Genomic DNA, 57671 nt, shown 5'->3' with positions numbered 1-57671 from the left:
GCAGAAGGAGCCTGCGCAATACGCATAACGGCTCCATTGCGATACAAGTAATTGACATTCGCCTCTGCCTGCTCTGCAGTCTTGTAATAGTCAACGGAAGTCAAGGAAGATTTAGGATTTTCATCCAGGAAATTACAGGACGTCATACCTGCCAGGCCGACGCATAATATAGCGATTGTTAATATCTTTCTCATTTTCTTCATCTGATTAATTGTTGATTAAAAAGTCACATTCACACCGAACGTAAATGTCCGGGCTCTCGGATATGAGAAGAAGGTCATATTCTGACCGAATTTGTCCATCTGGGAAGAGCTTTCAGGATCATATCCGTTAAACTCTTTCGAACAAAGCAAGAATGCATTGTTCACATTTGCATACAAGCGCAAACCTGATAAACCGAGAGATTTAATCATATTCGGCTCAAAGTTATATCCGAGCTGAATCAGGTTACAACGCAAGTAAGAACCATCGGCTACCCACTGGGAATCTGTTTTTGTATCCTGTCCTGCATGGTCAATACCGTTATGCTTGCCGCTGCTCAGGTAAATCATCTGCTGCATCGCATCCGGGTTTGTTCCGTCATAAGCATCATACAAGATGTTGCTCAAACCGTTGGTAATACCAAAACGGTCGTAGGTAGAGTGATAGAAACGTTGCAAGGTTTCGACACCCCAGACAAACTGCATATCGACAGTCAAATCAAAATTCTTATAGCTGAATGTATTCACAAAGCTACCGGTCCAATCAGGCAACCCTTTACCGATGATCTCTTTTTCTTCAGAACGTTTGGCACGTCCGATCTGATTCTTCTCGCAGTTTCCTGCTTCAAAGTCTTCCTTGGTATATACGCCGTAACGTTTGTATCCGTAGAAACTACCCATACTTTCGCCGACACGCAGGATGCTACCTCCGTTTACCCAATCGTACATGTAGATGTCTTCGTCGTTATCGCCTAATGCCAGGATTTCATTCTTATTGTAGTTCAGATTCAGCGTAGAAGACCATGTAAAGTCGTGCGTCTGTACAGGCGTACCATTAATCATGATATCCAATCCCTGGTTTCTCACCGAGCCTATGTTCTTGAATACGGAACTGAAACCGGTTGCATGGGGCAATGGACAATCCAGCAGCAAGTCTGTCGTTTTCTTATTGTAGTACGAAATATCGAAGTTCAGACGGTTCTGGAACAGGCCTAAATTGAAACCGACATCGAACTGTCCGGTTTTTTCCCATTTCAAATCCGGATTACCCATTGTATTGATATACGACCACGGTCCTCGTTTGCCATCCAGCAAATCGGTTCCTGCATCCACATTCGCCAACGATTTGTAAGGATCGATTTCCGAGTTACCGGTCAGACCATAGCTGGTATGCAATTTCAGGTTACTGATCAGTTCGCTGTCTTTCAGGAAGTCTTCCTGTGAGATATTCCATGCCAAACCGGCAGAAGGGAAGAATGCATATTTATTGTTTTCACCGAATTTGGAAGAACCGTCGACACGGGCCGTCACTGTAGCCGAATAACGGTCTTTATACGTATAGGCAAAGCGCAGGAAATAAGAGTTCATGGCCCATCTGTTCCAATCGGATTCGGGAGCCGAAGGATTTGTTCCTACCTGCATATTGTTTTCTTCATAGAAATCATCCGAGAAACCTTCCGTATATGAGCGGTCATAGCTTCTTGTACGTTCCTGCCAGGAAAGACCGGCCATAGCGTTCAAACGGTGCTCACCAAACACTTTATTATATGTCAGGTAAGTTTCTTCCTGCCAGTACAAGGTATTGGTGTGATTGATTTCGGCACGTCCCTGTTGCTGCATGGAGATGTTGTTCAGGTCGCGGGCTGAATATTCCTTATAAGTACGCTGGTGAGAGTCGATACCCAACTGGGTTTTCAGATCCAGGCCATCCAACAAATGGAACGTCAGGGCCATGTTTCCGAATATCTGGGTATTATATCTCATTCTTTTCTGCTTTTCCAGAATCATGACCGGATTCGACATACCTTCCAATCCGAACATATTGCTCTGTGTCATTGAAGTCGTACTGGTCGTATATTTGCCGTCCATATCCCGCACCGGATACCAAGGCACCATTTCAATCATGGTACGGCGTGCATCCTGTCCGCCTCCGTCTTCCGGCGTATAGCGGCCCCAAGTATGGTTCACCAACAAGTTAACGGCTGTCGATAACCAGGTAGTCGGATTGGCATCATAGGCTACTTTGGCATTCAAACGCTTGTTGTAAGTATTCATCACAATACCCTGCTGATCCGTATAGTTCAGGAAAGCACCCATAGAAGAGTTCTTGCCAGCCTGCTGGATATTGATCTGGTGGTTATGGGAGATAGCAGTACGTGTCGCTTCTTTCTGCCAATCCGTATCATAGAGCGGATTGCCATTAGCATCAAAATAATTCCGGTCACTGAACCAGTAAGAGCGGTCCAAAGACCAATCCTTGCCCATGTATTCATTCTCATTGGCCAGACCGATCATGAAGGCATCACACCACTCCTGTGAATTCAAGAGATCCATATAACGCGCCATCTGGCTAAGGCTTACAGATCCCTGATAGCTTACCTGCGTACCTTCACCGCCTTTTTTACCACGTTTGGTTGTCACCATGATTACACCGTTGGCACCGCGCGCACCATAAATGGCAGCAGCAGAAGCATCTTTCAATACTTCCATGCTTTCGATATCGTTCGGGTTAACCAACTGGAAGTCTTCCATAACGACACCGTCCACTACATACAACGGATCGGAAGATGAGTTGATGGTTGCCATACCACGGATCACCACACGATTGGCATAAGCACCCGGCTGGCTGGAGTTTGAAAAGATATTTACACCGGACACTTTACCGCGAAGGTTTTCCAGCGCGCTGAAGTTTTGCGACTTTGCCAGTTCTTCGCCTTTGGCTACTCCGATAGAACCTGTAACATCCGATTTACGCATCGTACCGTAACCCACAACTACGACCTCTTCCAAAGCCTGTGAGTCTTCCGTCAGCATGACAGTAAAAGATGTCTGATTTCCAACCGGCAGTTCCTTTGTCAGATAACCGATAAAAGAAACTTGCAGGACAGCACCCTCCGGCACATCGGAAATCGTAAAGTTTCCGTCCATATCCGTCATCGTGCCGTTAGTCGTGCCTTTAATAATGACATTGGCACCGGCTACCGGACCAAATTCATCATTTACGACACCGGTAATCGTTTTACCATTCTGGGCAACGACCGGACTTGCGTTCTTTGTCAAAACGATATAATCGTTTTCAAACGCATACTTTACATTCGAACGACCGAATGCTTCACTTAAATACTGAGCGACAGTTTTATTCCCTGATTTAACGGAAACTGTTTCGTTCGTATTCACTTCATTTTTACTATAGACAAACAGATAATCCGTTTGTTTCTCTACCTGATCGATAAACTCACCGATCGTCAAATTCTTTCCGCTGATATTGACCCTTGCATTTTGCGAACTCGTTTTGGCTGCAAATGAAGAGAATACGCAAAGGAAAAGAAGGAAGGCTGAAATTCTCATGACATTTAGAAATTTCGGTTCTTTTTTCATAACTTTGCTTCGTTTACTTGTTAATACTTAATTTGTTGGAATTTTGTGTTAGCTTTAGGGCCGGTAGGTGCGGGAACACTTATCGGTCCTTTTTATATTTTCTGTTCTCTAAATCATAGGCAGTAGCATTAAATTAAAGATTAGACATGTTTAGCGTATTGTGATGCAATTCGTTTCCTCGTCCTTCACAAAAGAGAAATAATAGACTTTCTGCAGGGTTTGGAGCACACTCTCGACCCCGTCGCGCTGGCGGAACTTACCACTGAACCGGTACTGATCCAGCTTCCGGTTTTTCTGTATGATCGTTATGTCATAATAGAGTTCGAGTTTCCGGATGATCTCGCTGAAAGGGACATCGTCAAAAGCGTAAATGCCTTCTTTCCACAAAAGGAAATCGGTGTTGTCATAATAGCTCTTTTCCAGCTTTTCCCCTGTCCAGAAAACACATTCATGCGGGGCGATCTGCAGGGCTTCCGCATCGTTATCGCCGCTATATACTTTGACCGAACCTTCGACCAGCGAGGCGTTAAACTCTTCATCGCCTTTATAGGCAAAGACGTTGAACTTCGTTCCTAACACTTTTATATTGGCTTTCTCTGTCGAGACGATAAAGGGGGCTTCTTCATTTCGTTTCACTTCAAAGAAGGCTTCCCCGTCCAGTTCCACCCGCCGTTCTTTCTTGTCGAAGTGGTTCGGATAACGCAAAGTCGAACGGGCATTCAGCCATACGGTCGTCCCATCGTGCAGTTTCAATAAGGCACGCTGTCCGGAAGGAGTGGAAAATTCTTCATAAGCAATCACCGGCTGTTCTACGGCGGGTTCCGGCCGGTTAGTGACGAGCCAGGTCGAGACAACTGCAATACAAACAGCTGCCGCATATCCTACAATATGCCTGTAAAGAATCGCATGCGATTCTTTTTTCCTGGAGTGTTTAAACTCCAGGAGCTTTCCTACGGCACGCGGTTCATCTTCTTCCGCCGGCATCCACGAAGTCAGAGCACGAATATTCTGTACTGAAAAGAATTCTTTCTTCAGTTCGGCATCCGTCTCCATTGCGGCAAACAACTGTTTTTTCTCTTTTGCAGTTATTTCCCCGTAAAAATATTTAGTTATCAGCTCATGCATTTCTTCTGCGATTATAAAAGGGGAGCGATTATCTTTTCAGTTACCACTAAAAGACAATCGTAAATAAATATTATTTAACACTAACAAGAAATAGCAACAGGGGCAGGTAGTCTTTCAGTTCGACACGAAGTTTCTTTAAAGCTATGGCGATATGGTTCTCCACCGTATTTGCCGAGATATTCAGTTCTTCGGCAATTTCCCGGTATTTCATTCCTTCAATACGGCTTTTTAAAAATATTTCACGACAACGTTCCGGCAGTTTATCAATTGCATTTGCAATTACTTTCTCGATTTCTTCCTCTGATGAAAAGGTATAGTTCAGCTGTTCGAGAGACATCAGCTTAAAAGATAGTTCCTGTTTATATTCTTCCGCCACCACCTTATGCCGAAGATAATCGAGGCTCCGGTTCTTTACAAGTGAAAAAAGGTAGGAAACCAGGCTGATGCGGATATCCAGCACTTCCCGCTTCTCCCATAGAAGAAGGAAAACATCCTGAACCACGTTCTCGGCATCTTCTTCAAACACGACATATTCTTTTGCAAAACGGAGCATACGCGAATAATACATGACGTATATTCTATCAAAGCTATTCTGTATGTCCTTTCCCATAGAAGTAGAAACGTTTATTGTTTAGACTCTAAATATATGCATCGAAGGCAAAGATATAAAAGATTTGTAACATACATTACAGAAAGTGCGTTTGCATTTTTAACCAAAGACTGTTTTCTTTGTATTATGAAACAATATAATACGTCCAAGAAAAAGAAAAAATTCTCCTTTCCTCTTTATATGCAGATACTTGCAGGGATGATTATCGGGGTGATTATCGGGATTGCCGCCATACAAATCAACGGCGAAAAGTTCATACAAGACTGGATCCGGCCCTGGGGACAAATCTTTATCCGCCTGCTACAATTGATTGCGATTCCGCTTGTATTCATTTCGCTTATCAAAGGCGTTACGGGACTGAAAGACATCAGTAAGTTCTCCCGTATCGGAGGAAAAACGGTTCTTATTTACTTAGGGACAACGCTTGTTGCCGTACTGATCGGGCTCTTTATGGGACTGGTCGTAAAACCCGGCAAGCTGGTCAACCGGGAACAGGTTGCCCACCTGCAGGAAAACTATCAGTCGATAGTCGAAGAGAAAAAACAGGCGGCGGTGGAGACGCATGACAAAGGTCCGCTTCATTTCCTGAATGATATCGTGCCGAATAATATTGTCAGTGCGACGGCGGACAACTCGAAGATGTTACAGGTGATCTTCTTTGCCATCTTCTTCGGAATAGCGGCATTAGCTGTTCCGGCGGACAAGATTGCGCCAGTCATCGCCCTATTCGACGGGTTGAACGATACGATACTCCGCATGGTGGATTATATCATCAAGTTTGCCCCTTGGGGAGTCGCGGCGTTAATGGCGGGACTGGTGACGGATTTCAACGGGGATGCCAGCATATTCAGTGCCTTAGGTGTATATGCATTGACTGTCGTCGCGGCGATGTTCGTCCTGGTGTTGGGCTTCTATCCGGTGCTGATACATTTCTTCACGAACATACATTTTAAGGATTTCATACGCACCCTGTATCCGGTCCAGCTATTCGCCTTCACGACCAGTAGTAGCGCGGCGACTCTTCCGGTCACTATGGAGACGGTAGAAAGGGATCTGCATGTCTCGCAGGAGGTCAGTTCGTTTGTCCTGCCTGTCGGAACGACTATCAATATGGACGGGACTTCCTGCTACCAATCCATCGCTATCCTGTTTATCGCACAGGTGTTAGGAATCGACCTCAGCCTCACGCAACTCATCATCATCGTTGCCATGACCATCCTCTCCTCTATCGGAACGCCCGCCATTCCGGGAGGAAGCTATGTAATTCTCACAATGGTATTGACCTCAGTCGGTATCCCGGCAGAAGGACTGGCACTGATACTCGGCATAGACCGCCCGTTGGATATGCTCCGCACAGCAGTCAACGTCACAGGGGATGCTGCGGTCGCAACAATTGTAGACCGAAGCACAACAAAAATATGACTGAATTTGTTTCCCATATAGGAACGTTGTTTATATCTTTGCCAACGTAAATACAAAATAATGGAAGCAAAGGTTAGGTTCAAAATCATATATTCGGAAGAAACCATCAAGTTTCTGAATAGTCTTGATGAAAAGGCAAAGGCTAAAATCATGTATAACATAAATAAAAGTAAATATGTGATTGACAAAGAACTTTTCAAAAAGCTGGAGACTACCGATATATGGGAGTTCAGGACTTTATATAATGGTACTGCGTATAGGTTATTTGCCTTTTGGGATACGGATAAAGAGGCGTTGGTACTCACCACGCATGGATTTATCAAGAAAACACAAAAAACTCCAAATAAGGAAATTGCGAAAGCAGAGGAAATCAGAGAACAGTATTTTAACTCTAAAAAACAATAATATGGAACAAATGAAATTTTATACAGAGGAAGAAGCTCTTGATAGAGTTTTAGGAGTTAAAGGTACTCCTGCCCGTGACAAATATGAAACTGACGTAAACAACTTTCTCATAGGTGAAGCGATCAAACAGGCCAGAGAGGCTAAAAACCTTACTCAGGAACAACTTGGCGAACTTATGGGGGTTAAGAGAGCGCAAATATCAAAGATAGAAAGCGGAAAAAGTATTTCTTTTTCTACAATTGTTAGGGCTTTCAAAGCAATGGGAGTAAAAACGGCAAGTTTAGAGCTTGGTTCTTTGGGTAAAGTTGCTCTTTGGTAATAACCTTTAATACATCTCCTTAAATTAAGGGCCCCTAATAAGTAAACCGGATCCCGAACTGGAAAGTAAAGGTAAACGGATGTGCCGTCCGGATGCTTTCAAAGCGGATGAGGCTATTGCGGGACTGCGGGTTCAGGTTGTAATAGTAGCTTACGCCCGGTTCGATGAACAGCGAGAGCGGACGACGAAGTTCCGCCTGCATACCGGCAGCGGCATTCCAGGAAGGTTGCCAGCGGTTGATATGCAGATGCATGCCCGTCTTCTTTGCCGATATGCAATATTCGATCATTCCTCCGCCGGAAGCATAGAAAGAAAGATTCTTCCATTTATAGAAAGTCCAGCTGAGCTTTAGCGGCACACCGATATAATGCAACTTCTGGGAGCCGTCATAAGTCGTCCTCTCTTCCAGGATTTCCGAATACAGATAGGTATAAGACAAGCCCGTTTCCAACGCAAGCCGGGGCGTGATATACGTGCGGGCGGAAAGACCGACCGTAATCGGCAGGTGATGCCGGTAATAATAGTCCGTCGTATAGTTACCCGAACCGCCGCTACCTCCTCCGGCAGCTGCTTTTGTCGGAAGTTCCTCTGACGGTTTTTCACCCGGCTTTTCAGGTTTATCATCGGGATTCGGACGAGGTCCCGGATCTGAAACCCATTGATCGTTGTGCTCAAATCCCCCTTCCATATTCGTCACATTATTACTACCGGTCTGGATGCCGAAAGCAACGCGGTTAAAGTCGAACACCTTCTTCTTTTCCTCCATATGGCGATACGGAATACTGTTACGCCTGTCCGGCTGCGGACCGGAATCTTTATGGACGGGACGAGGCGGTTTCGCCTGTCCGGCACTGTCTTCTGCGGATTCGGCAACCAAGACTTTTTCCGGCAAATCGACCGGAGACAACTCCGGCATCAGGCTGTCCATAATCTGTATATAAGGGAAGAAGCGGGCCTGGGCAGGTTTCTCCGGAATTTCTTCCTGCAGCAAAGCGGGTACCGTGTTTTCCTCTTTTGCCGGAGGCGTAACAACAGGACGTTCCGCTACAGCCGTCTGCGGTTCCTCACGGCGGAAAACGACAACCGATATCATCAGACACAACAGGGCGACAGCTGCCACAGCCATCCAACGATACAGCAGCCTGCGGCGAACGGGCTTCATCGCTACCGCCGACGACTCCTGGTCAGGCAAGAGCGCAGGAAGTTCTGCCTCCAGCTTTTCCCAGCCGTCCCTGCGGAGAGGAAGATGAAACTCATCTTCCCGGTCGCGAAGCATTTGCAGTATGTCATTCTTGTCGTTCATGTCTGTCTATTCGGTTTTCTTTAATTGTTCTTTGATACGGCCGGCCAGCAGGCGGCGTGCACGATTCAGCTGAGAGGCCGATGACGCTTCGTTGATATGCAAGCTGTGCGCAATCTCCCTATGGCTCCAGCGTTCAAACACATACAAGTTGAATACGGTACGATAACCGGGAGGTAACTCCGCCACAAACGCCATCAGGATATCCATCGACAGGCCGTTCGCGTCCGGCTCCTCTTCGTCCGGCAATTCCGGCAGTTCATCCAACGGCAAGCCGTCGCGGAGCAGGTCTTTATGGCGAAGGTATTCCAGTGAAACATTGGCAAACACCCGGCTCAGCCAGGCGCGCAGGCTCCCTTCACCCCTATAAGTAAAAGATGAAATGGACGAGAAGACCTTCAGGAAACCGTCGTGCAGAAGGTCGTGAGCCGTCTCCTCATCGCCGGCATAGCGATAGCACAGGCATAGCATCCTCTCCGCAAAGCGCTCGTACAGCTCCTTGCGGGCAAGATTGTCTCCGGTCTTGCATCTATCGGTCAACTCCGTTTCTGTCATCAATTCTTATAGTGCTTTTAAATGTAAATGCAGGTTTGCATGAAACCTTGCACGAAGGAAGGGAAAAAAATGGATTTTTCTTATCGGAAGAATTCCATCCGGAAACAAAAACCGCCATTTGCTTGCAGACGGGCTCCATCTTACTATAAATAAAAAATTTTCGTGTAAGAAGGCTTCCATCCGAGCCTCCAAATATCTTTTTGATATCAGATGGAACCCTTCTTATACAAAACGACAGTTTTTATAATCAGAAGGCTTCCGTCTTGGCACAAAAAAATCTTTTTGCCACAAGACGGAACCTTTCCTGCCTTAAAGTTTATATTTATACAGCTGCGCCATCACCTTCTGATACTCGTTCTGCAGCTGCATATAATTCTGCAAGCTCTGGTAGAGCGTGGTGACATCGACAAAATACTCGATCATGGAGATCTGCCCTGCCTGGATTGCCTTGTTCAGCAACGCCAGGTTGTTCTGGCTTTTCAGCACATCGCTATATTCGTCGATAGAGGTTTTCAGGGCGAGCGACTGGTTATAGAGGCGAAGCAATTCGTTCTCGACCGTCGTCGTCGTGCTTTCCAACTGCAAGTCGGTGTAAAGGCTTTGCGCCTTTGCCTGCTTCACATTGTTGCGGTTCGAGAAGAGAGGGATGCTGATACCGACCAGGAAGCCGTTGAAGCGTTCGCCTCCGGCAGCCGTATTCAGACGGTAGCCCAATTCGAAGCCTGGCAGGTTCAGCGATTTACTGACGCTGAGCTGGCGCAGGGCGGCGGCCTTTTCGCTTTGCAGGGAAAGCAACTGGCGGTCGGCGGGAACCGCTTCCTGTTTCAGGTCGACGAACGACTGCGGGGCTTCCACCGGTAGATAAGCCGTGTCGGTGAAGTTGATCGCGATACCGCCGTTCAGCATTGCTAACTCGTGCAGCTTGGCTACACGGGCGGCTTCGTTCATGCGGGCTTCATTCTTCGCGTTGAGCAGTTCGAGGTCGATTTTGTTTACTTCGAGCACGTTAGCATCACCGTTTTGCAACCGTGTCGCATAGAGGGCGGACAGTTGTTCGGCATTCTGCCGGCGGGTGTCCAACAAGTTCTTCTGCTGGTTCAGCAAGATCAGATCGAGGCAGACTTCCTTGGCTTGCAACAGGATTTGCTGGCGGATTTCCGCACCTTGGCGGTCGAAGCCCTCTCCTTTCGCCCGCGACAGTTTATTCTTCTGCACATAGACGGAAGGGAAATCGAAAGACTGCGAAGCGACCAGCTCGCCCTGTATGCCCATTCCCTCCTTATTCCCATACTGGTGTGTATAGGAGACGGACGGGTCGGGCAGGTTATTTCCCAACCGGGCTTCCAGCTTCTGTGCCGTCACCAATTGGTGGTTTGCCTGCAACTCCTTGTTATTGGCCTCGACGCTGCGAAGGACCTCCTCGATGGAGGTCTGCGCGCCGGCGGCCATTATAGAAGAAAGGAATGCTATTGTGAATATGAATCGTTTCATTATTTATCTTCTTTATTCATTAATAAATAAACAATCGGGATGATGAAGCCGTTCAGGAAGGTGGATGTCAGCAAACCTCCCAGGATGACAGTTGCCATCGGGCTCTGTATCTCGTTACCGGGCAAGTCGCCGTTCAAGGCAAGCGGGATCAGGGCAAGGGCCGAACTAAGCGCCGTCATCAGGATCGGGTTCAGACGGTCCAGGGAACCTTGCACGACAGCTTGCTTTAACGGCATATTCTCGACTGTCCGGAGATGCGTGTAATGGCTGATCAGCAACATACCGTTACGGGTGGCAATCCCGAACAGGGAGATGAAACCAATGATCGCGGGAATACTCACCTCACCGGAAGTCAGCTTCAGGATAAATACGCCGCCAATCAACGCCAACGGCAGGTTCAGCAAGACGACTCCGCTCTCCTTCGCATCCTTAAACTCGTTATAAAGCAGCAGGAAGATGACAAGCAGAGACATCAGCGACGTAAACAACAGCGTACGGCTGGCAGCCTGCTCGCTCTCGAACTGTCCGCCATATTCGATATGATAGCCTTCGGGCAACTGAATGGAGGCGTCCACCTTTTGCTGGATCTCATTCACGACGCTGCGGAGGTCGCGCTCGGAGACGTTTCCGCTGATCACGATCTTGCGCTGGACATTCTCGCGGTTAATCGTGTTCGGACCTGTCACGGAACGGATCTCGGCGACATAGCTCAATGGCACTTTCTTCCCGCCGGCATCGATCATCAGGTTACGGATATCCTCCATCGTCGCACGGCTCCCGTCGGAGGTCTTGACCGTCAGGTCGAACGTCTTGCCGTCGTCATAGACCTGGCTGACGGCTTCACCGCCCAGCATGACATTCACATATTCTTCAAACTCCGGCAAAGAGATGCCGTATTGCGCCATCAGTTCGCGTTTCGGCGTGATGGTAAGCTGCGGGCGTTCGATCTGCTGCTCCACTTTCAGGTCCACCAGGCCGGGGATGCCCTGAATGGCTTCCTTGATCTGGTTGCCGACCGTAAACATCAGGTTCAGGTCCGTACCGAACAGCTTGATTGCGATATTCGCTTCCGTACCGGAAAGCATGGCATCGATACGGTGGGAAATCGGCTGTCCGATTTCGATATTGGCGCCACTGATAGTCGACAGCTTCTTGCGGACATCGTTCATGACGGCGTCGCGGCTACGGTCTTTCAGGATGAAAGGAGCCTCGATCTCGGATACGTTCACGCCTAAGGCATGTTCGTCCAGCTCGGCGCGTCCGGTCTTGCGGGCAACCGTCTGTATCTCGGGAACCTGCATCAGCAATTCTTCCGCGCGGCGTCCCATCTCGTTCGATTCGTCCAGGGAGATACCCGGAAGGGAACTGACGTTAATCGTGAACGACCCTTCGTTGAACGGCGGCAGGAAGCTACGTCCCAACGTAAAGAAAGTCCCCAGGGCAACAACGAACAGGGCTATCGTACAGCCCAGCACAATCTTTTTATGCGCTAATGCTCCGTTCAGTGCCTTGCCATATACACCTTTCAGCTTGCGGGCCACCCAAGCTTCTTTCTCTATGCTCTTATCCGTTGCTTTCCGGTTCAGCAGGTAACTACACAACACCGGAGTCAATGTCAACGCCACAACTGTAGAAGCGAACAACGCCACGATAAAAGCAATCCCCAACGGAATCAACATACGTCCTTCCATCCCGTGCAGGAAGAAAAGAGGCACGAAACTGACCACAATAATCAACGTCGAATTAAGAATCGGCATACGGACCTCGCGGGAGGCGTCGAACACGACATCCAGAATGGAACGCTGCTCTGCGGGAGGCAGCAAGCGGTTCTCACGTATTCGCTTATAGACATTCTCCACGTCGACAATCGCATCATCCACCAACGAACCGATCGCAATCGCCATACCGCCCAGACTCATGGTGTTTATGGTCAATCCCATATAATGCAGCGCCAGAATGGAAACCAACAGGGAAAGAGGAAGGGCGACCAGCGAAATCACCGTCGTACGGATATTCATCAGGAAGAGGAAGAGGACGATCACCACAAAGAAGCTCCCCTCGAACAGACTATTCTTTACGTTATTGATAGAGCTGTCGATGAAGCGGCTCTGGCGGAAGATATCGGTCGAGACATGCACGTCTGACGGCAAGTTTTTCTGTAAATCCGCCACAATCGCATCCAGCTTATCTGTCAGGTCGATCGTACTCGTATTCGGCTGCTTGGTGACCGTTATCAGCACAGCCGGTTTGGCCCGTTCAGAAGCCGTTCCGAGTTTCGGGCTCTTGCCGCCGATCTTCACTGTTGCCACATTCTCCAAGAGGACAGGGAAATCGCCGACAGTCTTTACGACACCCTTTCCGATCTCTTCCGCTTTGGCAGTGGAGAGAACGCCCCGGATGATGTATTCGTTATCGTATTCATAGAGCACGCCGCCGTTGGCATTCCGGTTCATATTACGGGTCACGGTCAGGACTTCATTCAAGCTGACGCCGTAATGCTTCATGCGAGCCGGATCGAGCAGAATCTGGTATTCCTTAATGTCTCCACCGATAACAGCCACCTGTGCCACGCCGCCTGTCGAAAGCAGTCGCGGACGGATCGTCCAGTCGGCAATCGTACGCAGGTCCATTTGGGTAGTGACGGCCGTCGAATCGTCAACCGTCAATCCGATAATCATCATTTCCCCCAGAATGGAGGATTGCGGGCCTAATGTCGGTTTCCCAACATTCTCCGGCAGGCTTTCACCGACAACGGCCAGCTTCTCGGATACGATTTGGCGGGCCCGGTAAATATCCGTCCCCCAATCGAACTCAACCCAGACAACCGAAAAACCGGTTGTAGAAGACGAACGCACACGGCGCACATCCATCGCACCGTTCACAGCCGTTTCCACCGGGAAAGTAACCAGGCGTTCCACCTCTTCGGGCGCCATGCCATTCGCCTCCGTCATGATAACAACAGTCGGCGCATTCAAATCCGGGAACACATCCACATCCGTATGGAACGCCGTATATGTTCCGGCAATCATCAGCAGCAGGGAACAGACCAGTACAACCAGCCTGTTATGCAGCGAGTAATATATTATCTTGTTCAGCATAGAAATAATTATTCAATTTGCTAATGTGTCAATATGCCAATGGCTACAGGATAAAGACATTCTATCCATTTGCATATTGGCATATTGGCACATTGGCACATTATTAATGGTTGTGTGTATGTGCAGGAATAGCATTAGAGGCAGAAGCCAACTTGATCTGGTATGCGCCTTCGGTCACGACTTCATCACCGGCTTTCAGGCCGCTCAGGATCTGCACTTCGGAACCGTTATCGGCTCCTAACGTCACAGGCACTTTCTTGTAGGCTTCCTCATGCTCGCGAACATAGACGGAATAGACGCCCTGCTCCTCGATAAGTGCAGAGACGGGAACGCTTATCACATTTTGTAGCGGTGCGGTAAGCAGATAGATTTCCACGAACGAACCGGGAATGATAGCGCCTTTGTTGTCGAACTCGAACGTTACCGGCACATAAAACGAGTTTGCATCGGAAGCCTTCCCATACGAAAGCAGACGTCCGCGCAGGTCGGACAGTTTATAAGTCGCATTGTCATACGGCGTACGGAAATTAGCGGACTGCACGGAAGGCAAATAGTTATAATATTTCTCCGAAACCTCCGCACGCAGCACCAGGCGGTTGTTCTGTGAGATAGTCGCCAACGGCTGGCCGACAGTCACATAATCACCCTCCTTCACTTGCAGGTTCTTCAGATAGCCATTTATCGGCGAAACAACGGAAACACCGTTAGCCGTCTGTTTTCCTGCAACAGCTTCCCAGGCGACTTTCGCATTCTCATAATTCAGGCGGGCCTGCTCGAAATCTTTGGCTGAAACGATCTTATCCCCTATCAAGGCGTCCATGCGTTCATATTCCTTCTTTGCGTTCTCATACGCATATTTGGCTTTGGCTGCCACATTTCCGTCAGACAGCCCGCTGGATGCAAGACTCAAGATTGCCTGCCCCTTGCGTACAGCCGCTCCATCGACAAACGACAGGTTGCCGAATGTCACCACACCGGGGACTGTAGCGACAACAGCCGACTCTTCTCCCTGGGCCGCCATCACACGGCCGCTTGTTTTGATCACATCCGTGAAAGCGCCCGGTTCCACCTTATGCGTCTTCAGCCCGACTGCTTCCGCAAGCGCCTTTTTAAAGGATATTTCTCCGGCATGTCCTCCACCGGCTTCTTCATGTGCATGATCATACCCTTCGTGTTCATGGTCATGCCCCTCATGATCGTGATCATGTCCTTCTTCATGCTCGTGAGCTTCGTGTTCGTGCTCTCCGTGAGTCGCAGTATTCCCACTGCAACCCGCTAACAGGTAGGCGAAAATCACCCACACTAAATATATCTTCTTCATTCTGATAGATTTGTCTAATGTATATTCGATAATAAATAATAAGGATAGAAGGTTGCATCAAAAGCGGGAATTAACACTCTTGACACGACTTCACTCAATCATCAATTATACATAGAACGGAGGCGCACGAAGCCCTGACGCAGATATTATCCACGTATCATGCAGGGACTCGATGTAAAAGGACCGGTCTTTCTCAAATAAGAGTTTATAGAATACCGGAACAGGAGGATTTATATAGTCAAAAAGTACAAGCAAGGGGAACAGATATTGACTTGCATCTCCATCTGTCGTATGTGAAAAGATAGATGTATAGAGCGCGATGTTATGCCCGTTACAGCCGCAGTCATGCGATTGCGAACTGCCATGCCCACCATGAGCCGCTTCGGTCGACAACGATTTATAGCACGGCAACCCGTTACTATGGTGATGATGCGGCACAACGACCGACAGTAGCACCACGATACTAACAAGCAGCATCACATACTGATATATTTTCCGTTTCGCTCTCATACTTAGTGATGCAAAAATAAGAAGTTTTTCATTACTACACAATTATACATCTAAAGAATAAGGCCAATTTGACTCTCATAATTGACTTTTGATTCATTTTTATTTCATTTTTCGGAACAAAAGAGCTCTTTCTTGCGTTATAAGAGTAAATACTACATATACATATTTAATAGGGAGAAATAAAATGACAACAGATGTACTCAACAATAATCTGATAGAAGCGTTAAAAATGAAAATTCCCGATGGTTCAAATCTCGCAAATGAATTAATGGACATTTTATACATCGGGAAAGAAGCTGTCTACCGCAGATTAAGAGGCGAGGTACCTTTTACATTAGCAGAAGCAGCCACCTTATCAAAAAAATTAGGCGTTTCACTGGACCAGGTCGTCAGTGCTGGTTTTACAAATAATACCATGTTCAATCTGAACTTTTTGCATTATTCAGAACCACTAAAGACCTACTCATCTATCATCAGGCATTACACGGAAGTATTGGAAACTATAGCCGGTGATCCTGAATCCGATCTTTGCACAGCATCCAATATGATACCGCAAGCGTTTTATCTGAGATATGAATATCTTTCACGCTTCCGCCTGTTCAAATGGATGTATCAGCATGAGAAAGTAAACTGCGTTAAAAACTTCTCCGAACTTCAACTGACGGAAGAACTGGCCGATGCACAAAAAAAATTTGTCAACATCTCCCAAGAAATCGAGACGACCAATTACATATGGGATCAATTGATCTTCAAACACCTGGTCAATGATATCAAATATTTTCAGGATATACATTTAGTCACGGAAGAAGAAGTTGCAAAACTGAAAGAGGAACTTTTTCATTTGCTTGACGAACTGGAAGAGATTGCAACCATCGGCAAGTATCCGATTAGCGGAAAGAACGTTAATATCTATATTTCGAATATTGATTTCGAAGCGACTTACAGCTACGTCAGCATGAAGAATTTCGAATTCGGGATGATTCGCATCTTCTCGATCAACTCGATCTCTTCTAAAGACAAGGAGTTCTGTCAGAGCCAGCGGGAATGGATCAAATCTCTCAAACGCTTCTCGACCAACATATCGGTGAGCGGAGAAATACAACGCATCCAGTTCTTCAACGCACAACGGGAACATATCAAAATGCTCTGAAAGAGCATTTTGATAGTTGAAAGTGTTAACCGATTTTCGCACAGATAAGTTCAGCCGCTTTCTTTCCGCTCATCAGCATACCGCCGAAGATCGGTCCCATACGGAAACTACCGCTTACACCATTGGCAGCCATACCGGAAACGAACAATCCCGGATAGATTTCCTTTGTATTCTCGACAGTCGTAGATTCGCCTAACTCGACGTTCAACGAACGTTCGCCGATCACACCGCCGGTCGGAGTGTTCAATTTAATATCGTTCTTGCGGGCAACTACGCGGGCAATTTCGCAATCGTGACCTGTTCCTTCCAGAACAGCCTTTGCCATGATCGTCAGCGGGTCCACATGCATACCTTCACGGATAACCGGAGCCCAATTCACAACCACGCCGGCTACGGCGTCGTTATGGAACACAACGTCTTCTACAGAATAGCAGTTGAAAATAGTTGCACCGGCCTTCGTTGCGTTATAGATCAAGGCAGAAGTGGTGTGTACGGAGTCCATAATATAAGTACCGTTACCGGCATCCTTATAGCTAACGCCCAACTCTTTCACGATCGGCATGGCTTCTTCCTGCACGACGATGTCGTTAAACATCATGGCGCCGCCCCACATACCTCCACCGGGAGCCAGTTTACGGTCGAACAAAGCAACTTTCTTTCCGGCTTTAGCCAGGTAATAAGCGGCAACAATACCGGAAGGACCACCGCCTACAATAGCGACATCAATAGACAAATTACTCTTCAACTTCGCAAAGTAAGAGTCAATAATTCCTGTTGAAACAATCTGTTCCATACAAAATAATAATTAGAGTTTAAACATCGGGAAGCACATAGAGGTAACGCTCCCCTTTATTTAGCAATTCTACCTTTTCCCTTCACGGCATTACCCGGGCAGGTTCTATGGGTATAATCTCAGCCTGATAGTAAGGCACCCCTATGATAAGTCGGTTGCAAAGATAATAAATTATCCGAAATGCGGCGGGCGTTTATTCATTTTCCGTTCTACAAAACTTTTCATAAACTCGACTGTTTCGTCCACTCCCAACACGGAAACATCAATCGAGAAGTTATAGCTCGAGGCAACTCCCCACTCTTTATTCGTATAATAGTTATAGTAGGCAGCACGCGATTTGTCGGTTTTTGTCATCAACTCTTCCGCCTGTTCCACCGTAACATGCTGGTTTTCGATAATCCGCTGGATCCGGTTTTCTTTGTTGTTATGGATAAAGAAACTCAAACAATCCGGATCGTCGCGCAAGATATAATCGGCACATCGGCCCACAATTATGCAAGAACCTTTCTCCGCCAAGTTCCGGATCGCATCACTCTGGTAGAGGAACAAACGGTCGTTAGACAACACATCGGCATACGGAGGAAACAGCCCCATATAGGAATAGCCCATCGTAAAAGCGTATGCCAGCCCACTGGATGCCCGTTCGTCAGCCTTCTCAAAAAACTCTTCACTGAGCCCGCTCTCCTTGGCAGCAATCGCCATCAGTTGTTTGTCATAATAGGCAATACCCAGCGCCTTTGCCAACTTCTGCCCTATCTCGCGGCCACCACTGCCAAACTGCCGGCCGATGGTGAGTATGATTTTATTGTCGTCCATAATTATTTCTATTTATCTGCATTCTCTTCTAATGCATCTTTCTCTAAATCTATTATAATGCGATCAATTTCATTCTGTAATTGAGGAACATTTACTTTTACGATACGAAGAATTATTTCTGCATCCACATTAAAATACTGATGTGCAATTATATCACGCAGCCCCATCACATTCCGCCAGCTTATTGCCGGATATTTTGAGAAAAGAGATTTATGTGTATACTTATCAATATTCTTTACTGCTTCACCAATAGTAACCAACAACATACAAATACTATCCAATCTCATCATCCCATCAGGAGAATGAGTAAAATCATCAGCTGTATTTACAGGTATAGAACGAGTAACAATCGTACACAACGAATCTCTGATTTGTTTAAATAATAATAGAACTTCTTCCTTACACATATATCCCGTCCCTCTCTATATTTCTTTTTAGTAAGATATTCATATTATCACGAAGACGAATTATGTCGATCTTACAGTTCAGCAATTCTTCTAATTCGTATTTAATATTTAGAAGAATAAAGCCATCCGGCTCCTTCATCTCTACACAAACGTCCAAATCGCTATCTATATTTTGTTCATTACGGGAAACAGAACCGAATATTCCCAAACGGATAATACCATATCGTTCGGCCATCTGTTGTTTATAACAGCGAAGTAGTTCCAGATATTCTGCTCTTGTCCTCATACTTACATTGAATATTAGTTTATCTAAATAGTATGTGTTGTCACAAAGATATACATTTTTTATTTAGCACGAAACTTCCTGAACTGGTTTATTAATACAACAGCGGTCACGGCGGTAGCAGTCGCATCGGCAATCGGAATACTGATCCAGACGCCCAACGTGCCAAGCCAGGGAGGAAGAATCAGCAGGCAGGGTACGAGGAACAGCAACTGACGCGTCAACGAAAGAAAGATCGCCTTTTTCGACATCCCGATAGAAAGGAAAAAGTTCGTCGCCACCATCTGGAATCCGACAATCGGAAAAACGGCAAAGACGATATGCAAGCCTGATACAGCCGCCGCAATCAACTCCGGATAGGTTGTAAACATACGGACAATCATCGAAGGGAACAGCTGGCAAAGCAGAAAACCTGTTGTTGCCACCCCGATCGCCCACTTCATCGTCAGCTTCGTCACCTCCGTCACACGCGGATAGAGGCGGGCACCGAAATTATAACCGGCAATCGGTTGCATTCCCTGGTTGAATCCCATGATAATCATAATAAAAAGAAATATAATCCGGTTCACGATCCCGTATGCCCCGATCGCCATATCGCCCCCATGTTCTTTCAGCCCCCGATTAATCAGGATTACGATCAAACAAGCGCAAAGGTTCATCAGGAAAGGCGACAGCCCAATGTAGAGGATGCCTTTCACAATCTCATTCTTCAGTCGGAAAATGCCCTTTTTAAAATGCAAAAGTTGTGTCGGCCGGGAGAAATGGATCAATTGTCCGGTCAGGGAAATAACCTGCGAGATAACCGTTGCCCACGCCGACCCCTTGATTCCCCAGCCGAAACCGAAGATAAAGAGGGGATTCAACACACAGTTGATCACCACGGATGCCAGCGTTGCATACATAGCCATCTTCGGAAAGCCGGAAGAGCGCAGGACTGAGTTCAGTCCTAAATACATATGCGTCACCACATTCCCCATCAGGATCACTTTCATGTAATCGCGCGCATACCCGATCGTATTCTCACTCGCTCCGAAGAAATAGAGGATAGGATCGAGAAACATCATGAAAGCCAGCGTAAACGCAAGTCCCAACACCACATTCAGCACCAGCACGTTTCCCAACACCCGGTTCGCCCCCTCGTAATCCTTTTGCCCTAACTTCACAGACACCAGTGTGGAAGCCCCCACCCCGACCAGCGAACCGAAAGCGGCAGCCAGATTCATCAACGGAAAGGTCAGGGCAAGGCCCGAGATCGCTAACGCCCCGACGCCATGTCCGATAAAGATACTGTCAGCCATATTATAGAGCGAAGAGGCCGTCATGGCAATAATGGCAGGAATGGCGTATTGCGTCAGCAGCTTGCTGATCGGCTCGGTACCGAGCACTAAAGGAGAATTCTGTTTAGTCATGCTGCAAAGGTACGCAGATTTAGAAAAAAAGGTTACTTTTGTTATCTTATAAAGTATAAAAATTATGGCGGAAAATTTAGTAATCAACGACGGAAGCAAAAAAGAACAATACGAAACACTGCTTCCTCAATTGAAAGCATTGACAGTCGGTGAGACTGACGCAGTGGCAAATATGGCAAATATCGCCGCCGCTCTCCGGCAGACATTCGGTTTCTTCTGGGTCGGTTTCTACAGAGTGATAGAAGACACGTTAATATTGGGACCATTCCAAGGCCCGTTGGCTTGCACGCGCATCCGCTACGGGAAAGGCGTATGCGGCACAGCCTGGAAAGAAGCCCGCACAATCATCGTTCCGGATGTCGATAAGTTTCCCGGCCATATCGCCTGCAACTCCGCCTCCCGTTCAGAAATCGTCGTGCCGGTCATCAAAGAGGCTAAAGTCGTTGCCGTCCTGGATATAGACAGTGATGCGCTTGGCACGTTCGATGAAACGGATGCCACTTATCTTGAAAAGATTTGTGCGGAAATTGCCCCTTAGCGGGGCCCGAGCACATAAAAAATCAATTACTCTTCATATAGATCACGGTAAACTCCTTACACCTCCGATTCTCTTGCTTTGCTTGCGCCAACGCATATTTTCCAAAAGGTTCAAAAATATCTAAACCTCTCCCTAACGATATAGACCAACCATTATCTGCAACGACACTTCTATCATGGGCAGCATCAAAAGAATATTTGAATTGCACTCCATAGCTTTGCAAATCCTCTGCTATATCATCCAATACATCTATCATTTCAGGGATGCCGCTATCTTCATTTTGTGTCTTTAAAACAATATCCAGCAACTCCGGATGAATATTCGTATCAATCAGCATTTGAATAAAATCCAATAAATTACGAATCTGATAAGGCAAACGGATAAATGGATCTGTAATTGTAATTTGTTTAGCATCTTTCAAATAATCAGCAAATAGGGAACGATAACTAATACCCTTTTGATTCAAACGAATATTAATTTGTTTTTCTGGTAATTGTCCAATGCGAGGTCTTGCTTTTTTCTCAGCTACCTCTTCTTTCCTTTGATTACATTCTGTTGACAAAGAAAGCTCTTCGTCTTTTATAATTAGAGCAGGATATATCGGATTTTCAATACGTTCCAATGTTTCCACTTGCCGTGTATTTCCAGTCTTAAGTTCCAAATATTCAAATTTGGCAGGTTCTGCTTTAAATGTTTCGTCTATAATATATAACTGGTCTTTCACGCGTTTCCTTGATTCCGCGGCAAAATCAATTAACTCCAAGACCTCCTCCTCGGTATATTTTCCATTCGGATACAATAACTTAGTCATGCCAGAAAAAGTCTTCCGAATAGCCAAATGATCTCGTTCCGATAATGATCCGTCAAACTTCACATAATTAGAAATATTCCCTGAATAATCCAATTTCCGCAACTCATGCAAAATAGCAGCTATATAGTCCGTAATCAAACCATATCCTTTACTAAAAGAGTCTTTCTTCAGCATTTTAATCTCCCACCCTGGATTATATAAGTGAATACGATCCAGAAAAGCTCCCTTAATAAAAGCCACAGGAATAGACTCGAACAGATGTGAATTCTTTAACATATAAGGAACCGTATGCTTCGTATTCCCGACAAAAGCCATAGAAGCAGAAGCCTCATGAGCTCCTTTACCTCTATTAAAAGACTTATTTGCCAGATAATTCTGCATCGTGTCGATCATAACAGGATCTACCGTTTTTCCTTTCTGCTGTTCAAATTCATCCCATGCCACGACATCCCAGTATCCGACTAATCCTAATAGTTCCTTATTGCCGGAATATTTCACAAACAAGCGAGCCGATGTCACATCCCCTCCGGAGACAAGTACACCATACGGAGACAACTCCTGAAATACATGAGACTTTCCAGTCCCTTTTGGTCCCAACTCCATAAAATTGAAATTGTTCTCCACATGAGGGAGTAAACGAGCCAGAACAATCAGTTTTTCCCTCCGATTCAAAAGCTCCGGACTTAATCCCACAGTATGCATCAAAAAATCGATCCATTCTTCTGTCGTGAACATCTCTCTTTGCCGGATAAACTCATCCAGATCCACTGACGATATCTGAATCGGCTTCAAAGTATCGATCTCCCAACGGATTTTAGCAGTATCGCTACTTAAGTAATTTATCGTAACAATACACCAAACCCCATTACCCGATAACAGCTTTGGGTTATCAATCACAAACTGATCCGCGATAGGTATGCGCGACAATCCCAAATTCGCAAAAGAAGCCTCATATTGATTGGCGATACTATCATTCAGAGCCACCGTTATCTTATCGATCACCCGATACCGGCCTTTTTCCCGTATCTTGCCTTTAATCTCTTCTGCTTCCGCACGATGTACATAATTATTTCGTATTACATCTTTTACTTTTTCAAGCCCTTCCTCAATAATCTGTTCGTCATCACTCGCACAATATTGTCCAAGCAAATACTCCAAGACATAAGTAGGAACAGGTAAATTACCTTTCACTAAAAAGGCCAGGTCCTTACGGACAACCTTACCGACAAAAGCGCTCAATATCTTCTCTTGCAAATTCATAGCTTTAGAATTCTTGTTCTATTAATGTATTGTTCCGTACATTCTCTTCAATAAGAGGATTCAAAAGATCTTCCGCATCATAAATCCTCAATTTAAGAATTTGTCCGCGGGCCGATTTATTCAAAGTCAACTCTACCGGAATTTGTCTGTTTGTCAAATCGATATCAGGGCAATTCAGACCGATAGATTTCTCCAGACACATCAATTCTTCATTTTCGTAAAGGCCACAAACAATTTCTCGTTCAATAAACTCTCCTGAAATCGCCTCGTCCTGAATCAAAACAAACTTCAAACGACTTGAGACAATCGATAAATTTTTAGTCATCAAGACCGGATTCACTTTCTGTTTCAAAGAGGTCTTTTTCAAAGAACTGGTGATGACCGGAATTATCATTTCCTGTAAAGAGGCACCTCCATGAGCAAAACTATACCCGCCCCCCGGAACTTTCAGACGGTTCGTTGCCAAAGGTAAAGCTATATAAACAGCATCCTCTTTCATCTCCGAAACACCGGACAACGGATATTTGATTATTCCCGGAACAGATTCATTTGATTCCGTCAAATAATACCGGGATGTCGCCTCTATATTCTCTTCCTCTATCCGTTGTTTATCTTTTTCTTCAAATAAAATATCGTTATAAAGAAAGCCATGATCGGATGTCACCAGCACCCGATTCACATTAAAAGAGGCATGAATCGATTTAACCATCGCAGCAAGCTGTTCTACCGCTTTTCTACAAGCCTCCACGACATCCGTCGGATTCGCAGAATGCCCGATATCATCAATCACATTATGGAAGACATATACCAAAGGCTTTTTAAACAACTCACGGTTCAAGCTCTGCGAACCTTTGACAACCGTCTGATAATCCACACAACAAGCATTATCCCGATACCGCTCCAAAAAGGCAGAACGTTGCGACAACGTATCCACTGCATAACCTTTATCCAGTGTCATTTTCCCCTTGTTGAAATTTGCCTGCCGATGAGGCAACAGAACAGTTTTACCATACTTCGTCTCGGTTGGCAAGGTAGCCAGATTCGCATCTAACCGGGCTACATTCCGAGTATCTTTATTCAATTCTTCCAGCAGATCGGCCGCTACTTCATAGCGCAACGCATCACTTACGATGACAACCAACTTATAGGAATAATCCTGAACCTCATGCTGATAAAAATCAGCTTGTCTTTTCAATGAAACAGATTGAAAACCTCCGTCTGTTTGCTCAACGCAACGCATCCACTCCAAATTAAAAGCAAAAGTCAACTGCGCATAATCCTCATCCAATTGCTTTTTAAATACATTCAGCTCATCTGAAATAGGGCAATCTGCTAAATTTATACCGTTGAAAACAGCCAAAGACTTTCTGTAGCAATTATCTACAAGATAAAATTCAGTTACATATTTCCGGATATATAAATCTGGAGAATTCAAGACCAAAGAACCCAAACCTTTTACCGACTTATAGTAAGAGGCTGCTTTCTCTGCATAATGAACAACTTTAAGCACCTCCGACTCCCGATTTATCCGGATACTCATCTCCCGCACATAGGAGAAAATACTTTCGGCATCCGTGTTTATCCGCAGTAACAATTGTTGCAAAATAGGCCAACACAAAGCGTCGGGCAAATAGAAATAATTCGCCTTTGCCCCATAATATTTGATAATTTCCGACTCTTGAATATCTTTTCCTAACAGCGTTAATGACTTTAAAAATTTATCAGACAGACGCACATGTTGCAACCCGCATTCCAAAACACGGTTCATTAATTGCAGCCTATAAGCATTTGTTATCTTGTAACCTTTGTATCGATCCGTCGGTATTACCGCTAATGATTGGGCTATCGCATTGTATTTCAGACATTCCACCAATCGTTTTACACGTTCTTCCTCATTATAAGATATTTCAACTCCAAAATAATCTTCTACCGCATGATCCAATGCATGCTGCGCATCTTTATTACCAATCAGCTTCCTGAAAAAAGAGTCCCTTTTATTCTTTTCTTCCGGTAATCCCAATATCAATAAACGAACCAGAATTTCATCCCAATCAAGCAACTTGCTCGCCTCCAGATAAACTGAAATCATTCCACGATTCACAACATTGATATCAAAGCTCTGATTATAATAAGCCCCAATAATCTTATTCACCTTTTCAAGTTGCAATTCTGCTATATGACGTTGAACATACTGGGAAAAGCGCATATCTATATGATTATGCTGCATAAAAGCGGCATAATCATCATTTTTATACTCCATATTGGCAACAAGCAATCCCAACAAGGGAAAATCCTGTTTATCCTTTGTCGTCGCCGGACTTTGACGAAGGAAACGCAATATCACTTTATCGTTCGCCCATTCATGCTCCAATCGATATTGTGTACGAAACCAACATCCATCGAAATCAACATATCGATATCCTGGTTTCCACACCAGGTCATACAGTTCCGCCCCTATTTCATCCACCGGATCAAAGAGGAATAAAACACGGAGATTTTCGTTCCGTTCGAAATAGCTATATATTTTGTTTTGTATCATCATACTTCATTTTCTAACAATCGCGACTAAAACATCTCTCCATAACATACTGATAAAAAGAAATATACATAAACAGAGCGACTAAAACGCGACTAATTCACGACTAATTCACGACTAATTCACGACTAAAAACCATCGTCGATCTTTATATTCGATCTTATGTTCCTTCCTTAATGCTGCCAGATAGTTACTCACCCATTTCAGTTTCTGATTATCATCCTTCATTTCCGAAAGGGCATTAGTCAATGTTTTGAATATATCCGCACGGGAAACTCCCTTATCACCGGACTTCAACAATATCTTTTTCACTAACTCCCAGCAAACATCCTTGTCAATTCCGGATAAACGGACATATTCAGGCAACTGATTCATAGCCTTCGCCGTTTTCGCCGAAATAAAGAAACAGGGTTTTCTTCCTTCAATAAGTTTTTTAGCCTTTAAACTTTTTACAGCATCATCCGTAATGGGTCTGTGCTTCTGTATAGCATCCAGCCACATACACTCAGCCAATGACAGATCCAAATCCTCTTTCAGGATATCTACATATTTTGAATCCAGCATCTGACCATATATTTTCACCGTCACTTCCCGGTTCACCTCGTCAATCATATAATCAGGCATCGGGAAATAGCGCTTTCGCTGCTCCATAAACATCTTTTTAATCCCCCGACCAATCGTATCGATCATGTTGAAATTCACCATTCCTGAGCACAAACAGCGATTCCGGTAATATTTCTGAGGGCCATTCTGCCGAATTGCGTTCTCTACATTACCCGGAATAAAACCTCCACCATTAGAAAAGTACAAGCATGTATTTTCAACCTCCACCAACGTTATGCGCTGTTCCATTTTATAATCCGTATGAGCAATACAATTGTGTAAAGCCTCACGAATCGTATAATCGTCATACTGCTTCATTGTATCCGGGAATAAAGTTCCACCCGGTAACTCGCGAAAAGTGAGATTACGGATCTTTGCCAAAACTTTGTCCACAGTCATCAAATAAGGTATGGTAAAATGTTCATAATCGATTTCCATATCGCGACTGTCGCGCAAAACCCAGGTAATCTGCAAAACAGCCGGACGCATAAAACGACGACAATCCTCTTTTCCCAAAAGCAGCAAAGCAGCCCTCGTCAATTGGCCTTCATACGCAACTTCCGCTTTTTGCAGAAAGGTCCAGGTATCCCAATCATCCACTTCATTGGCCAAACGGGGATTTACCTTTTTGAACATGACACGCGCTTTCGCCAAAGCTTCTTCATCCAAATCATTTAAAGTTGCATCCGGCACGATTACAGCCGACCAATCCGTATGTAAAGTCTGGTTACGCATCTCATCATACTTGCTCGGATCAAGAGGCACAAGGCTTTCTCCCCGTCGCCCATAGCATTGACCGTTCCATGCGATCGGCAAACCTCTGGGTGCTGCCGGAATTTTAAAGATCAAGATGCGTTTACCTTCTTCATAATACTCATAAATATCACGAAAAGAAATCCGCTCGGTCAAATTCTGGGCAATTGTTTCCTTTAATCGCTCCAAATGGATTTGCCCAACCTTGAAAGAAGAACCGGTAACCATACGAGTCTTATCTTCCACACCGAAAACAAGCCATCCGAAATCCAATCCACGCAAATTGGCTTCATTGCTCAAAGCGGAAAAATATTTGCCCAACTCCGAGATATCAAAATTACGTTCCGCTTTTTTGAATTCGATAACTTCATTCTCACATTGGAAACGAAGATGATTAAACAATTCTTTTATATTTTCCATGCAACTTTCTTTCGTTAATGCAATCGTCCTTATTTAATCGGAGCCAAAACTCCCTTAAACTTCGCATAGTTGACCATTACGCCGTCATCCAGATCGAAATCTATTTGTGCGTCGGCAACATCTTTCAAATAGAGATCGTATTCGTTGCACTCGTCCAAATCTTTTTGCAAACCAGCCAGTTCTTTACGTTGGACGGTTGTTAACGACGAGGCCTGCGCTTCCAATTCTGCGATCAGCGAAAGCAAGTACTGAATATGAGGCAACAAATAATGGCTACGGACTTTATCAGCGGAATATTTATTCATCCGATGCATATAGACCAATACTTGAAAAGCGCCTTTCTTACTGCTGAACAGCCAATAGATCGGTCGTTTGCTATAACGCTGGCAATGCTCTTTCCAGAAGTCCTTGACAAAATAGGTTTCCAATGTCTTACCAATGGAGGCTTCTATGAAATTCAGATTTTGCGCCAATGCTTTTTCGCCGAATACTTGCAGGACAAAGTTATTAAAACGATTCAATGCATTGTCCGAGAAATTGCATTTAGATGTCATTAAAGGGATAATACCGTCGTCATCGATCACAAATTCCCTGTCGTTATACATATAGGGAGCAATATCCTCCGCCGAAAGATTCGGATAAGCAATATGCAATCCCGGACGATCCAGACGATAACGTCCCATCATGCAACCGACAGCATAACTGATGAATTGCTTGATAACGGCATCGGCATTAAACTTCAATTGTCCGTCGACGATAGAAATTTCGCCTTGTTGAAGAATTGTGATCTCGTCTAAGGGGACATCGGGCGTAAGTTCGTCTTGCAGGCCGTAGATTTCGATAAACTGTCGGTTGAGTTCTTCCTCGTTATGGTGAAGCTGGAGGAACTGGGATGTCCAGTATTGCTCGTAGACATGGAAAAGTTGTTCCATGCCCATGAAATTTTTGTTCCATGCCCATGGAACTTTTGTTTCATGCTCATGAAACTTTTGTTCCGTGCTGGTGGAACTGAAATCTTCCCGGCTTAAACGGATGAGTTCGTTTTGTTGGAAGTCCCAAGAGGTTTCGTGGGAGTCCCAATCAGTTTTAGAAATAGTTATGCTCTCACAAACTCTTTTCCCTATTTTTTCAATATTACAAAACAGAAATGGAATTGTAATTAAATCATCAGCTGTTATATTTAATGTATTATTCTTTATACTTTTAAAATAATACGACACTTTTGAATTCAAAAACCCCAATAAAATATAATAATAGCCCAACTGATTAACAATAAAATAATTACCGGCTTGATCATTCAAGAAGTCATTATAACTTCTATACGAAGGTTTACCAGAGGTTAATGATGAATAACTAATATTCTGTTTATAATTATATTGCAAATTTTGAGGACGACTAGCTTGTTTGCCATTAGCCAAACAATAATTTATAATTTCAGCACCACTATTTTCCCAATTAATAACATATTCATTATTACCAAACCATTTTCGAAAATCCCCCCCTTTATTATATTTCTGCCATTTCTTTCGATTTACTGTAGGCTTAATATCTATTAAAAAAAAATTTACTTCACTCCAAATTCTTAAAAATCTATTGTTATCACCTGTTCCAATGCCTCTTTTAAATACAGCAATATCCTTTATCTGAGAACCAGAATATAAGTTTACGATCTTCTCACTCACCCAATACCCAATCGGACATCCCGGAATCTTCTCAAAGTTCTTCTGAGAAATATTTTTATAGCAATTATCTCCTTTAAAAAACAAATCCTCCTTATCTGCACAACAGCGTCCATCTATCAATCGATGATACACACCTCCATTTAAAGGCAAATGCTTAGATATAACAAACGCCGTATTCTGAACCACCTCGCCACTCAACTCATCAAATGTGCGAGGACCAAGATGCAGCATATTATCGATCTGATAATTATCCAGGAAAAACTTACGCAGTTTCTCGAACGAAGAAAGAAACATCCAACTCTGCATATTTATCATACCCATCTTTCCTTTGTCCTGAAGCAAGTTCATAGCGACATACATGAAAACAGCAAACAAATCCGCTTTCCCTTCCGTATAATTATCCGCCACATATTTACTCAACTCCGCATTCATATTTCCACTCTTCATATACGGTGGATTGGCTACAACCGCTGCATACTGTGCAGTCAAAACCAACAAGAGTCGGAAAGCCGGAAGGAACGCCTGCACGCTCGGCGGTAATTCGCCATTCTCCCGATATTCCCGTAAACGTCTTTCTACCAAATCGCGCGTTTCCGAAGAAATCCGGAATTTCATAATCGATCCCAAGTTATTCGCTTGCTGCATCAACTTCAAAGCATCCATTAACTCTGTCAGCACTTTATCATCCCGTGTTATCAACAAATCAGACAAATCGCCTTTTGTCCCTGCGTTTATCTCCGGAATGCCACTCATATCAAGCACTTGAGGCAAAACACCGGCTTCTAAAAAATAAGGATCCAGCTGAGCCGCTTTCATCAGCAAGGCAAACATCGCCAACTGGCGGGCACGCGTATCGATATCCACCCCGAACAAGTTGCGTGTCAAGATCGCCTCGACTGCCTCCCGGCGAGAATATCCTTCTTCCCGGTAAATCTGATAAAACAAATCGAAGGCTTCCACCAGAATATGTCCGGAACCGCAAGCCGGATCCAGCACTTTCATCGCTTCGATATCCGGGATTTCCAGTTTTGCCTCTTCCGATATCGCTTCGGAAGGTTCGACCAGATACTTCCAGCCTTCTTTCAAATCACTATACGGGTTATTATCCAAATAAATGCGCCCGACCGTGTTCTGTACCATATATTTCACGATCCAATTCGGCGTAAAGATCTGTGTCGCTGCCGGAATATCCTCTGCTTCCGCTTTCTTTTTGTTCTTGAAAGCGGCAAACACCTCGTCTTTCTTTTCAGAGATATAGAATTGGTAAAGCCAACCGATCAATTCAGACTGCCGGTAGTCTTCATCCGAGATAAAATCCGTATGATTCAGCAAATCAATAAAACCGCCTTCCGACAAGATATTGGTCGGCAACAATAACTCCGTATAATCCGCCATCTGTCCGAACACACGGTTTAGCAACGGATTGAAATGGCAAAACGAAGTGATCAGTAAAGCAAACTGTTCCACCTCTTTCGTATCATCGCCCAACAAACTTTGCAATTTCAGGCGGTCACGTTCCAGCATTTGGGGCAAGCGTCCCCGGCGTGCTTCCGCTACGATCAACGGAATACGCAAATCTTCGGACTCATACGCCAAGACCGGAGCAACAAAACCATTCTTCTGCATAATACGAATCGCCATAAAACGGTTGAACCAGGTATAAGCCGCTTCTTCATACACCTCTTTTATACCCGAACGTTCGATCTGATGATACAGTTTCATCCATTTGTCATAAAATGACTCGTCCCAAAGTCTTTCCTGATATAACGTGCCGCCGGACAGCTGTTGAGGAAGTTCGTCCGCATGACCTTCGCTATCGAAACCCAACGCAGACAAACGCTGTGCCACACCCGCCTTTAATATATCACGTGCCTTTACGGCAAATTTCTTTATCGAATTGGTATCCATTTACTCAATAATAATTTGTTCGTCCTTCTGAATATACGACATCAATTGTTCCTTCAAGGAAGATAAATAGGCATCCACATCTTGTTCTGTTTTTATGACATGAACTGTTCCCGTCTTCAAAGAAACTGTCTTTAATGTGGGAGATTCCGCGACTTTGGAAGAAGGGAGGCCTGAATCAACCGGTTTCCCCATATCGCTACCCTTTACGCCGGAAACAGGCTTTTTCTCTTTCCGGTTGACTTCTGCCCAAATCTTTGCCACCTGATCCGCAAAGAATCTGTCAATCGTATTGAGATTCAATTTTAATGTGGCGATTTGTTCAGGAGCTTTTCTCTTCACAATAACAGCATCCCGATCGGCATAAATACATCGATCTACATTTTGCTGAACGGCTAACTGATCCAATCGGTCAAAGCCCTCATTACAACCGTTTTCGATCTCCTTCCGGATTTGATCCTTTACCTTGCGGATTTCATATTCGATCTCTTTTTTTAGCTTCAGGTAAATACGGAAATCTTGTATCGGCCACTCATCCGTTTTCAACTTTTTCAATTCTCTCAAGGAATCCCAACACGATTCCGGAAGATAATTAAAGTTATCAGTATTCTCTTCCAGGAACCTCAACAGTTTTTCATAGTTATCGACCTGATCATGCATAAAAACTGCCACTTGCTTACAACGATCCACGCAAAGGTGACCCTCTTCACGCATAGCAATCACTTGCTTGAAGAATTTCTCAGGATCCCGTTCTAAGCTCCATTCATCCAACATATCCAACAGTCCGGACAAAACAGAACTGAAGGGATAATGCCGACACTGTTCATATAGTTTCCTGTACTCCTTCCGAACCTGAACCAAAGCGGATCCGTCCGTTTCTTTCATCTGACGGAATAACTCATTTCCATCTATCGTTTTAAAGACCTGTACAATATTAAATATATATTTCCAAGCCTCTATCGCTCCGTTAATCAAATCCTGCGGGATTTGTTCCGCTACGGAAACAGCAAATTTCGGTTGCTCCGAAGTCCTGACAATCCTGTCCGCAATCTGTTCACGGGAACAATTCGGTTCATTATTATATGTAAAAGCTCGTTTGCCTCTCCTAACCAATTCGTTCACGACATAAATCGTCGAGAAATCAGACCAGCCGAAAGGAGATGCTTTAAAATGTTTCAATATTTCGGGAAGCATCACATCCCGTATTTGCCGGTTCAAGAAGGTTTCCACCTCCTGCTCAGGAAGAGTCATGGACAGCTCCGAATAATCGCCTGCTTCAACCGGCCGCATTATTTTCCGTTTCAAATCATCCGTTGTCCGCGGAAAATCAATAGATGAACACATAACCGCACGCGGATAAAGAGTTGACAAATGCCTGGTCAAAACCTCTTTATACCGATCGGCTCCTTTTACAGCACCCAATTCTTCCGATTGGATCACACTCGCACCGGCAACAAAAGAACAAGTATCAAACATCCGGTGGAATATAGGCTTAATCTTATTATTATAGACTTCCAATGCCCGTTCGGCAAATTCCTTATTCGTCTGCGCACGGCTATCATTGGCCGGAGGCACATCCGTGCGATACTTCTGCACTTGGCAGTACCAGAAAAAATCCCGTTGCAATTCTTTATTTTCAGCATACAGCGGAAACAGAAAAACTGCCAAACGATTCTTGTCATTTCTAAAAGCATATTGGTCCGGATTCGGCGTATCGCTATCCATCACAAACTCCACGGCGATATCCGGATTATTCGTCAGATAATTACGGCCCATAATGGAGACGCCCACCGTAAACGCATTATCGCAATAGATTACTTTATTGGACGGATTGGCTAAATAACCGAAGAATATATTTTTCAACTGTTCGGAGATAGAATTTACATCCGGTTGCTGATTCTTAATCAACTGGGCAACCTGCATTTCATCTTCCGAATACAGGCAATAGGTATCGGGCGCCCCGTCTTTCCCCCGTTCACTACGCAAAACGCTCTTCTCTATAAGGAACTGGAGAACCTTTTCAACCTCGCTACGCAACCGCAATTTATTTGCATCGACATCTTGCATCAACAGACAAACAAGATTTTCCAAAGAAGCAGGGAACAACAACTTTTCCGTATCCGAAAGATTGCAGATCATAAAAATGAGCCTTACCACCCGCTCTCCAAATTCCGGATTCGAATAAGTGCTGATAATATCTTTGGCATTTTTCATAGCCTTCTGTCCTAATGCCGTCAGATTCTGGTCGAACATCTCCCGGAAAAACTGGTCGAAAGAAATAAACTTACCGACCTCTTCGTCTTTTGTCAGTTTAGCCGTACTGTGAGTTATCTTCAGAATCGATCGCTCATTATCTTTAACTTCCGTCACCACATATCCTAAATTCTCAAAAGAAGCAAACACTTTAGCGATCAACTTGAACTGATAAGGGACGAAAGGATAATAATCCACAAAATCCTGTTCGGAGTTATACGAACGATAGGACACAGGTAACTGGAACTGGGAAGAGATCGCATCCTTTTTCTCCTGATACAGCTTTCCCAACTCAACCATAGCCGTTCCTTTCTTGTCCAGAATACGTTTTTGGGTAATATATTCGGGTTGTGTACTTTTCAAGGAAGCTCGAACCTCGAAACGTCCCATAATCTTACCATAGTCTTCCGAGCCTTTCACGATGTTACAAGCACCGACCAACTCCGAAAGATCTTGCTGTGCCGTACAAGCCACCCATATTTTATCCCCACATTTTTCATGCAAACTCGTGATCAGTTCCTGCAACTGCAACAATACGCCCCGACGGTTATTGATAAATTGGGAAACCTCATCCGCCAGAAACAACAATCGGTAATCGTTGTCTTTATCCGCCAGATACAGTTGCAATTCGTTCATAAATTTCTCAACACTGACATTATAATCGTCGTTGGCTATTTTTGGACGGATCGCATCGATACTCATCGTCGGAACCAGTTCTTTTCCTATTTCCAAAATAAAATCCAATTCCTGTGTAGCCAAATCATCCGCCTGCTTTTCCCAATCAAATCCTTCCTCTTCCAAACGTGACTTAAAAGCATCAAAAACGCCTTTGCTTTGAAGTAACTTTTCAAAATGCTGTGCCAAAGCAATATTAAAATGGTTGAACCCCCGGAAAGCATTAAATTCGCCCCAGAAAACTTCGGTAAAAACCTGCTTCTCGTTCCCCCGGATATTATGAACCGCTCCGATATTAAACATGACAATATCGACAGTCGCACGCTGAAGCCAAAGAGCCAAGTCTCGCATATCGGAAGGCATTACCTGGCTCGCACTGTTTCCATGTCGCATCGGATCATGCATCTCAACAGCTTCGACCAAACGCGCCAATGCTCTTTCCTGATATTGGGGAGAAATACAATAATTCAAATATTTCAAGAAATGAGACTTTCCGGAGCCATAATAACCATTCAACCAAATACCGGTATGATGTACTTTCTTATTTTTGATCGCATTCAGTATCGTATAAAGTCCATTTATAATTTCATCGGTAAAAACATATTCTTCGATTTCTATCCGGACTGTCTTCTCATCCAAGTCACTTACCGAAACTGCCGGATTGACAGTTCTTGTAATATCTTTACTGTATAAATCTTGTAATTTCATAATATCGCCGTTAATCATTAATTAATAGTGTAGCCCTATAAGCATGGGCATCTTCCAGGCATCCGAAAAGACTAAAAGTATTATCAACCTGTTTTCCCGGATAAAAAACAATTATTTTATACTTGTTCACTTCATTATAAGCTTCATAATTTGTAAGAAACACATTTGTCCGCAACAAAGGATACATCTGCCCTATTCCATACAAAAAAACATAAGGCCGTTTGTAATCCGTTTCCGCAGAGATATGAGCCAATATACGCTGGTGAATATATTCATAAAACTCTTTACTATTCGCTTTTGTCGTCAAAGAGCGCATTACAGCATCTTGATTCGCAGCATCTTTATCAAAAAGATACTTCAAATAAGACGGATGTTTCTTTCCAAAAGAAAGGCCGTCCATAAATTCGCAAAAAGTTTCATACAGATCCAACATCAGTACATCCACATAGTTGGCAGGACGAATCAGATTCTCCTTAAATCGTTGAATCTGCTTGCGTATCTCATATTCTTTTTCCGCATCGTATAGATAAATATAAAAGTTATAAAACAAATCGCCTTCTTCCGTATTCTGGAAACTGGAATCGCATAACTTTTCATACAATTGCTCAACCGTCATCTTAAAATCTCCTTTATTCGTTCTATCTCATAAGCAGGAAGCAGACACGCTTCCAAGAACCACCCTTCATTGTTTTGCAGAAAATAAGCATAGTTCTCATCTTTCAAACGCAAAGAACTTAAATTCATTGTAGCAGCATCCAATATTCCACATTGTTTCAGTATAACAATATAAGTCATTGCTACTTTCTTTTTGGTCTGTTCTGACCAACTATCTACAAACTTGTCTTTTGCCGCTAATTCATATAGTTCTGAAAGAAAATCGGAAGTAGCCACTTTCTGTTCCACCGATCTCCATTTAGGAATGACAACATTAAAATGAAAATCAAAAAGTAAACGGTAACATTTCAGCAGGACAAAGAACAAAAAAGTACGCTGTTCTTTTTCTTGTTGATTCATATACAACTCCCAAAAAGAGCGCCCAACAGATCTAAAGCGTTTTTGAATCTCGGCAATTACGCGTTTACGGGATTGTTCCGAATGGATATGAAGCAATCTATTCTCTCGTATTTCATCCTTTATAAGTACATCTGCGTCAGTAGACATCAAAATCGGCAACAACGCATTCGTCTCGTTAAAAGCCAGACTTGCAGCTGTAAAAGAAGCACTATATAGAGTTTTATTGATAGACATTTTGTTATATTTGTTACTTAGCTTACAAAGCTAAATAAAAAAATTCAATCTGGTAAGTCAAAACAAATATGTATTATCCGGAGAATCGGCAGAATTTTACAATAACCCCCTTTTTCAGCTATTTTTCTATTTCATCCGAAATTCCGATTCATTTTGGATTGACTCTTTTTACGGTTTTAGCCTCTCTTTTTGACAAGTAAAAAAAAGAGGTGCCGGGACTGTTTCAAAAAGTGTGCATTTTGATTGCAGAAAACCGGAAACGCCGTCAAAGTGATAAACCTTAACTCCCGGAGAATCGAATATTTGAAAATTAAACGGATGGCGTCCCAAATATTCAAAGGAAATTCAGGTGCTTTTTTGCCCTGAAAACGGTCCTCTTTCCAATTACGACCGTCCTAATCGCCATTACGACCGTCCTAATCTTCGCGAGGTGCCGAGTGCACTACACATTAGCACGGTCGCAGTGGCAAAGAGGACGGTCGTAATGGAGGAAAACACTCAAAAAAGTAGAAAAAGTCCCTTTTTGAGGTCAAAAAAGCGGATTAACATTTGTTTGGATTCAAACCTCTTTTTCTCTTTAAAAATACGTTTTATACAATAAGCCCCCCTAAATAATAATTGTTTGTCCCATATCCGGCAAAATTTGAATTATCCGTACTTTGTCGAAAAGATATAAAATAACCACTCAGTACAGAGGGCTACTAACTAATTATTTTTTATACGCAAGCACCGCAATTATCCTCTGTTACTGAATGGTATTTTAAATCATAGCCTACAGTTTTAATTAAAGCCTGTCAGGTGTTCGGTTTCAAGGCCTATTATTAATTGTGAATATGGATAAATAATAATAGTGCACCTTATCTTAATTACTGTCACACAAATATATAACTATATATCACAAACAGAGTGTTCTTTTTTACGGAATAAATGGCAAATATTCGCATATTTACAGCAAAAAGCCTCAAACAGGAAATACGGAGAAAAATAACAGAAGCCATGACATTGTCTATGCATTTTTTTATACTTTTGTACGCATAAGACAGAATATACACAACAATGAAAAGTAAAAGTTTAGTTTCTATCGATCAATGTACCAAAGAGGACATTCTTCGTATTCTGGATAACGCCAGGAAGTTTGAAGCGAATCCGAACCGTAAAGTGCTGGAAGGCAAAGTGGCAGCGACCTTGTTCTTCGAGCCCTCCACCCGTACCCGTCTCAGTTTTGAGACTGCCGTGAACCGGTTGGGCGGACGTGTGGTCGGTTTCTCCGATGCATCCACGACCAGTTCTTCCAAAGGCGAAACACTGAAAGATACCATCCTGATGGTAAGCAACTATGTCGACCTGATCATTATGCGCCATCACCTGGAAGGCGCTGCCCGCTATGCTTCGGAGGTAACAAATATTCCTATCATCAATGCCGGAGACGGTGCAAACCAACATCCCTCACAAACCATGCTGGATTTGTATTCCATCCAAAAGACACAAGGCAAGCTGACCGACCTGACCATCACGATGGTGGGCGACCTGAAATACGGACGTACCGTCCACTCGCTGATCGTAGGGATGTCCCATTTCAATCCGACATTCAACTTTATCGCTCCGAACGAACTCCGCATGCCGGACGAACAAAAGAATTTCTGCGATAAACACGGCATCAAATACAACGAATATACCGAATTTACGGAAGAGATCATCAACCAAACGGATATTCTGTACATGACCCGCGTACAACGCGAACGCTTCACCGACCTTGAAGAATACGAACGCGTGAAGAATGTGTATATCCTGAAGAACGACATGCTGAAAAACAGCCGCGAAAACCTGCGCATCCTGCATCCGCTGCCTCGTGTAAACGAGATTGCTTATGATGTGGACGACAATCCCAAGGCTTACTACATCCAGCAGGCACGCAACGGATTGTTTGCCCGCCAGGCTATCATCTGTGAAGTATTGGGAATCCCTGTTGAAGAATAAGAACCCAGTTCATTAATTTTCAATTTTCAATTATCCATTTTCAATTATAAAGCTATGTCAGCAGAAAAGAAAAAAGAATTACAGGTCGCCGCTTTAGAAAACGGTACGGCCATCGATCATATCCCCCCCAGCCAGTTGTTTAAAGTAGCTAAATTGCTAGGACTGGAAAACATGGACAATACAATCACAATCGGCAACAACTTCCACAGCAACAAAATGGGATGTAAAGGTGTAATCAAGATCTCCGACAAGTTCTTCTGCGATGCGGAAATCAACCGGATCGCCCTGATCGCCCCGAATGTGATCCTGAACATTATCCGCGATTATGAAGTTGTAGAGAAGAAGACGGTTACTTTGCCGGACGAACTGGTTGGTCTGGTTAAATGTAACAATCCGAAATGCATCACCAATAATGAACCGATGCCGACCCGCTTCGATGTGATCGACAAGGAAAAAGGCACGATCAGATGTCATTATTGCGAGCGTAAGATCAATAAAGAAGATATTATCATCAAATAATTTGTATGAAACACGACTGGAAGCCCGGCACGATGATCTACCCTTTACCAGCGGTAATGGTAAGTTGTGGCTCAGAGCCTTCAGAATATAATATCATAACCGTCGCGTGGGTCGGTACTATCTGTACCAATCCGCCGATGTGTTATATCTCCGTACGTCCGGAACGTCACTCCTATCCGATCCTGAAAAAGAATATGGAGTTTGTCATCAACCTGACAACCCGGGAACTGGCTTATGCAACCGATTGGTGCGGTGTCAACTCCGGCAGGGACCACGCTAAGTTTGAAGAGATGAAACTGACACCCGGCAAAGCCTCGGTTGTCAATGCCCCGATCATAGAAGAATGTCCGCTCTGTATCGAATGCCGGGTGAAAGAGGTTATGGCGTTGGGAAGCCACGATATGTTTATCGCCGATGTGGTAAACGTACAGGCCGACGACAAATATTTAGATCCGGAGACAGGGGCTTTCGATATGCAACGCGCCGATCTGTTGGCATATTCCCATGGCAAGTATTATGGATTGGGCGACTTTGTCGGTAAGTTCGGCTGGTCGGTCAAAAAGAAAAAATAAAGATGAAGAAGATTTACCTGCTATTGCTGATACTTCCACTCTGCTTTCCGGTAAATGCCCAGAAGTTTATCTCCATAAAAGACAAGACATTCAACTGGGGAGGAAAAGTCGGAATGAACGCAGCCCTTCCTATTGTCAACTCCCTGACAATCGACGATGTGGAGATGGAAGACATACGTCTGCAATATAAGGTAGGTTACCAAGCTTCGGTATTCGCACGTGTGAATATCGATCGTTTTTACATACAGCCGAGCCTTACCTGGCAATATTCGGAAGGCGATATCCGCTTCAACATTCCACAGGAAGACAACTTTCCGCTTGACGGACCACTCGCCCCAAACCCTGTAAGCAAAAACAGGATCACCTATAAGGCTGCCACACTGGAATTACCGGTAATGGTCGGCTATTACCTGGTCAAAGAAGGCCCTTATGCGTTAAGCATGATGTTCGGCCCTAATATCAAATACAACTATAAGAATCGCTACAGTACGAGCCTGACAGACATGCCCCGTGAGTTTGTAGACAACAGTACGCCTTTCGGTATCAGCCTTGCCGCCGGATTAGGAGTCAGCATCTGGCGTCTCTTTTTTGACTTCAGCTATGAATTCGGCTTGAACGAAGTTGCTTCCGACTTCCACGAAATCAACAATAACGCCTCCAACAAGGAAGGAGCGCTCAGCATCGACAAGCGAACGAATATAATGAGTTTCTCACTCGGCTTCCTGTTCTGAAAAGATATCATATTCCCATAATAAAAAAGCCCTGTAATTATTAATTACAGAGCTTTTCTTTATTTTGCTTTCTTCGAAAGCGGTCCGGACGGGACTCGAACCCGCGACCCCATGCGTGACAGGCATGTATTCTAACCAGCTGAACTACCGAACCAAAGTTTAGTGCGATCTCTCTTGATTGCGGTGCAAAGGTAGATATTATTTTGAATCTTGCAATAGTTTCATGACAAATATTTACTTCGGAAGGATTATTTTCCTACTTTTGCCCTTCATATAAATAATAATAATCATGAAGAATACTCCTGTAGATTATCAGACTGCCAGACGAATAATCGATGGCTACGGACTTCCCGACTTCGGGAAAGCTACAATACGTGAGGTTGTTGCGATATCCACACAACTCGAACAAGAGACAAAAACAGAATTTATCCACATGGAAATGGGTGTTCCCGGCCTCAAAGCCGCCCAAGTGGGCGTCGATGCCGAGATCAAAGCACTCCAAGACGGCGTTGCATCCATCTATCCGAATATCAACGGGACGCCGGAAGTAAAAGCCGAAGCCTCCCGCTTCATCAAAGCGTTTATCGACATCGACGTCGCACCGGAAGGATGCGTGCCCGTGACCGGCTCCATGCAGGGAACATATGCTTCATTCCTGGTCAGCGGACAATGCACGCCGGGAAAAGACACGATCCTGTTCATCGACCCGGGTTTCCCTGTGCAGAAACAGCAGATCGTGGTGATGGGTTATAAATATGAATCGTTCGACGTTTACGAATACCGCGGAGAAAAGCTGCGTGAAGTACTGGAACAGTATCTTTCCAAAGGAAACATAGCCGCCATGATCTACTCCAATCCCAACAATCCCGCCTGGTTCTGCCTGAAAGAAGAAGAACTGAAGATTATCGGAGAGATGGCGAATAAATACGACACGATTGTAATCGAAGACCTCGCCTACTTCGCCATGGACTTCCGCAAGCCACTCGGAAAACCGTTTGAGGCGCCTTATCAGGCAACAGTCGCACGCTACACGGACAATTACATCCTGCAAATCTCCGGTTCCAAAGCCTTCAGCTATGCCGGCCAGCGCATCGGTGTAACAGCAATCTCCGACAAACTCTATCACCGCGCCTATCCGGGACTGACACAACGTTACGGCGGAGGCACATTCGGAACGGTGTACATCCACCGCGTGCTCTATGCCATGTCGTCCGGAACAAGCCATTCGGCACAATTTGCACTGGCAGCCATGTTCAAGGCTGCAGCGGACGGAACGTTCGACTTCATTTCGGAAGTGAAAGAATACGGACGCCGGGCGGAAAAGCTCAAGAAGATATTTACAGACTACGGCTTCCGGATCGTGTACGACCACGACTTGGACGAGCCGATTGCCGACGGGTTCTACTTCACGATCTCCTATCCGGGCATGACCGGAGGCGAATTGATGGAAGAACTCATTTACTACGGAGTAAGCGCCATCTCATTGAGCACGACGGGAAGTAACCAGGAAGGTTTGCGCGCCTGCACCTCTTTTATCAAACCGCATCAGTATGCACTCCTCGAAGAGCGCCTGAAGCTCTTCAAAGAGAATCACACGGCATAATTAACACGAATCGGGCTTCTGTTTAATATACATTAACACGGAAGCCCGGTTTTTCATTTGTTTCTTTAACCCAAAAGCTATATATTGTCGCAGTTTTATTATTAACCAGCAAGTTAAAGTCCCGCTATGGCAATGTATAACAACATATTTAAAATAACACATAATGATGTGCTCCCGGCTCAGGGAAGCATACTGATATCAGAACCTTTCCTGCAAGACGCCTATTTCCAACGTTCCGTTGTATTGCTGGTGGAACATGCACCGGAAGGCTCGATGGGACTCGTCCTGAATAAAAAGACCGAACTATTGGTCAACACATTCTTTGAGGACTTGAAGAAGTATCCGGATATGCCGATCTACTTAGGCGGTCCGGTCAGTGCAAACCGCCTGTTCTTTATCCATTCATTGGGAGATATGATTATTCCGAACTCGGTCAAGATCAACGAGCATCTCTACTTCGACGGAGACTTCAATGCGCTGTTGCGCTACATTCAGAACGGGCATCCGATCGATGGGAAAGTGAAATTCTTCCTGGGCTATTCCGGCTGGCAGGAAGGACAGTTGACGAATGAAATCTCTAAAAACTCATGGGTTGTGAGCCATGCCTCCAACCGGAACGTATTGCTTGCCGAGGGCGAAGATTTCTGGAAGCGTTCGCTCGAATCGCTCGGCAGCCAATATGAAACCTGGACCAAGTATCCGAAAGATCCTTATCTGAACTGATCCCCGCCCCTCATTTACACGCTTATTTATTGATACGTTGCATAACCAGTACGTCCGAATAGCCGTCTTCCGTAGCTATCCAGTCTGTCAGTATGCCTGTCACGGTGAAGCCGCAACGGGTAAACAACGTTTTGCTGGCTTCATTGCCAACCGGAATATGCACGTATAGCTGACGCAGTTTAAGGAAAGAGAAAGCATAGCGGATCAACAGGCCGAGCGCCTCCGTTGCCAGGCCGTTCTTCTGATAAACAGGATCGATCAGGATGCCGACTCCGGCACGCCGGTGATGCGGCTCGAAATCGTACAGGTCCAACATCCCGACAGTTGCTCCGGTCGGACGGTAGTCGATCATCAGGCGCAACTGTTTCAGGTCGAACAGATCCCGGTGGGATTCGGCAATATATTCTTTAAGCAGATAGCGCGAATAAGGCGCCAACGTATTTCCCAATCCCCACCATTCGGGTTTATTCTCCCAATGATAAAGCAGTTCCAGGTCTTCCGGTTCCGGAGCGCGAAGGCTTATAGTTTCGTTCGACAACAATTCCATCAGATCAACTTTTTACTTTCCTTATTATATATATGGTAAGAGATCTTCTTATCCACCATCTTGTCCATCAGCAGAAGCATCTGCTCGAAGCGCGCATCGGGATAGCAGAAAGCTAAATCGGTAAAACGCTTCATTTGGTTGCGGCGGCAGATGGCATCCATCACACGCTCTTCGTCCAAGTCCCAGAGATTGACATACTCCAACTCCGGCATCCGCTTGACGCAGGCGGCTTTCACCTCCTCGAACATCTCTTCGCGGCAGAGGATCAGCAGGCGGCGATGGCGCGAGCGCGGTTTCCGCTTCAGCCCCAACAGGCCGACGAGCGCGGACAGCGAACCTTTCAACAGGACAGCCAGCCGGATCAGCAAGCCCATCAGCCAGCCGGAATGCGGATAATATTTCCGGTAGAAGATCAGCATCGCGCCGTAGAACGCTTTCACATACTTGACGTCGCCATGTTTCGTGCTCTCGCCCTTATAATGGAGGATGCGTTCGGGGATGTAATAGTTCTTATAGCCTCCCTGCACAATCCGGTACGACAGGTCTATATCTTCGCCATACATAAAGAACGACTCGTCCAGCAGCCCCACCTTGTCGAGCGCCTCGCGCCGGAGGAACATAAACGCACCGGCCAAGACTTCCACCTTATGCTGCTTCTCCTCGCTCAGATACGGAAGGCTGTAACGGGCAAACACGCGGGAACGGGGAAACAGTTTAGACAACCCGAACAGCTTGCAGAAAGAGACCCAGGGCGACGGAAAACTCCGCTTGCTCTCAGGCAGGAACGCTCCGTGCCCGTCCAGCATCTTCACGCCTATCCCACCCGCTTCCGGATGCTCATCCATAAAGAAGCAGAGGGAACGCAGGCTCTCCTCTCCGATCACGGTGTCGGGATTCAGCAGGAGGACATACTCGCCGCTGCTCGTCCGGATCGCCTGGTTATTGGCTTTTGCAAAACCGGGATTATCGGAGTTCTCGATAAAGGTCACTTCCGGAAAGCGCGGGCGGAGGTATTCGAGGGAACCGTCCGTCGAATGGTTGTCGACCACCAGCACTTCCGCCTCCATGCCCCGGACGGCGGCGCGAACCGAACAGAGGCATTGCTCGAGGAAATACTTTACATTATAGTTGACTATGACTATTGATAGCTTCATATCTTTATGGAATCATTAAAACTTGTGCGGTTCACGATGGAACGGCCCAGGGTTATTTCGTCGGCATACTCGATCTCGTCGCCAATAGAAACGCCGCGGGCAATGACGGAAATCTTTACATCGTATGGCGACAGCTTGCGATAGATGAAGAAGTTGGTCGTGTCGCCCTCCATCGTCGTACTGAGCGCCAGAACCACTTCGCCCACTTCGCCGTCCGCCACACGCTGCACAAGGCTGTCGATCTGCAGGTCGCCCGGTCCGATCCCGTCCATCGGCGAGATGATGCCGCCCAGGACGTGGTAGACGCCCCGGAACTGTCCGGTGTTCTCGATCGCCATTACCTCTTTGATGTTCTCGACTACGCAAACCGTCGAACGGTCGCGTTGCGGGTCGGCACAGATGGAACAGATGTCCTCATCGCATATGTTATGGCATACCTTGCAGTATTTCACATCCCGCCGAAGCGCCACCAAAGCGGCGGCAAAGCCTTCCGTATATCCGGCATCCCGGCGGAGCATGTACAAAGCCAGACGGAGCGCAGTCTTCCGCCCTACGCCCGGCAAGGACGACAACTCGTTCACTGCATTTTCCAATAAGACAGATGGATATTTCTGATTCATTCCTTTTATCTTCTTTCTGCGCAAAGATAAGCAAAATCTTCCTTATGCATTAACTCTTTCCATGTATTCCCTTAGTTGTCCGCTTGGCGGCGGACGATCGTTCGCCGGCCGCCGGACGATCGTTCACCACCAAGCGGACGATCGTTCACCGCCAAGCGAACGTTTTATATGTAGTTAGGAAAGAGTTAACGGATCGTAGACAAAACTCTACTTCACCGCAGTCTTTCCTCTTGCTTCTTATTGAGAAATAGTGTAGATTTGCGTGATTAATCAGTAAGCGATAAGTGTATTCAAATTAAATCTAACTAAATAAGTAAACACCGTGAAGAAGGAAGACGAAGAAAAGGTGGGCGGGCTACCGGAAAATGCCTATAGAGAATTGAAAGAAGGTGAGGTCTACGAACCCATCATGTCGCCCGACAAACAATATCGGGAAGTAACACCCTGGTCCGTATTCTGGGGACTGGTCATGGCCGTCATATTCAGTGCGGCAGCAGCTTTCCTGGGGCTGAAGGTCGGACAGGTATTCGAGGCAGCCATTCCGATTGCGATCATTGCTGTCGGACTGTCGAGCGGCTTTAAACGGAAGAACGCACTGGGCGAGAATGTCATTATCCAGTCTATCGGGGCGAACAGCGGGGTGATCGTGGCTGGTGCTATCTTTACGCTTCCCGCGCTTTATATCCTGCAAGACAAATATCCGGAGATTACGATCAACTTCTTCGAAGTGTTTATGAGCTCGCTGTTGGGCGGAATCCTCGGCATCCTGCTGTTGATCCCGTTCCGGAAGTATTTCGTTTCGACGATGCACGGCAAGTATCCGTTCCCGGAAGCCACTGCAACCACGCAAGTCCTGGTGTCCGGCGAAAAGGGAGGCAACCAGGCTAAACCGCTTATCTATGCCGGTTTGATCGGCGGGCTGTATGACTTTATCGTCTCGACGTTCGGTTGGTGGAGCGAAACTGTCAGCACGCGTATCGTCGGTTTCGGCGAAATGTTGGCCGATAAGATAAAGGTTGTGTTTAAGGTAAACACAGGTGCGGCCGTTTTAGGGCTTGGATATATCATCGGGCTGAAGTATTCGGCTATTATCTGTGCCGGCTCGTTCCTCGTCTGGTTAGTGATTATTCCGCTGATGTCCGCGTTCTTTGGCGCCGAAGTGCTGACGTTCGGCAACGACGCCATCACAGCGACAGTGGGAAGCATGAGTGCGGAACAGATCTTTACGACCTATGCGCGCCACATCGGTATCGGCGGCATTGCGACGGCAGGCGTGATCGGTATTATCAATTCATGGGGAATCATCAAGGGCGCAGTCGGCCTGGCAGCCAAAGAGCTGAAAGGAAAGACGGGCGCTGTGCAGACGGAAGAGCTCCGGACACAGAAGGACTTGTCGATGAAAGTAATCGCTATCGGCATCTTTGTGGCGTTGATCGCAACGTATCTGTTCTTCCATTTCGGCGTATTGGATAACTGGTATTACGCGCTGATCGGACTGCTGATTGTCGGTATCATCGCATTCCTCTTCACAACTGTTGCAGCCAACGCGATTGCAATCGTAGGGACAAACCCGGTATCGGGCATGACGCTGATGACGCTGATCCTGTCGTCCATCATCCTGGTAGCTGTCGGACTGAAAGGGACAGCCGGTATGGTTTCGGCACTGATTATCGGAGGCGTGGTTTGTACGGCACTGTCGATGGCCGGCGGTTTCATCACCGACCTGAAGATCGGTTACTGGTTAGGCAGCACACCCGCCAAGCAGGAAAGCTGGAAATTCCTCGGGACGTTGGTTTCGGCAGCCACTGTAGGCGGCGTCATCCTGGTCCTGAACCAGTCATACGGTTTCACGAGCGGACAGTTGGCCGCTCCGCAAGCCAACGCCATGGCGGCCGTGATCGAACCGCTGATGAGCGGGTCGGGCGCTCCCTGGCTTTTATATGCCATCGGTGCCGTACTGGCAATTATCCTGAACATCTGCAAGATTCCGGCACTGGCCTTTTCGTTAGGTATGTTTATCCCGCTGGAACTGAACACGCCGCTATTGATCGGAGGCGCTATCAGTTGGTACGTGGGCAGCCGCAGCAAAGACCAGGCATTGAACAATGCACGCCTTGAAAAAGGGACATTGCTGGCCTCCGGTTTCATTGCCGGTGGAGCTTTGATGGGTGTAGTGAGTGCTACAATGCGTTTCGGCGGTATAAATCTTGTGAATGAAGAGTGGATGGAAAGCAACTTTGCAGGGGTGATAGCTGTTGTAATGTATATCATGTTAATGTCCTATCTGGCGATAAGTTCATTAAAAGCTAAGAAATAATATGCAAATGTGCCAATGTGACGTTGCACTAAATGTGCCAATCACAATCTTTCATTGGCACATTGGCACATTTACACATTGAATAATTATTAATATGGAAGCACCTGTAGTGAATGTCGGCATCATGCGTGAGAAGGCCGTCTCGTTTGTATTTCATGGGGAGTATGTGCATACGGAAACCGGTCAGTTCCTGACCGGAGAACAACGTGTATTGTTTGTAGGCGGAAACATTGTCTTCAACGGCAAGCTATACAAAGAACTTTTCTTCGAGCCCGCCTCCCCCGCCTCGTCCTTCGAACTGAAGGCAGTCACTATAGGTCATAATTTCCACTGGCAACGGCAGGAAGACCAGTGCTTCAAGGGAGCCTTTAACCTCGTCACCTGCAAGGACAGCATCGTCGTCATCAACCAGATAGACGTGGAAGAGTACCTGACAAGCGTAATCTCTTCGGAGATGAGCGCAGAAGCCTCGAAAGAGCTGTTGAAAGCGCATGCCGTCATCTCGCGCAGCTGGCTCCTTGCACAGGTAGAAAAGAACTTCCGCCTGGCGGGAAAAGAGGAAAAGCAGCAGAGCTACTACCGCGACAACGAGCAATTGATACGCTGGTACGACCGCGAAGACCACGATATATTCGATGTCTGTGCCGACGACCATTGCCAGCGTTACCAGGGTATTACGCGTGCCTCCACCCCGATCGTACAGAAAGTCGTCCATGAGACGCGCGGCGAAATACTGACGGATGGCGAAATGATCTGCGACGCCCGCTTCTCAAAATGTTGCGGAGGCGTCACCGAGCAGTTCGAGCATTGCTGGGAACCGGTTCCCCACTCCTACTTGGCTGCCCTGCGCGACAGCCGCGAAACAACCTTCCCGGACCTCACAAAGGAAGAAGAGGCGGAGAAATGGATACGTTCCGCACCCGAAGCATTCTGCAATACATCCGACAAGGAAATCCTCAGCCAGGTATTGAACAACTACGATCAGGAAACAACAGACTTCTACCGCTGGAAAGTATCTTATACGCAAAAAGAACTGGCCGAACTGGTGCATCGCAAGAGCGGCATCGACTTCGGACAGATACTGGACCTCATCCCGGTTAGCCGCGGTACTTCCGGACGCATCGACCTGCTGAAGATTGTCGGAACGCACCGTAGCTTTACGATCGGCAAGGAACTGGAAATACGCCGCACACTGTCGGAAACGCATCTCTACAGTTCGGCTTTCGTCGTGGACAAGGAAGATATCCGGCTCGATATTCCCGGCCGGTTCGTCCTGACCGGCGCAGGTTGGGGACATGGCGTAGGGCTTTGCCAGATCGGGGCTGCCATGATGAGCGCCCAGGGATATGATTACCGGCAGATTCTCTCGCATTACTTCCCCGGAGCGTCCATTGAGAAAAGGTATTAATCAAAAAGGCTGCGTATCCGAAGATCGCAGCCTTTTCTTTATTGTGTTTACCTATTTGTCTCCGGTCTTGTAAACCGGTCGCCTTAACTCTCCCGAGCTCCAGCTGATACAAAGGAACAAGAAATTAATCACATACGCAAAACAAATTAGATAAAAAGCTAAAATTTCCCTGCGAAATCGACTATTCTACCGACGAAAAGGCATTCCGCAACCCGAACTGCAAATAGTGCGTAACGAATAATTAATGTATCTTTGCCGTAAATTTCTAACAAGCAATGAACAGCTACATCATCCTCTTTATCATAGCCGCCTATTTCGGCATCCTCCTGCTGATAGCCTGGATCACGGGACGGAAGAGCACCAGCAACGAAGCTTTTTTCCTCGGTAACCGCAAATCGCCTTGGTATATCGTGTCGATCGGGATGGTCGGAACGTCGCTTTCGGGCGTTACCTTCGTGTCTGTTCCGGGGATGGTGCGCAGCATAGACATGACGTATATGCAGACTGTCCTGGGGTTCTTCTTCGGATATATCCTGATTGCCAAAGTGCTGTTGCCGCTTTACTATAAATTACAACTGACCACCATTTACTCGTATCTGGACGACCGGATCGGGCGGCACAGTTATAAGACTGGAGCTTCCTTTTTCCTACTTTCCAAGATCGTAGGCGCGGCGGCACGGCTTTACCTGGTCGTGCTGATCCTGCAACATTACGTATTCAGCACCTGGAACATACCGTTTGCCGTCACTGTCGTGATCAGTATTTTCCTGGTATGGCTGTACACCTACCGGAGCGGCATCAAGACGATCATCTGGACGGACACATTGCAGGCATTATGCCTGGTCGCGATGCTGATCGTGATTATCTGGCAGGTCAAAGACAAGATGCAGCTGGATTTCGGCGGTATGGTGCAAACCTTGCAGGCAAGTCCGCATTTCCGCATCTTCGAGTTCGACGACTGGCACAGCACGCAGCATTTCGTAAAACAATTCTTCAGCGGTATCTTTATCACGATCGTCATGACGGGACTCGACCAGGATATGATGCAAAAGAACCTCTCCTGCAAAAGCCTGAAAGATGCGCAGAAGAATATGTACACCTACGGCTTCGCTTTCACGCCGGTCAATTTCCTGTTCCTTTCGCTCGGCGTCCTGCTGGTGGCGCTTGCATCCCAGCAGCATATCGAACTGCCCGCGATGAACGATGATATCCTCCCGATGTTTTGCACGTCCGGGATATTGGGACACTCGATCCTGATCTTTTTTACGATCGGTATCATCGCAGCTGCATTCAGCAGTGCCGACTCCGCCCTGACAGCGCTTACCACCTCTTTCTGTATCGATATTTTAGGGGTAGATAAGGAACAGGCACAGACAGCCAAGCGTACCCGTCTGGCGGTTCATTTGATGATCTCTGCCTTATTTGCAATAATTATTCTTATCTTTAAGGCCGTAAACAGCCGGAGCGTGATCGATGCGATCTATATGATTGCCTCCTACACCTACGGCCCTTTACTGGGATTATTCGTTTTTGGATTGTTCACGAAGCTGCAGCCGCGTGATAAGTTCGTTCCTTACATATGTATCCTTTCACCGTTGCTCTGTTTTGCTACGGACTATTTAGTGAAGCAATATACAGGATATGTATTCGGGTATGAAATGCTGATGCTAAACGGTGGCCTGACCTTCTTAGGACTATGGTTAAGCTCCCTGAACACAAAAAGGATTCCCACTATTTTATAATTCGTAATTCATAATTCACAAACATGGAAATCAAAAGCGCAGAATTTGTTATCAGTAACACAGACGTGAAGAAATGTCCCGCAGGCAATCTGCCGGAATATGCTTTTATCGGGCGAAGTAATGTTGGCAAATCCTCCCTCATCAATATGCTGACCGGAAAGAAAGGGCTTGCCATGACCTCGCAGAAACCGGGTAAGACAATGCTTATCAATCATTTTCTTATCAACGGACAATGGTATCTGGTCGACCTTCCCGGTTACGGCTTTGCCCAACGGGGAAAAGAAGGACGGGATAATATCCAGCGGATCATCGAAGATTATATCCTGGAACGGGAACAGCTGACGAATCTTTTTGTCCTGATCGACAGCCGCCACGAACCGCAGAAGATAGACCTGGAATTCATGGAATGGTTGGGCGAGAACGGTATTCCATTCTCCCTTATCTTCACAAAGATCGACAAGATCAGTAAAAGTCGCCTGCAGGAAAACCTGAAAGCTTATCAGACAAAACTGCTGGAATCATGGGAAGAACTCCCTCCCATCCTTCTCTCCTCTTCAGAGAAGAAAGAAGGACGGGATGAAATCCTGAATTATATTGAAGAGATCAACAAGAGTTTATGAAACTTACAACACTCAATAACAACTTGGGGTGACAAGAGGTACGGGTGGTATGGAAATCGCCAACAACTTTACCGAAGCCGGCACAATCTATCCGGCTTCGAGAGGGCAGCACCCCGCCGAGTACAGTTGACCAGCCACCGTACTACTGTTTTACATCTTAATAACTGATCCGCATTAATTTACAATGAAATAATTTCTTTCCTGCCGGAAAAGAGCTACATTTGTAAACGTTATACAACCAAAATAAGTAAAGATATGAATACAATGAATTTACAAGGAGAACAGCTCGAACTGTTCAACCAGATTGCCAGGCTTGACAATGAAAGTTTTGTTAAGGTGAAGAAATACGTCAAAAGAATTATCCACAATCGCCATCATGTGAAAGAGGAAAGAGCTATTCTCGATGACATAGATATCGTCACTGATGAAGAAATCGAAAATGCAATGAAACCATTAACTCATGAAGAAAAAGTTAGACGGCTCATTGAAGCTGAGAACGATCCGGTTTATTACACCCATGAAGAAGTGAAAAAAGCAGCTTTAGAATGGCTCAAATGAAAATACACTGGAAACGTAAAGCCTTAACAAAATATAAAAGCATCATACTCTGGTATAAAAAGAAGATGGGAACATCAGCTGCAGGAAAATTTATGCAGGGTATCAATGATGTTGTTGCTGTTTTAGAACAGAATCCTTATATGGGAAAAGAGGAACCAGAACTTAAGGCATACAAAAAGAACTACCGTTCCTTTGTTGAGCACCGCAATCACAAGATTATCTATTATGTAGAAAAAGACACAGTCTACATTGCCGATATTTGGCCTAACAGCCAAAATCCAGAAAACATGAACGAGCGATTGAAATAAAAGACAAAAGTCCGATAAAGGTTTTACACTTTACCGGACTTTTGTCTTTAGTAACTGATCTTGCACCCAACAAAGTAGCTCCTTGGAGTTCCCGGTCCATAAATATATTTGGAGTCGCGATCCTTTCCCTGGTCGAAATCGTTCTGATATGCTTCGAAGATATTCTGAATACCGGCATTCAGCTGTAACGTCACCGACTTATACAAGGGGAAATCATAGGAAACCTTCATATTCAAATCGAAGAAATCGGAAGTTTTCTCTTCCCGATCCTCCGGAATGTAGCCGGCGAGGTGTTGCACTAACATACTGCCCGTATAGGTTCCGGTCAAGGAAACGGCCAGGCGTTTTACCGGAGTAAAAGTAGATGTGAAATAACCATACACATCCGGCGTACGGAACATCTTCTTCTGAGCCGGAAGATCCGGATTCGTCTCGCTCCAGGTCAAAGCTTCTTTGTAACGGCTGCGCTGGATCGTTGCCCCGGCTTGAAACTGCATCCAGGAGTAGGCCATCTTTCCCTCCAGGTTAAGTCCCATCACACGTGCGCCATCCTTATTGCGGCGCTCTAATATCAGATTGCCCTTGTCATCGTGTCCCTTTTCCTGCAGGAAGAACACATCGTTCAAATCGGTATAGAAACCTTCTACCAAGAAATTCAGCTGGACAGCGCCGAAACGATGATAGAAATCAGCCGAGGCACTGATACTTTTCGACTTCTCCTCTTTCAGGTCATCGGCAAGCTGAATAATCGCCACCTCGCCGCCGACAGCCGCCACATGCAAGTCTTCGTCAAACGCCTGCGGAGCACGGAAACCGCTGGAATAGGATAGACGCAAATTAATGTCTTGCGTCGGATTGAAGCGGATATTTGCCCGGGGACTGAAGATCAGATGATCGATCAGGTTATGCTTGTCGAAACGGCCGCCGACCAGGAAACTCCATTTCTCATTCTTCCATTCGTTCTGCAGGAACAGGCTACCGATATGGACCGTCTGATCCACAACGCGGTTATACCCTAACATCTCATCCTTCAGTTCATCGAAGTTATATTCCAGTCCTCCGGTAAACTCGGCCGGCATGAACAGGCACTTATCCGCAGAATAAGAATATTGAGAACCGCCGACAAACGTCATATCCGTCGTATGCCCGTATGCATCTAAATTTTGGTTCGTACCGTAATAGCTCTTACGGTTCGTATGCTGTGCGGAAGTGTATATATTCAGACGGTGCTTGTAGTCTTTGGAGAAAAGATCGAACTTCAGGCCGCCGCCGTTGATGCTGTGATCAGTCTGTTCCGCCACCCAGGCTTCGTGGGGCGGCCGGCCGATCTGGTCGCCACCGCGACGGTATTCGCTGATGTTATGATATTCGAATCCCAATTTGGAATAAGTACTTGTCTTCAGATAGGAACGGAAACCAACCGTACGCGCCTCCAACTGGCCAAGTTCGGAAAAGCCGTCTCCGTCGTGGTCATAAGCCGAACGATGGCGGCTCTGGCCGAAGATATAAATCCCCGCCTTATGATCGTCCGTCACAAGGGAAGCATTCAACGTCGTGTTGTTATCCGGCCGGTCTCCCCCGATCATCGTCAGCGAGTGGGCGATCTGGGCCGAGTTGCGCAAAGGTTCTTTCGTGATGATATTGATCGTCCCGGCAATAGCCGAAGAGCCGAAAAGGGCCGAACCGCCTCCACGCATGATCTCGACACGTTCGATCATGTTGGCCGGAATCTGCTCAAGCCCGTAGACCCCGGTCAATGCGCTGAAGATCGGACGGCTATCCACCAATATCTGCGTATAGGGTCCTTCCAGACCGTTGATACGCACCTGCTGGAAACCACAGTTCTGGCAGTTGTTTTCCACGCGCACACCCGGCTGGAAGTTCAGGCCGTCGGCTAACGAAGTCGAATGCGTCGTCTCGAACGTCTTTGCGTCCAACACGTTCACAAGCGACGGAGCCATGCGGCGTGTCGTCTCATTCCGGTTTGCGGAAACGACCACTCCGTCGAGCGACATTGCCTCCTCTTCCGCTTCAAAATCTACTTCCAGCGTCTTGCCCTTTTTCAGTGTCACAGGCTTCTCGACCGTTTTATACCCCATCGTCTTCATAACGATGGTGAATTTGCCTTCCGGCAGGTTCTTCAGATAATAATGGCCTGTCGCATCAGTCGAAGTCCCGATGGTCGTTCCTTTCAGAAAGATTGTAATAAAAGAAAGATGTTCGCCGGTTTTCTTGTCTAATACATGACCGACAATATTTGCGTCCGACGGATTCAAAGCCGGATCGCCCTCTGCCCGCATTACTGTAAAGAGACAGCACAGGCATAACGTAAGCGTAATAAATTTATTCATTTCGTTCGTTTTTAATAAAATAGAGATTTAGGCATGAAAAATCTCTTCCACCGACAAAACACATTCAGATTGTCAAATGGAAATACAGAATAACCCAATATTTTATTAAACGACAGGAGGTGCGCGAAGCGACAGTTTCCCCAGGACAGGGATCAAATGATCCGGATAGACCGGACGTTCGGTTATCTTATAAATCGGTATAGCATAGAAATGTAGCTGTAACGGATGGACAGCCCCGTCCTCCACATTGACAGTCGTCAGCAAGTGAAACAACTGGATTTCCGACAGGGATGAGTGGTGATGACAAGTGCCATCGGCGGCCTTCTTAAACGGATGCGCGTGAACAATCGTCGTCCCATGCTCGATATGGACGTGCATAAACAAAGAAATACTACTGTAATACCCGATGAAGAGTATCGGCAGCAGCCATTTCATATATTTTACAATTGTCTGTTTCACATTCTATTCCCTGTTCAATTGAGATTGCAAAGATAAAGCGAATCCTTGACATCTGCAATATCATATTTTCATAAAAGAGAGGAAAGAGCGGCAACTAAATGTAAGCTATCAATACCATTATCATAATAATTTGTTACTTTTGTGCTCGATTTTCAAAAGACACATAACAATATAAAAACTATAAAGTCTATGGCTAAGATTACTAAAGAAGAAGCTCTCCGCTATCATGCGGAAGGCAAGCCGGGAAAGATTGAAGTCGTTCCCACCAAACCCTATAGTACGCAGACAGACTTGTCGCTGGCTTATTCGCCCGGCGTAGCAGAACCCTGTCTGGAGATTGAAAAGAATCCGCTGGATGCCTATAAATATACATCTAAAGGAAACTTAGTTGCCGTAATTTCAAACGGAACAGCCGTATTGGGATTAGGTGATATAGGCCCATTGGCAGGCAAACCGGTTATGGAAGGAAAAGGACTGTTGTTCAAGATATTCGCCGGCATCGACGTGTTCGACATCGAAGTCAACGAGAAAGACCCGGACAAATTCATCGAAACGGTAAAAGCCATCGCTCCTACCTTCGGAGGTATCAACCTGGAAGACATCAAAGCTCCGGAATGTTTCAAGATCGAAACACGCCTGAAAGAGGAACTGGATATTCCGGTGATGCATGACGACCAGCACGGAACGGCAATCATATCCGGTGCCGGCCTGATCAATGCACTGGAAATTGCAGGTAAGAAAATCGAAGATGTAAAGATCGTCGTGAACGGAGCCGGAGCCGCATCCATCTCTTGCACGAAACTGTACATCATGCTGGGAGCCAAGAAGGAAAATATTATCATGTGTGACAGTAAAGGCGTTATCTCTACACACCGTACGGACCTGAACGAATCGAAGAAATTCTTTGCCACCGACCGCAATATCAAGACACTGCAGGAAGCAGTCGTCGGTTGCGACGTGTTCCTCGGCCTGTCCGTAGCCAACGTCCTGACACAAGATATGGTCCGTTCCATGAACGAAAACCCGATTGTCTTTGCACTGGCAAACCCGAACCCGGAAATCTCTTATGCAGACGCAATGGCTTCACGCGACGATATCATCTTTGCGACAGGCCGCTCGGACTATCCGAACCAGATTAACAATGTATTAGGTTTCCCCTATATCTTCCGCGGTGCATTGGACACACACGCCAAGGCGATCAACGAAGAAATGAAGTTAGCTGCCGTTTACGCAATCGCCGAGCTGGCCAAAGAACCGGTCCCCGACGTTGTGAACGCCGCCTACAAGCTGAAACGGACGACTTTCGGACGTGATTACATCCTGCCTAAAGCGCTCGACCCGCGCTTGCTGACACGTGTTTCCTGTGCAGTTGCCAAAGCGGCTATCGAATCGGGTGTTTCCCGCAAGACGATCACCGACTGGGACGGCTATGCCAACCATCTGCGCGAAATGATGGGATATGACAACAAACTGCTCCGCCGCTTCACCGATATGGCAAAAGCCAATCCGAAACGTGTGGTATTCGCCGAAGCTAACCATGTCAATATGCTGAAAGCCGCTGCCGAAGCCAAGGCCGAAGGTATCTGTATTCCGATCCTGCTGGGTAACGAAGAACGCCTGGCCAAGATTGCCGCAGAAGAAAGCATCAGCCTGGAAGGCATCGAAATCGTCAACCTGCGCCACGATCGCGAAACGGAACGCCGCCACCGCTACGCCAAGATCCTGTCGGAAAAGAAGGCCCGCGAAGGCGTCACCTATGCCGAGGCCTGTGAAAAGATGGTCGACCGTAATGCATTCGGTATGATGATGGTTGCGACAGGCGACGCCGACGCATTCGTAACGGGTGTCTACAGCCGCTATTCCGAAGTAACCAAGATGGCGGAACAGATCATTGGTATCCGTCCGTCATACACGCATTTCGGCGCACTGAACATCCTGACTTGCAAGAAAGGTACATTCTTCATTGCCGACACGCTGATCAATCGCCACCCGTCGACGGAAGTATTGATCGACATCGCCCGTCTGACCGAAGACGCAGTGAAGTTCTTCGCCCATGAGCCTGTTATGGCTATGCTGTCATACTCGAACTTCGGTTCCGACAAGCAGGGCAGCCCGCTGAAGGTTCACGATGCGATCAACTATCTGCACAAGAACTATCCGGAGATGATGGTAGACGGTGAAATGCAGGTTAACTTCGCCCTTGACAAGAAACTGCGCGACGAAATGTATCCGTTCAACAAGCTGAAAGGCCAGGATGTCAACACGCTGATATTCCCGAACCTGAGTTCAGCCAACAGTGCCTACAAGCTGCTGGATACGTTAGGCATCACCGAAACGATCGGTCCGATCCAGATGGGATTGAACAAACCGATCCACTTCACCGACGTAGAAAGCTCCACGCGCGACATCCTGAATCTGACGACTGTTGCCGTCGTAGACGCAATCGTACAGGAACAGATTGAGAAAGGCGAATAAACGTTCAGTATGCCAAAATAAAAGTGCCCTCAAAAGCTGCTGTATAACTTTTGAGGGCACTTTCTTTATTCTTTACTAACGCGCAACAGTTGCTCAGAAACCTAATATTACCGCAGGAGGAATATTCAGAACTTTGCATATCATACGCGCTATTTTTAAGGTCGGTTCAGACCGTCCATTCAAATAATCGCTAACACGGGAAGGACTCACACCAATTTCCTTTGCAAAATCCTTTTTAGACATCCCCTTATCTTCTAATGAGGCGGTTCGCGAACCGCCCCTATGAAGTCTGTTTGGTTCACTTCTGGCAAGTTTTGAACCCCTGCAAATCTGATGAATATTACAATAACCCCCATTTCGGACGTTTTTCTATTTCGTCCGAAATTCTGATCGATTTTAGATTGACTCTTTTCACGGTTTAAACTCCCCTTCCTGACAATAGGAAAAACGAGGTACGCAGCCCGTTCCGAAAAGCGTGCAATTTGATTGCCGAAAGACGGAAACGCCGACAATGTGATAAAGCTTACTCCCGGAGAATCGATTATTTGAAAATAAAACGGACGGCGTCCCAAATATCGCAAGGAAATTAAGGGGCTTTTTTGCCATGAAAACGGTCCTCTTTACAATTACGACCGTCCTAATCGCCATTACGACCGTCCTAATCTTCGCGAGCTGCCGAGTGCACTACACATTAGCACGGTCGTGGTGCCAAAGAGGACGGTCATAATTGCGGAAAACGCTCAAAAAAGGCGATAAAGTCCCTTTTTGAGGCAAAAAAAGCGGATTAACATTTGTTTGGTTTCGGCCGTCTTTTGGAACTAAAAAATCCGTTTTATACAATAAGCCCCCCCGGATAGTTGAGAGTTAAGAGTTGAAAGTTGAAAGTTGAATGTTATAAGGAATCGCATTTAAGAAATTGTGAACCTGTAAATGATGATTTAGTGACGTTCTCTTAGGGCTGTAAGCCCGGCAGATCTCAGCCCAAGGCGTGAGCCTTGGGTTA

Annotated in this window: 45 protein-coding genes, 1 tRNA gene, 1 pseudogene and 1 riboswitch (1 of these 48 running past the window's edge); of the genes and pseudogenes, 18 read left to right on the top strand and 29 right to left on the bottom strand. The window is 45.8% G+C overall.

All coding sequences use genetic code 11. The features are described 5' to 3' along the window. The 4 genes from DWW90_RS15210 to DWW90_RS15195 form a co-directional block, all read right to left on the bottom strand. A protein-coding gene (locus tag DWW90_RS15210) for a RagB/SusD family nutrient uptake outer membrane protein (RefSeq protein WP_122332397.1) crosses the window boundary here: on the bottom strand, nt 1-194 show its 5' end (the start). It extends 1375 nt beyond the left edge of the window; the window shows 194 of its 1569 coding nt (coding positions 1-194); the start codon lies at nt 192-194; its stop codon lies beyond the left edge, outside the window. A gap of 24 nt (nt 195-218) precedes the next feature. Beyond that, a complete protein-coding gene (locus DWW90_RS15205) occupies nt 219-3578 on the bottom strand; it encodes a TonB-dependent receptor (RefSeq protein ID WP_115498706.1) in 3360 nt (1119 codons plus the stop codon). 150 nt (nt 3579-3728) lie between these two features. Next, nucleotides 3729-4703, bottom strand: a complete 975-nt coding sequence (locus DWW90_RS15200) for a FecR family protein (RefSeq protein ID WP_115498707.1) — start codon at nt 4701-4703, stop codon at nt 3729-3731. A gap of 70 nt (nt 4704-4773) precedes the next feature. Then, complete coding sequence (locus DWW90_RS15195; protein ID WP_115498708.1) at nt 4774-5313, bottom strand: RNA polymerase sigma-70 factor; 540 nt, start codon at nt 5311-5313, stop codon at nt 4774-4776. A gap of 180 nt (nt 5314-5493) precedes the next feature. On the opposite strand from DWW90_RS15195, the gene DWW90_RS15190 reads away from it, so the two are divergent. The 3 genes from DWW90_RS15190 to DWW90_RS15180 are packed head-to-tail and all read left to right on the top strand — an operon-like array spanning nt 5494 to nt 7459. Beyond that, nucleotides 5494-6735 (top strand): dicarboxylate/amino acid:cation symporter, encoded by a 1242-nt coding sequence (locus DWW90_RS15190; RefSeq protein ID WP_233547773.1) that lies wholly within the window; start codon nt 5494-5496, stop codon nt 6733-6735. 60 nt (nt 6736-6795) lie between these two features. Beyond that, a complete protein-coding gene (locus DWW90_RS15185) occupies nt 6796-7140 on the top strand; it encodes a type II toxin-antitoxin system RelE/ParE family toxin (protein ID WP_122345567.1) in 345 nt (114 codons plus the stop codon). Nucleotide 7141: 1 nt separating this feature from the next. Next, nucleotides 7142-7459 (top strand): helix-turn-helix domain-containing protein, encoded by a 318-nt coding sequence (locus DWW90_RS15180; protein ID WP_122332394.1) that lies wholly within the window; start codon nt 7142-7144, stop codon nt 7457-7459. A 34-nt stretch (nt 7460-7493) separates the two neighbouring features. On the opposite strand, the gene DWW90_RS15175 is transcribed toward DWW90_RS15180, so the two are convergent. The 6 genes from DWW90_RS15175 to DWW90_RS15150 all read right to left on the bottom strand — a co-directional run bounded on the left by DWW90_RS15175 (nt 7494) and on the right by DWW90_RS15150 (nt 15734). After that, entirely contained in the window at nt 7494-8762 is a 1269-nt protein-coding gene (locus DWW90_RS15175; protein ID WP_122345566.1) for a porin family protein, read from the bottom strand. Between the two features lie 6 nt (nt 8763-8768). Beyond that, nucleotides 8769-9314 (bottom strand): RNA polymerase sigma factor, encoded by a 546-nt coding sequence (locus tag DWW90_RS15170; RefSeq protein WP_122345565.1) that lies wholly within the window; start codon nt 9312-9314, stop codon nt 8769-8771. Nucleotides 9315-9623: 309 nt separating this feature from the next. Continuing rightward, complete coding sequence (locus tag DWW90_RS15165; protein ID WP_115498713.1) at nt 9624-10805, bottom strand: TolC family protein; 1182 nt, start codon at nt 10803-10805, stop codon at nt 9624-9626. After that, nucleotides 10805-13903 (bottom strand): efflux RND transporter permease subunit, encoded by a 3099-nt coding sequence (locus DWW90_RS15160; protein ID WP_122345564.1) that lies wholly within the window; start codon nt 13901-13903, stop codon nt 10805-10807. The genes DWW90_RS15165 and DWW90_RS15160 overlap by 1 nt, the downstream gene beginning before the upstream one ends. Nucleotides 13904-14006: 103 nt before the next feature. Continuing rightward, a complete protein-coding gene (locus tag DWW90_RS15155; RefSeq protein WP_122345563.1) occupies nt 14007-15224 on the bottom strand; it encodes an efflux RND transporter periplasmic adaptor subunit in 1218 nt (405 codons plus the stop codon). A 105-nt stretch (nt 15225-15329) separates the two neighbouring features. Further along, nucleotides 15330-15734 (bottom strand): DUF6769 family protein, encoded by a 405-nt coding sequence (locus tag DWW90_RS15150; protein ID WP_115498716.1) that lies wholly within the window; start codon nt 15732-15734, stop codon nt 15330-15332. Nucleotides 15735-15918: 184 nt separating this feature from the next. Between DWW90_RS15150 and DWW90_RS15145 the strand changes: the two genes are divergently transcribed. Continuing rightward, a complete protein-coding gene (locus DWW90_RS15145; RefSeq protein ID WP_199662203.1) occupies nt 15919-16884 on the top strand; it encodes a hypothetical protein in 966 nt (321 codons plus the stop codon). Between the two features lie 25 nt (nt 16885-16909). Here the strand turns inward: DWW90_RS15145 and DWW90_RS15140 are convergent, their stop codons facing one another. The 5 genes from DWW90_RS15140 to DWW90_RS15120 form a co-directional block, all read right to left on the bottom strand. Then, a complete protein-coding gene (locus DWW90_RS15140) occupies nt 16910-17677 on the bottom strand; it encodes a sulfide-dependent adenosine diphosphate thiazole synthase (RefSeq protein WP_122332386.1) in 768 nt (255 codons plus the stop codon). 59 nt (nt 17678-17736) lie between these two features. Beyond that, nucleotides 17737-17830: riboswitch (TPP riboswitch) on the bottom strand. Nucleotides 17831-17848: 18 nt separating this feature from the next. Further along, nucleotides 17849-18493, bottom strand: a complete 645-nt coding sequence (locus tag DWW90_RS15135; RefSeq protein WP_122332385.1) for an AAA family ATPase — start codon at nt 18491-18493, stop codon at nt 17849-17851. A gap of 8 nt (nt 18494-18501) precedes the next feature. Beyond that, nucleotides 18502-18900 carry a DUF86 domain-containing protein gene (locus DWW90_RS15130; RefSeq protein WP_122332384.1) on the bottom strand — a complete coding sequence of 133 codons (399 nt, stop codon included), beginning with the start codon at nt 18898-18900 and terminating at the stop codon, nt 18502-18504. Then, nucleotides 18893-19186 carry a nucleotidyltransferase family protein gene (locus tag DWW90_RS15125; RefSeq protein WP_122332383.1) on the bottom strand — a complete coding sequence of 98 codons (294 nt, stop codon included), beginning with the start codon at nt 19184-19186 and terminating at the stop codon, nt 18893-18895. The genes DWW90_RS15130 and DWW90_RS15125 overlap by 8 nt, the downstream gene beginning before the upstream one ends. 59 nt (nt 19187-19245) lie before the next feature. Continuing rightward, a complete protein-coding gene (locus tag DWW90_RS15120) occupies nt 19246-20592 on the bottom strand; it encodes an MATE family efflux transporter (protein ID WP_122345561.1) in 1347 nt (448 codons plus the stop codon). 64 nt (nt 20593-20656) lie between these two features. Between DWW90_RS15120 and DWW90_RS15115 the strand changes: the two genes are divergently transcribed. Further along, nucleotides 20657-21130, top strand: coding sequence for a GAF domain-containing protein (locus tag DWW90_RS15115; protein WP_122345560.1), 474 nt, complete (start codon nt 20657-20659; stop codon nt 21128-21130). Between the two features lie 22 nt (nt 21131-21152). On the opposite strand, the gene brxL is transcribed toward DWW90_RS15115, so the two are convergent. From brxL to DWW90_RS15080, 7 genes are all read right to left on the bottom strand, one after another. After that, entirely contained in the window at nt 21153-23201 is a 2049-nt protein-coding gene (gene brxL / locus DWW90_RS15110; RefSeq protein ID WP_122345559.1) for a BREX system Lon protease-like protein BrxL, read from the bottom strand. A 4-nt stretch (nt 23202-23205) separates the two neighbouring features. Beyond that, on the bottom strand, nt 23206-25743 hold the full coding sequence (locus tag DWW90_RS15105; protein WP_233547772.1) for a PglZ domain-containing protein: 2538 nt from the start codon (nt 25741-25743) through the stop codon (nt 23206-23208). Nucleotides 25744-25854: 111 nt separating this feature from the next. Next, the gene (locus tag DWW90_RS15100) at nt 25855-27513 is read right to left on the bottom strand and encodes an RNA-binding domain-containing protein (protein WP_122345558.1); all 1659 of its coding nucleotides are present in this window, start codon (nt 27511-27513) and stop codon (nt 25855-25857) included. Nucleotides 27514-27542: 29 nt separating this feature from the next. Beyond that, a complete protein-coding gene (gene pglX / locus DWW90_RS15095; RefSeq protein ID WP_122345557.1) occupies nt 27543-31103 on the bottom strand; it encodes a BREX-1 system adenine-specific DNA-methyltransferase PglX in 3561 nt (1186 codons plus the stop codon). Then, the gene (brxC, locus tag DWW90_RS15090; protein WP_158582848.1) at nt 31104-34736 is read right to left on the bottom strand and encodes a BREX system P-loop protein BrxC; all 3633 of its coding nucleotides are present in this window, start codon (nt 34734-34736) and stop codon (nt 31104-31106) included. Nucleotides 34737-34746: 10 nt separating this feature from the next. Further along, complete coding sequence (locus DWW90_RS15085; RefSeq protein ID WP_122345555.1) at nt 34747-35352, bottom strand: BREX protein BrxB domain-containing protein; 606 nt, start codon at nt 35350-35352, stop codon at nt 34747-34749. Continuing rightward, a complete protein-coding gene (locus DWW90_RS15080; RefSeq protein ID WP_122345554.1) occupies nt 35349-35984 on the bottom strand; it encodes a BrxA family protein in 636 nt (211 codons plus the stop codon). The genes DWW90_RS15085 and DWW90_RS15080 overlap by 4 nt, the downstream gene beginning before the upstream one ends. A gap of 1056 nt (nt 35985-37040) precedes the next feature. Between DWW90_RS15080 and pyrB the strand changes: the two genes are divergently transcribed. The 4 genes from pyrB to DWW90_RS15060 are packed head-to-tail and all read left to right on the top strand — an operon-like array spanning nt 37041 to nt 39783. Next, a complete protein-coding gene (gene pyrB, locus DWW90_RS15075) occupies nt 37041-37961 on the top strand; it encodes an aspartate carbamoyltransferase (protein WP_115498729.1) in 921 nt (306 codons plus the stop codon). Nucleotides 37962-38015: 54 nt separating this feature from the next. Beyond that, on the top strand, nt 38016-38480 hold the full coding sequence (gene pyrI, locus DWW90_RS15070) for an aspartate carbamoyltransferase regulatory subunit (protein ID WP_115498730.1): 465 nt from the start codon (nt 38016-38018) through the stop codon (nt 38478-38480). A gap of 5 nt (nt 38481-38485) precedes the next feature. Beyond that, on the top strand, nt 38486-39052 hold the full coding sequence (locus tag DWW90_RS15065) for a flavin reductase family protein (RefSeq protein ID WP_115498731.1): 567 nt from the start codon (nt 38486-38488) through the stop codon (nt 39050-39052). Between the two features lie 2 nt (nt 39053-39054). Continuing rightward, complete coding sequence (locus DWW90_RS15060) at nt 39055-39783, top strand: porin family protein (RefSeq protein ID WP_115498732.1); 729 nt, start codon at nt 39055-39057, stop codon at nt 39781-39783. Nucleotides 39784-39863: 80 nt separating this feature from the next. On the opposite strand, the gene DWW90_RS15055 is transcribed toward DWW90_RS15060, so the two are convergent. Further along, a tRNA-Asp gene (locus DWW90_RS15055) sits at nt 39864-39937 on the bottom strand. Nucleotides 39938-40072: 135 nt separating this feature from the next. On the opposite strand from DWW90_RS15055, the gene DWW90_RS15050 reads away from it, so the two are divergent. After that, the gene (locus tag DWW90_RS15050; protein WP_122332377.1) at nt 40073-41386 is read left to right on the top strand and encodes a pyridoxal phosphate-dependent aminotransferase; all 1314 of its coding nucleotides are present in this window, start codon (nt 40073-40075) and stop codon (nt 41384-41386) included. 126 nt (nt 41387-41512) lie between these two features. Then, nucleotides 41513-42109: a YqgE/AlgH family protein gene (locus tag DWW90_RS15045; RefSeq protein WP_115498734.1), complete on the top strand. Its 597-nt coding sequence runs from the start codon at nt 41513-41515 to the stop codon at nt 42107-42109. 22 nt (nt 42110-42131) lie between these two features. Here DWW90_RS15045 and DWW90_RS15040 read toward each other — a convergent pair whose 3' ends face one another. From DWW90_RS15040 to recR, 3 genes are read right to left on the bottom strand one after another with little or no spacing between them, the layout of a single operon-like run. Next, nucleotides 42132-42656: a GNAT family N-acetyltransferase gene (locus tag DWW90_RS15040; RefSeq protein WP_122345553.1), complete on the bottom strand. Its 525-nt coding sequence runs from the start codon at nt 42654-42656 to the stop codon at nt 42132-42134. Further along, on the bottom strand, nt 42656-43810 hold the full coding sequence (locus DWW90_RS15035; RefSeq protein WP_122345552.1) for a glycosyltransferase family 2 protein: 1155 nt from the start codon (nt 43808-43810) through the stop codon (nt 42656-42658). The genes DWW90_RS15040 and DWW90_RS15035 overlap by 1 nt, the downstream gene beginning before the upstream one ends. Further along, a complete protein-coding gene (recR, locus tag DWW90_RS15030) occupies nt 43807-44430 on the bottom strand; it encodes a recombination mediator RecR (protein WP_115498737.1) in 624 nt (207 codons plus the stop codon). The genes DWW90_RS15035 and recR overlap by 4 nt, the downstream gene beginning before the upstream one ends. Before the next feature lie 322 nt (nt 44431-44752). Between recR and DWW90_RS15025 the strand changes: the two genes are divergently transcribed. The 6 genes from DWW90_RS15025 to DWW90_RS15000 all read left to right on the top strand — a co-directional run bounded on the left by DWW90_RS15025 (nt 44753) and on the right by DWW90_RS15000 (nt 51383). Beyond that, on the top strand, nt 44753-46747 hold the full coding sequence (locus tag DWW90_RS15025; protein WP_122345551.1) for an OPT family oligopeptide transporter: 1995 nt from the start codon (nt 44753-44755) through the stop codon (nt 46745-46747). A 94-nt stretch (nt 46748-46841) separates the two neighbouring features. Beyond that, nucleotides 46842-48155 (top strand): SpoIID/LytB domain-containing protein, encoded by a 1314-nt coding sequence (locus tag DWW90_RS15020; RefSeq protein WP_122345550.1) that lies wholly within the window; start codon nt 46842-46844, stop codon nt 48153-48155. A gap of 275 nt (nt 48156-48430) precedes the next feature. Beyond that, entirely contained in the window at nt 48431-49897 is a 1467-nt protein-coding gene (locus tag DWW90_RS15015) for a sodium:solute symporter (RefSeq protein ID WP_122345549.1), read from the top strand. Between the two features lie 23 nt (nt 49898-49920). Continuing rightward, nucleotides 49921-50517: a ribosome biogenesis GTP-binding protein YihA/YsxC gene (yihA, locus tag DWW90_RS15010; protein WP_115498741.1), complete on the top strand. Its 597-nt coding sequence runs from the start codon at nt 49921-49923 to the stop codon at nt 50515-50517. Nucleotides 50518-50772: 255 nt separating this feature from the next. After that, a complete protein-coding gene (locus tag DWW90_RS15005; protein WP_122332373.1) occupies nt 50773-51075 on the top strand; it encodes a hypothetical protein in 303 nt (100 codons plus the stop codon). Continuing rightward, entirely contained in the window at nt 51063-51383 is a 321-nt protein-coding gene (locus DWW90_RS15000; protein WP_115498743.1) for a type II toxin-antitoxin system RelE/ParE family toxin, read from the top strand. Before DWW90_RS15005 ends, DWW90_RS15000 begins: the two co-directional genes overlap by 13 nt. A 47-nt stretch (nt 51384-51430) precedes the next feature. Here the strand turns inward: DWW90_RS15000 and DWW90_RS14995 are convergent, their stop codons facing one another. Continuing rightward, entirely contained in the window at nt 51431-53734 is a 2304-nt protein-coding gene (locus DWW90_RS14995; protein WP_122345548.1) for a TonB-dependent receptor, read from the bottom strand. 105 nt (nt 53735-53839) lie between these two features. Next, nucleotides 53840-54193: a hypothetical protein gene (locus DWW90_RS14990; protein WP_122345547.1), complete on the bottom strand. Its 354-nt coding sequence runs from the start codon at nt 54191-54193 to the stop codon at nt 53840-53842. Nucleotides 54194-54382: 189 nt separating this feature from the next. Here DWW90_RS14990 and DWW90_RS14985 point away from each other — a divergent pair, with 189 nt between their 5' ends. Then, nucleotides 54383-56668 carry an NADP-dependent malic enzyme gene (locus tag DWW90_RS14985; protein ID WP_122345546.1) on the top strand — a complete coding sequence of 762 codons (2286 nt, stop codon included), beginning with the start codon at nt 54383-54385 and terminating at the stop codon, nt 56666-56668. 93 nt (nt 56669-56761) lie between these two features. On the opposite strand, the pseudogene DWW90_RS14980 reads toward DWW90_RS14985, so the two are convergent. Then, nucleotides 56762-56929 (bottom strand): annotated as a pseudogene (locus DWW90_RS14980) (transcriptional regulator); the annotation flags it as partial. Between the last annotated feature and the right edge of the window lie 742 nt (nt 56930-57671).

This window comes from Parabacteroides sp. AF17-28 (assembly GCF_003479205.1).
Classification (GTDB): Bacteria; Bacteroidota; Bacteroidia; order Bacteroidales; family Tannerellaceae; genus Parabacteroides; species Parabacteroides acidifaciens.
This window is presented reverse-complemented; position numbering and strand designations above follow the sequence as displayed.

Excerpts from the sequence above, each read along its gene's own strand:
- DWW90_RS15065 (WP_115498731.1), top strand. The coding sequence starts at position 38,486 with ATGAAACACGACTGGAAGCCCGGCACGATGATCTACCCTTTACCAGCG.
- brxC (WP_158582848.1), bottom strand. The coding sequence starts at position 34,736 with ATGAAATTACAAGATTTATACAGTAAAGATATTACAAGAACTGTCAAT.
- DWW90_RS15175 (WP_122345566.1), bottom strand. The coding sequence starts at position 8,762 with ATGAACGACAAGAATGACATACTGCAAATGCTTCGCGACCGGGAAGAT.
- DWW90_RS15020 (WP_122345550.1), top strand. The coding sequence starts at position 46,842 with ATGGAAGCACCTGTAGTGAATGTCGGCATCATGCGTGAGAAGGCCGTC.
- DWW90_RS15160 (WP_122345564.1), bottom strand. The coding sequence starts at position 13,903 with ATGCTGAACAAGATAATATATTACTCGCTGCATAACAGGCTGGTTGTA.
- DWW90_RS15050 (WP_122332377.1), top strand. The coding sequence starts at position 40,073 with ATGAAGAATACTCCTGTAGATTATCAGACTGCCAGACGAATAATCGAT.
- brxL (WP_122345559.1), bottom strand. The coding sequence starts at position 23,201 with ATGAATTTGCAAGAGAAGATATTGAGCGCTTTTGTCGGTAAGGTTGTC.
- DWW90_RS15015 (WP_122345549.1), top strand. The coding sequence starts at position 48,431 with ATGAACAGCTACATCATCCTCTTTATCATAGCCGCCTATTTCGGCATC.
- DWW90_RS15035 (WP_122345552.1), bottom strand. The coding sequence starts at position 43,810 with ATGAAGCTATCAATAGTCATAGTCAACTATAATGTAAAGTATTTCCTC.
- recR (WP_115498737.1), bottom strand. The coding sequence starts at position 44,430 with ATGAATCAGAAATATCCATCTGTCTTATTGGAAAATGCAGTGAACGAG.
- DWW90_RS15085 (WP_122345555.1), bottom strand. The coding sequence starts at position 35,352 with ATGACGGTTGAGCAATTGTATGAAAAGTTATGCGATTCCAGTTTCCAG.
- DWW90_RS15125 (WP_122332383.1), bottom strand. The coding sequence starts at position 19,186 with ATGAGGACAAGAGCAGAATATCTGGAACTACTTCGCTGTTATAAACAA.
- pyrI (WP_115498730.1), top strand. The coding sequence starts at position 38,016 with ATGTCAGCAGAAAAGAAAAAAGAATTACAGGTCGCCGCTTTAGAAAAC.
- DWW90_RS15205 (WP_115498706.1), bottom strand. The coding sequence starts at position 3,578 with ATGAAAAAAGAACCGAAATTTCTAAATGTCATGAGAATTTCAGCCTTC.
- DWW90_RS15190 (WP_233547773.1), top strand. The coding sequence starts at position 5,494 with ATGCAGATACTTGCAGGGATGATTATCGGGGTGATTATCGGGATTGCC.
- DWW90_RS15040 (WP_122345553.1), bottom strand. The coding sequence starts at position 42,656 with ATGGAATTGTTGTCGAACGAAACTATAAGCCTTCGCGCTCCGGAACCG.
- DWW90_RS14995 (WP_122345548.1), bottom strand. The coding sequence starts at position 53,734 with ATGAATAAATTTATTACGCTTACGTTATGCCTGTGCTGTCTCTTTACA.
- DWW90_RS15200 (WP_115498707.1), bottom strand. The coding sequence starts at position 4,703 with ATGCATGAGCTGATAACTAAATATTTTTACGGGGAAATAACTGCAAAA.
- DWW90_RS15145 (WP_199662203.1), top strand. The coding sequence starts at position 15,919 with ATGACAACAGATGTACTCAACAATAATCTGATAGAAGCGTTAAAAATG.
- DWW90_RS15100 (WP_122345558.1), bottom strand. The coding sequence starts at position 27,513 with ATGGAAAATATAAAAGAATTGTTTAATCATCTTCGTTTCCAATGTGAG.
- DWW90_RS15150 (WP_115498716.1), bottom strand. The coding sequence starts at position 15,734 with ATGAGAGCGAAACGGAAAATATATCAGTATGTGATGCTGCTTGTTAGT.
- DWW90_RS15005 (WP_122332373.1), top strand. The coding sequence starts at position 50,773 with ATGAATACAATGAATTTACAAGGAGAACAGCTCGAACTGTTCAACCAG.
- DWW90_RS15000 (WP_115498743.1), top strand. The coding sequence starts at position 51,063 with ATGGCTCAAATGAAAATACACTGGAAACGTAAAGCCTTAACAAAATAT.
- DWW90_RS15185 (WP_122345567.1), top strand. The coding sequence starts at position 6,796 with ATGGAAGCAAAGGTTAGGTTCAAAATCATATATTCGGAAGAAACCATC.
- yihA (WP_115498741.1), top strand. The coding sequence starts at position 49,921 with ATGGAAATCAAAAGCGCAGAATTTGTTATCAGTAACACAGACGTGAAG.
- DWW90_RS15080 (WP_122345554.1), bottom strand. The coding sequence starts at position 35,984 with ATGTCTATCAATAAAACTCTATATAGTGCTTCTTTTACAGCTGCAAGT.
- DWW90_RS15180 (WP_122332394.1), top strand. The coding sequence starts at position 7,142 with ATGGAACAAATGAAATTTTATACAGAGGAAGAAGCTCTTGATAGAGTT.
- DWW90_RS15115 (WP_122345560.1), top strand. The coding sequence starts at position 20,657 with ATGGCGGAAAATTTAGTAATCAACGACGGAAGCAAAAAAGAACAATAC.
- DWW90_RS15130 (WP_122332384.1), bottom strand. The coding sequence starts at position 18,900 with ATGTGTAAGGAAGAAGTTCTATTATTATTTAAACAAATCAGAGATTCG.
- DWW90_RS15170 (WP_122345565.1), bottom strand. The coding sequence starts at position 9,314 with ATGACAGAAACGGAGTTGACCGATAGATGCAAGACCGGAGACAATCTT.
- DWW90_RS14985 (WP_122345546.1), top strand. The coding sequence starts at position 54,383 with ATGGCTAAGATTACTAAAGAAGAAGCTCTCCGCTATCATGCGGAAGGC.
- DWW90_RS15060 (WP_115498732.1), top strand. The coding sequence starts at position 39,055 with ATGAAGAAGATTTACCTGCTATTGCTGATACTTCCACTCTGCTTTCCG.
- DWW90_RS15045 (WP_115498734.1), top strand. The coding sequence starts at position 41,513 with ATGGCAATGTATAACAACATATTTAAAATAACACATAATGATGTGCTC.
- DWW90_RS15195 (WP_115498708.1), bottom strand. The coding sequence starts at position 5,313 with ATGGGAAAGGACATACAGAATAGCTTTGATAGAATATACGTCATGTAT.
- DWW90_RS15135 (WP_122332385.1), bottom strand. The coding sequence starts at position 18,493 with ATGGACGACAATAAAATCATACTCACCATCGGCCGGCAGTTTGGCAGT.
- pyrB (WP_115498729.1), top strand. The coding sequence starts at position 37,041 with ATGAAAAGTAAAAGTTTAGTTTCTATCGATCAATGTACCAAAGAGGAC.
- DWW90_RS15120 (WP_122345561.1), bottom strand. The coding sequence starts at position 20,592 with ATGACTAAACAGAATTCTCCTTTAGTGCTCGGTACCGAGCCGATCAGC.
- DWW90_RS15140 (WP_122332386.1), bottom strand. The coding sequence starts at position 17,677 with ATGGAACAGATTGTTTCAACAGGAATTATTGACTCTTACTTTGCGAAG.
- DWW90_RS15155 (WP_122345563.1), bottom strand. The coding sequence starts at position 15,224 with ATGAAGAAGATATATTTAGTGTGGGTGATTTTCGCCTACCTGTTAGCG.
- DWW90_RS15165 (WP_115498713.1), bottom strand. The coding sequence starts at position 10,805 with ATGAAACGATTCATATTCACAATAGCATTCCTTTCTTCTATAATGGCC.
- DWW90_RS15105 (WP_233547772.1), bottom strand. The coding sequence starts at position 25,743 with ATGATGATACAAAACAAAATATATAGCTATTTCGAACGGAACGAAAAT.
- pglX (WP_122345557.1), bottom strand. The coding sequence starts at position 31,103 with ATGGATACCAATTCGATAAAGAAATTTGCCGTAAAGGCACGTGATATA.